Annotated in this window: 45 protein-coding genes (1 of these 45 running past the window's edge); 33 read left to right on the forward strand and 12 right to left on the reverse strand. The window is 54.5% G+C overall.

What is annotated here, in order from left to right:
• Positions 1–50 carry the 5' end (the start) of a DNA repair protein RadA gene (gene radA, locus WEB64_RS10340; protein ID WP_368061136.1) on the reverse strand. Its footprint begins 1333 nt before the window's first position, so 50 of the gene's 1383 nt are visible here — the first part of the coding sequence; the start codon lies at positions 48–50; its stop codon lies beyond the left edge, outside the window.
• Positions 50–1711 carry an energy-dependent translational throttle protein EttA gene (ettA, locus tag WEB64_RS10345; protein WP_368061135.1) on the reverse strand — a complete coding sequence of 554 codons (1662 nt, stop codon included), beginning with the start codon at positions 1709–1711 and terminating at the stop codon, positions 50–52. Before ettA ends, radA begins: the two co-directional genes overlap by 1 nt.
• A gap of 227 nt (positions 1712–1938) precedes the next feature.
• Here ettA and glyA point away from each other — a divergent pair, with 227 nt between their 5' ends.
• The 7 genes from glyA (at position 1939) to thiL (ending at position 8075) form a co-directional block, all read left to right on the forward strand.
• Entirely contained in the window at positions 1939–3195 is a 1257-nt protein-coding gene (gene glyA / locus WEB64_RS10350; RefSeq protein WP_368061134.1) for a serine hydroxymethyltransferase, read from the forward strand.
• 64 nt (positions 3196–3259) lie between these two features.
• A complete protein-coding gene (gene nrdR / locus WEB64_RS10355) occupies positions 3260–3784 on the forward strand; it encodes a transcriptional regulator NrdR (RefSeq protein WP_368061133.1) in 525 nt (174 codons plus the stop codon).
• On the forward strand, positions 3781–4896 hold the full coding sequence (ribD, locus tag WEB64_RS10360) for a bifunctional diaminohydroxyphosphoribosylaminopyrimidine deaminase/5-amino-6-(5-phosphoribosylamino)uracil reductase RibD (protein ID WP_368061132.1): 1116 nt from the start codon (positions 3781–3783) through the stop codon (positions 4894–4896). The genes nrdR and ribD overlap by 4 nt, the downstream gene beginning before the upstream one ends.
• A gap of 98 nt (positions 4897–4994) precedes the next feature.
• Positions 4995–6110, forward strand: a complete 1116-nt coding sequence (gene ribBA / locus WEB64_RS10365) for a bifunctional 3,4-dihydroxy-2-butanone-4-phosphate synthase/GTP cyclohydrolase II (RefSeq protein ID WP_368061131.1) — start codon at positions 4995–4997, stop codon at positions 6108–6110.
• Positions 6111–6153: 43 nt separating this feature from the next.
• On the forward strand, positions 6154–6630 hold the full coding sequence (ribE, locus tag WEB64_RS10370; RefSeq protein ID WP_368061130.1) for a 6,7-dimethyl-8-ribityllumazine synthase: 477 nt from the start codon (positions 6154–6156) through the stop codon (positions 6628–6630).
• A gap of 26 nt (positions 6631–6656) precedes the next feature.
• A complete protein-coding gene (nusB, locus tag WEB64_RS10375; protein WP_368061129.1) occupies positions 6657–7115 on the forward strand; it encodes a transcription antitermination factor NusB in 459 nt (152 codons plus the stop codon).
• Positions 7116–8075, forward strand: a complete 960-nt coding sequence (gene thiL / locus WEB64_RS10380) for a thiamine-phosphate kinase (RefSeq protein WP_368061128.1) — start codon at positions 7116–7118, stop codon at positions 8073–8075.
• Positions 8076–8145: 70 nt separating this feature from the next.
• Here the strand turns inward: thiL and WEB64_RS10385 are convergent, their stop codons facing one another.
• A complete protein-coding gene (locus tag WEB64_RS10385; protein WP_368061127.1) occupies positions 8146–8349 on the reverse strand; it encodes a DUF6316 family protein in 204 nt (67 codons plus the stop codon).
• A gap of 241 nt (positions 8350–8590) precedes the next feature.
• Here WEB64_RS10385 and WEB64_RS10390 point away from each other — a divergent pair, with 241 nt between their 5' ends.
• Positions 8591–9274: a DUF2057 family protein gene (locus tag WEB64_RS10390; protein WP_368061126.1), complete on the forward strand. Its 684-nt coding sequence runs from the start codon at positions 8591–8593 to the stop codon at positions 9272–9274.
• A 31-nt stretch (positions 9275–9305) separates the two neighbouring features.
• Here the strand turns inward: WEB64_RS10390 and WEB64_RS10395 are convergent, their stop codons facing one another.
• Both WEB64_RS10395 and WEB64_RS10400 read right to left on the reverse strand, forming a co-directional pair.
• Positions 9306–10832 carry a wax ester/triacylglycerol synthase family O-acyltransferase gene (locus tag WEB64_RS10395; RefSeq protein ID WP_368061125.1) on the reverse strand — a complete coding sequence of 509 codons (1527 nt, stop codon included), beginning with the start codon at positions 10830–10832 and terminating at the stop codon, positions 9306–9308.
• Positions 10833–10926: 94 nt separating this feature from the next.
• Entirely contained in the window at positions 10927–11859 is a 933-nt protein-coding gene (locus WEB64_RS10400; RefSeq protein WP_368061124.1) for a LysR substrate-binding domain-containing protein, read from the reverse strand.
• A 158-nt stretch (positions 11860–12017) separates the two neighbouring features.
• Here WEB64_RS10400 and WEB64_RS10405 point away from each other — a divergent pair, with 158 nt between their 5' ends.
• A complete protein-coding gene (locus WEB64_RS10405; protein ID WP_368061123.1) occupies positions 12018–13019 on the forward strand; it encodes a glutathione S-transferase family protein in 1002 nt (333 codons plus the stop codon).
• Between the two features lie 12 nt (positions 13020–13031).
• Here WEB64_RS10405 and WEB64_RS10410 read toward each other — a convergent pair whose 3' ends face one another.
• Positions 13032–14000 (reverse strand): polyprenyl synthetase family protein, encoded by a 969-nt coding sequence (locus WEB64_RS10410; RefSeq protein ID WP_368061122.1) that lies wholly within the window; start codon positions 13998–14000, stop codon positions 13032–13034.
• A 221-nt stretch (positions 14001–14221) separates the two neighbouring features.
• Between WEB64_RS10410 and rplU the strand changes: the two genes are divergently transcribed.
• From rplU to proB, 4 genes are all read left to right on the forward strand, one after another.
• Complete coding sequence (gene rplU, locus WEB64_RS10415; RefSeq protein WP_368061121.1) at positions 14222–14533, forward strand: 50S ribosomal protein L21; 312 nt, start codon at positions 14222–14224, stop codon at positions 14531–14533.
• A 35-nt stretch (positions 14534–14568) separates the two neighbouring features.
• Positions 14569–14829, forward strand: coding sequence for a 50S ribosomal protein L27 (rpmA, locus tag WEB64_RS10420; RefSeq protein WP_152208349.1), 261 nt, complete (start codon positions 14569–14571; stop codon positions 14827–14829).
• 110 nt (positions 14830–14939) lie between these two features.
• Positions 14940–16142, forward strand: a complete 1203-nt coding sequence (gene cgtA / locus WEB64_RS10425) for an Obg family GTPase CgtA (RefSeq protein WP_368061120.1) — start codon at positions 14940–14942, stop codon at positions 16140–16142.
• Between the two features lie 43 nt (positions 16143–16185).
• Positions 16186–17310, forward strand: a complete 1125-nt coding sequence (proB, locus tag WEB64_RS10430; RefSeq protein WP_368061119.1) for a glutamate 5-kinase — start codon at positions 16186–16188, stop codon at positions 17308–17310.
• Between the two features lie 65 nt (positions 17311–17375).
• Here proB and rpsT read toward each other — a convergent pair whose 3' ends face one another.
• On the reverse strand, positions 17376–17645 hold the full coding sequence (gene rpsT / locus WEB64_RS10435) for a 30S ribosomal protein S20 (protein ID WP_368061118.1): 270 nt from the start codon (positions 17643–17645) through the stop codon (positions 17376–17378).
• Between the two features lie 224 nt (positions 17646–17869).
• Between rpsT and murJ the strand changes: the two genes are divergently transcribed.
• The 12 genes from murJ to WEB64_RS10495 all read left to right on the forward strand — a co-directional run bounded on the left by murJ (position 17870) and on the right by WEB64_RS10495 (position 32957).
• A complete protein-coding gene (gene murJ, locus WEB64_RS10440; protein ID WP_368061117.1) occupies positions 17870–19450 on the forward strand; it encodes a murein biosynthesis integral membrane protein MurJ in 1581 nt (526 codons plus the stop codon).
• A gap of 101 nt (positions 19451–19551) precedes the next feature.
• Complete coding sequence (gene ribF / locus WEB64_RS10445) at positions 19552–20502, forward strand: bifunctional riboflavin kinase/FAD synthetase (RefSeq protein WP_368061116.1); 951 nt, start codon at positions 19552–19554, stop codon at positions 20500–20502.
• Between the two features lie 59 nt (positions 20503–20561).
• Positions 20562–23381, forward strand: a complete 2820-nt coding sequence (gene ileS / locus WEB64_RS10450) for an isoleucine--tRNA ligase (protein ID WP_368061115.1) — start codon at positions 20562–20564, stop codon at positions 23379–23381.
• A complete protein-coding gene (lspA, locus tag WEB64_RS10455; protein WP_368061114.1) occupies positions 23381–23905 on the forward strand; it encodes a signal peptidase II in 525 nt (174 codons plus the stop codon). Before ileS ends, lspA begins: the two co-directional genes overlap by 1 nt.
• Positions 23905–24357, forward strand: coding sequence for a peptidylprolyl isomerase (locus WEB64_RS10460; RefSeq protein WP_368061113.1), 453 nt, complete (start codon positions 23905–23907; stop codon positions 24355–24357). Before lspA ends, WEB64_RS10460 begins: the two co-directional genes overlap by 1 nt.
• A gap of 22 nt (positions 24358–24379) precedes the next feature.
• Entirely contained in the window at positions 24380–25333 is a 954-nt protein-coding gene (gene ispH / locus WEB64_RS10465; RefSeq protein WP_368061112.1) for a 4-hydroxy-3-methylbut-2-enyl diphosphate reductase, read from the forward strand.
• 179 nt (positions 25334–25512) lie between these two features.
• Entirely contained in the window at positions 25513–26004 is a 492-nt protein-coding gene (locus WEB64_RS10470; RefSeq protein ID WP_368061111.1) for a GspH/FimT family pseudopilin, read from the forward strand.
• Positions 26005–26018: 14 nt separating this feature from the next.
• Positions 26019–26474 carry a type IV pilus modification protein PilV gene (gene pilV, locus WEB64_RS10475; protein WP_368061110.1) on the forward strand — a complete coding sequence of 152 codons (456 nt, stop codon included), beginning with the start codon at positions 26019–26021 and terminating at the stop codon, positions 26472–26474.
• Entirely contained in the window at positions 26471–27517 is a 1047-nt protein-coding gene (locus tag WEB64_RS10480) for a PilW family protein (protein ID WP_368061109.1), read from the forward strand. Before pilV ends, WEB64_RS10480 begins: the two co-directional genes overlap by 4 nt.
• Before the next feature lie 3 nt (positions 27518–27520).
• Positions 27521–28069 (forward strand): PilX N-terminal domain-containing pilus assembly protein, encoded by a 549-nt coding sequence (locus tag WEB64_RS10485; protein ID WP_368061108.1) that lies wholly within the window; start codon positions 27521–27523, stop codon positions 28067–28069.
• 25 nt (positions 28070–28094) lie between these two features.
• The gene (locus WEB64_RS10490; RefSeq protein ID WP_368061107.1) at positions 28095–32387 is read left to right on the forward strand and encodes a pilus assembly protein; all 4293 of its coding nucleotides are present in this window, start codon (positions 28095–28097) and stop codon (positions 32385–32387) included.
• 81 nt (positions 32388–32468) lie between these two features.
• Entirely contained in the window at positions 32469–32957 is a 489-nt protein-coding gene (locus tag WEB64_RS10495) for a type IV pilin protein (RefSeq protein WP_368061106.1), read from the forward strand.
• 5 nt (positions 32958–32962) lie between these two features.
• On the opposite strand, the gene WEB64_RS10500 is transcribed toward WEB64_RS10495, so the two are convergent.
• The 3 genes from WEB64_RS10500 to WEB64_RS10510 all read right to left on the reverse strand — a co-directional run bounded on the left by WEB64_RS10500 (position 32963) and on the right by WEB64_RS10510 (position 36724).
• The gene (locus WEB64_RS10500; RefSeq protein ID WP_368061105.1) at positions 32963–33529 is read right to left on the reverse strand and encodes a GspH/FimT family pseudopilin; all 567 of its coding nucleotides are present in this window, start codon (positions 33527–33529) and stop codon (positions 32963–32965) included.
• A gap of 105 nt (positions 33530–33634) precedes the next feature.
• Positions 33635–35014, reverse strand: coding sequence for a sigma-54-dependent transcriptional regulator (locus tag WEB64_RS10505; RefSeq protein ID WP_368061104.1), 1380 nt, complete (start codon positions 35012–35014; stop codon positions 33635–33637).
• Between the two features lie 60 nt (positions 35015–35074).
• A complete protein-coding gene (locus tag WEB64_RS10510; RefSeq protein WP_368061103.1) occupies positions 35075–36724 on the reverse strand; it encodes a PAS domain-containing sensor histidine kinase in 1650 nt (549 codons plus the stop codon).
• Positions 36725–36829: 105 nt separating this feature from the next.
• Between WEB64_RS10510 and WEB64_RS10515 the strand changes: the two genes are divergently transcribed.
• Positions 36830–38494 carry an NAD+ synthase gene (locus WEB64_RS10515; RefSeq protein WP_368061102.1) on the forward strand — a complete coding sequence of 555 codons (1665 nt, stop codon included), beginning with the start codon at positions 36830–36832 and terminating at the stop codon, positions 38492–38494.
• 15 nt (positions 38495–38509) lie between these two features.
• On the opposite strand, the gene WEB64_RS10520 is transcribed toward WEB64_RS10515, so the two are convergent.
• Positions 38510–39340 carry an outer membrane protein assembly factor BamD gene (locus WEB64_RS10520; protein WP_368061101.1) on the reverse strand — a complete coding sequence of 277 codons (831 nt, stop codon included), beginning with the start codon at positions 39338–39340 and terminating at the stop codon, positions 38510–38512.
• Between the two features lie 151 nt (positions 39341–39491).
• Here WEB64_RS10520 and rluD point away from each other — a divergent pair, with 151 nt between their 5' ends.
• The 3 genes from rluD to clpB all read left to right on the forward strand — a co-directional run bounded on the left by rluD (position 39492) and on the right by clpB (position 43919).
• Positions 39492–40469, forward strand: coding sequence for a 23S rRNA pseudouridine(1911/1915/1917) synthase RluD (gene rluD / locus WEB64_RS10525; RefSeq protein WP_368061100.1), 978 nt, complete (start codon positions 39492–39494; stop codon positions 40467–40469).
• Positions 40459–41202, forward strand: a complete 744-nt coding sequence (gene pgeF, locus WEB64_RS10530; RefSeq protein WP_368061099.1) for a peptidoglycan editing factor PgeF — start codon at positions 40459–40461, stop codon at positions 41200–41202. The genes rluD and pgeF overlap by 11 nt, the downstream gene beginning before the upstream one ends.
• A 140-nt stretch (positions 41203–41342) precedes the next feature.
• Positions 41343–43919, forward strand: a complete 2577-nt coding sequence (clpB, locus tag WEB64_RS10535) for an ATP-dependent chaperone ClpB (RefSeq protein ID WP_368061098.1) — start codon at positions 41343–41345, stop codon at positions 43917–43919.
• Between the two features lie 92 nt (positions 43920–44011).
• Here the strand turns inward: clpB and WEB64_RS10540 are convergent, their stop codons facing one another.
• Positions 44012–44470: a DUF4124 domain-containing protein gene (locus tag WEB64_RS10540; protein WP_368061097.1), complete on the reverse strand. Its 459-nt coding sequence runs from the start codon at positions 44468–44470 to the stop codon at positions 44012–44014.
• Positions 44471–45010: 540 nt separating this feature from the next.
• Here WEB64_RS10540 and WEB64_RS10545 point away from each other — a divergent pair.
• From WEB64_RS10545 to pssA, 4 genes are all read left to right on the forward strand, one after another.
• Positions 45011–46729: an acetolactate synthase 3 large subunit gene (locus WEB64_RS10545; RefSeq protein ID WP_368061096.1), complete on the forward strand. Its 1719-nt coding sequence runs from the start codon at positions 45011–45013 to the stop codon at positions 46727–46729.
• 4 nt (positions 46730–46733) lie between these two features.
• Positions 46734–47225 (forward strand): acetolactate synthase small subunit, encoded by a 492-nt coding sequence (gene ilvN / locus WEB64_RS10550; RefSeq protein ID WP_368061095.1) that lies wholly within the window; start codon positions 46734–46736, stop codon positions 47223–47225.
• 64 nt (positions 47226–47289) lie between these two features.
• Complete coding sequence (ilvC, locus tag WEB64_RS10555) at positions 47290–48306, forward strand: ketol-acid reductoisomerase (protein WP_368061094.1); 1017 nt, start codon at positions 47290–47292, stop codon at positions 48304–48306.
• Positions 48307–48424: 118 nt separating this feature from the next.
• The gene (pssA, locus tag WEB64_RS10560) at positions 48425–49240 is read left to right on the forward strand and encodes a CDP-diacylglycerol--serine O-phosphatidyltransferase (protein WP_368061093.1); all 816 of its coding nucleotides are present in this window, start codon (positions 48425–48427) and stop codon (positions 49238–49240) included.
• Positions 49241–49504: the final 264 nt, after the last annotated feature.

Here is a 49504-nt window from a genome sequence, read left to right on the forward strand (position 1 = left end):
TAGTCTGCGCCACATTCGGTGCAGACATAGGCGGTTCTGGTTTTCGCCATCAGGCCAGCTTCTTGTATTTCATGCGCTGGGGCACCATGGCTGAATCGCCTTTGCGCTTCTTGTGATCTTCGTCGTACTCGGTGAAGTTGCCTTCAAAGAACACTACTTCGCTATCGCCTTCGAACGCCAGGATATGGGTAGCAACGCGGTCGAGAAACCAGCGATCGTGCGAAATCACCATAACGGTGCCGGGGAAGTTGAGCAGCGCTTCTTCCAGTGCTCGCAAGGTTTCAACATCGAGATCGTTCGTAGGTTCGTCCAGCAACAGAACGTTGCCGCCTTCCTTCAACAGTTTGGCCAGGTGGAGGCGGTTGCGCTCGCCTCCTGACAGGTCAGCAACCCGTTTCTGCTGGTCTCCACCCTTGAAGTTGAAGCGGCCCACGTAGGCCCTTGACGGAGTCTGGTAGTTGCCGACCTGAATGATGTACTGGCCGTCGCTGAGTTCTTCCCACACGGTCTTGTTACCGTCGAGATCCCGCATCTGGTCGACATATGCCAGTTTGACGGAGTCGCCGATGGTAATAGTGCCGGAATCGGGCTTGTCATGGCCTGCAATCATCCGGAACAGCGTGGATTTACCGGCACCGTTTCCACCGATGATACCGACAATCGAGCCCTGCGGAATGCTCAGGCTCAAGTTCTCGTATAGCAGGGTGCTGTCAAACGATTTGCTGATGTTGTCGACTTCAATGACCTTGTCGCCCAGTCGGGGCCCCGGCGGAATATAGAGTTCGTTGGTTTCGTTGCGCTTTTGAAAGTCCTGTGAGCTCAGTTCGTCAAAGCGGGCCAGGCGGGCCTTGCTCTTGGACTGTCGGCCCTTGGCATTGCTGCGCACCCACTCGAGCTCGTGCTTGATTGTTTTCTGCCGGGCATCTTCCTGTTTGGACTCAATCTCGAGGCGTTTTTCCTTGCCTTCAAGCCACTGGCTGTAGTTGCCTTCAAACGGAATGCCGTGGCCACGGTCAAGCTCGAGAATCCAGCCCGCGACATTATCCAGGAAGTACCGGTCGTGGGTAATGGCGACTACGGTGCCCGAATAATTATGAAGAAACCGCTCCAGCCAGGCGACTGATTCAGCATCCAGGTGGTTGGTCGGTTCGTCGAGCAACAACATGTCGGGGCCTGATAACAGCAAGCGGCACAAGGCAACCCGGCGACGTTCACCACCGGACAGGGTGGCAACTTTAGCCTCCCAGGGCGGCAGTCTCAGCGCGTCAGCAGCTACTTCTAACTTGCGTTCAATGTCATGGCCGTCCACTGCCTGGATAAAACTCTCCAGTTCGCCCTGTTTTTTCGCCAGCGCATCGAAGTCGGCGTCGGGTTCTGCGTAAGCGGCGTAAACCTGATCGAGTTCGGCGAGGGCGTTGTGGACTGCTTCGGCAGCTTCATCGACCACTTCCTTGACGGTTTTGCTGTCGTCCAGTTCGGGCTCCTGAGGCAGGTAGCCGACATTGATACCGGGCTGGGGCCGCGCTTCGCCAATGTAATCCTGATCGATGCCCGCCATAATCCGAAGCAGGGTCGACTTACCGGAGCCGTTCAGACCAAGCACGCCAATCTTGGCCCCCGGGAAGAAACTCAGGGAGATGTCCTTGAGGATTTCGCGTTTGGGCGGGACGACCTTGCCCACCCGGTTCATGGAAAATACGTACTGGGCCATAGCTGGCAGGATCCTTTCGGTTGGTGTCCGTTCTCGTAAAACTGGCCTGTAAAGGTAGCGAAACCGCTGCGTTATAGCAATCCGGGATAGCTTTGGGGAGTTCGCCTGCCTTCGGTGCCGAAAAGATGATTTCAAGGCCGGTAATACGCTAGAATAGCGGCCCTATTTTTCACAGCCGAATTCAGATTGTCTGCCGGGCAGACACAGCAAACAGGGGCAGCAAATCAATGTTTACTCGTGATATGAAAATCGCCGGATACGACGATGAAATCTGGAATGCTATTCAGGCCGAAACCAAGCGGCAGGAAGCGCACATCGAGCTTATCGCCTCGGAGAACTATACCAGCCCACGGGTAATGGAAGCTCAGGGTTCCGCGCTCACCAATAAATACGCGGAAGGCTACCCCGGCAAGCGTTATTACGGTGGTTGTGAACATGTGGATGTGGCTGAAGACCTGGCCATCGAACGTGCCAAGAAACTGTTCGGTGCGGCCTATGCGAATGTTCAGCCACATTCCGGCTCCCAGGCCAACTCGGCCGTTTTCATGGCGTTGCTGAAGCCCGGTGACACGGTGCTCGGTATGAGTCTGGCCCACGGCGGCCATCTGACACACGGTGCGTCGGTGAATTTTTCCGGCAAGATATACAACGCGGTTCAGTATGGGATCAATACTGACACCGGCCTGATCGATTATGACGAAGTTGAGCAACTGGCTGTCGACAATAAACCCAAAATGATCATTGCCGGGTTCTCTGCCTATTCTCAGGCCCTTGATTTTGCGCGTTTCCGCGCTATTGCTGACAAAGTCGGCGCTTACCTGTTTGTCGACATGGCTCATGTGGCCGGTCTGGTGGCCGCGGGTGTTTATCCGGACCCGATTCCCCATGCCCACGTGGTAGCGACAACGACTCACAAAACCCTGCGCGGTCCCCGCGGCGGTCTGATACTGGCCTGCGATGACGCCGATCTTCATAAGAAGCTGAACTCTGCTGTATTCCCTGGTGGTCAGGGGGGCCCATTGATGCACGTGATTGCGGCCAAGGCAATCTGCTTCAAGGAAGCTATGAGCGATGAGTTCAAGACTTACCAGCAGCAGGTCATCAAGAACGCCAAGGCTATGGCTGAAGTTTTCATCGACCGGGGTTTTGATGTGGTCTCTGGCGGAACCACCAACCATCTGTTTCTGGTCAGTTTGATCAAGCAGGACATTACAGGCAAAGAAGCGGATGCAGCGCTTGGTCGGGCTCATATCACTGTGAACAAAAACGCCGTCCCCAATGATCCACGCTCCCCGTTTGTTACATCCGGCCTGCGAATTGGCACCCCTGCAGTGACTACCCGTGGTTTCGGCGAGTCCGAATGCCGGGAACTTGCTGGTTGGATGTGCGATATACTCGATAATATCGACAGTGACGAAGTCAGCGCGCGAGTCAAGGAACAGGTTGCTGCACTTTGTGCACGTTATCCTGTTTACGGCGCCTGAGCCCCTCAGTTACTCGCCGGTCCTTGCGCTTGCAGGGCGCCGGCATCCTTCGGGAGCACTAAGTATGCACTGCCCTTTCTGTGGTGAAGCGGATACCAAGGTCATTGACTCACGGCTGGTTGCCGAGGGTGATCAGGTGCGCCGTAGAAGGGAATGCCTGTCGTGCCGTGAGCGTTTCACCACCTTCGAATCGGCAGAGCTGGTGATGCCTCGTGTGGTCAAGCAGGATGGCACACGCCAGCCTTTCGACGAGGAAAAACTGCGCGCCGGGCTGATGAAAGCGCTCGAGAAAAGGCCCGTCAGTATTGAAGACATTGAAGCCGCACTAACCCGGGTGCGATTCCGTTTACGTGCTACCGGTGAGCGGGAAGTCAAGTCGATGCAACTGGGTGAGGAGATCATGAGTGAACTCCGTCAGTTGGATAAGGTCGCCTATGTTCGCTTTGCTTCGGTCTATCGAAGCTTTCAGGATATCAACGAATTCAAGGAAGAGATTGAGCGCTTGTCCGCACACATGGGTGAGGGCGCTGGCGCTGCCGATGTAGCCAAGGCCCTGGCTGATAGTGATACGCCGAAGGGCCGCGCATGATCGATGCCAGAGATACCGCTCTGATGGCCAGAGCCATCCAGTTGGCCTGGCGAGGTCGTTATTCGACTCATCCCAATCCCAGGGTAGGTTGTGTAATAGCCAAGGACGGAAGGATTCTCGGCGAAGGCTGGCATGAGCGAGCTGGTGAGGCACACGCAGAAGTTCGCGCGATAAGTCAGGCCGGACCAGAAGCCCGGGGTGCGACCGTGTATGTGACCCTTGAACCCTGCAGCCACTTTGGCCGCACACCGCCATGCTCCCGAGCATTGATTGATGCGGGCGTGGCTCATATCTTTGCAGCGACCAAAGACCCCAATCCGGCGGTTTCAGGCCGGGGCCTCCAGCAGTTACGGGACGCTGGTGTGCGTGTTTCAGAAGGTTTGCTGGCAGAGGAAGCGGCAAAACTTAACCCGGGCTTTATGAAGCGCATGAACACCGGTCGTCCCTATGTCCGGGTCAAGGTCGCGGCGAGCCTCGATGGGCGTACGGCAATGGCATCCGGCGAAAGCCAATGGATCACCGGGGCTGACTCCCGTCGTGACGTACAGCGTTTGCGCGCTATGAGTGATGCCATCCTGACAGGGGTCGGTACCGTCCTTGTCGATGATCCGTCCTTGACCGTTCGTCGCACCGAGCTGGGCGATATTGGTCAGGCGACAGAGCCCGCGCGTCAGCCTCTCAAAGTGATTGCTGACCGGGACGCCCGCACACCGCCTGGTGCCAGGATTCTGCAGGGTGGGAATGTACAGGTTTTCTGTTCTTCGGAGGCGTTGAGCACCGCTCCAGCTCAGGATCTTGCCGCTCTTGGCGTGGGCATTACGGGTGTGGGCTGGCAGCGCGACGGGGTTGATCTTAGCCAATTGCTGGATGCGCTTGGTGATATCGGTATAAACGAATTACTGGTGGAAGCAGGGCCCCGGTTGGCGGGCGCATTTGTATCCGGGCGGCTGGTCGATGAGTTATGGCTTTACCAGGCGCCGCTGTTTTTAGGTAGCGAAGGTCGGCCGACAGTGGCGCTGCCACTGGAAAATATGGCTGACAAAGTACAATGGACGGTAACAGATCGTCGCCAGATCGGTGACGACCAGCGCTGGATTCTGGCGCTGCAATGAGTTTAAGGCGCCTGTCTTTGTGGCAGGTTTGCCGGTCACGAATTTCAATGCATGATCTTTTCACGAATAACGAACGGGTCGAAAGGGTATAAAGCCTTATGGCACTGAATAGCATCGAAGAGATTATTGAAGATATCCGTCTGGGCAAAATGGTCATTCTGATGGACGACGAAGATCGCGAAAACGAGGGTGATCTTGTGATGGCCGCTGAATTCTGCACGCCGGAAGCGATCAACTTCATGGCCCGTTTTGGTCGTGGTTTGATTTGCATGCCAATGACCCGCGAACGCTGCGAACAGCTTGATTTGCCATTAATGGTGCACCGCAATGCGTCCGGGTTTGGCACCAAATTTACACTGTCTATCGAAGCAACGGTGGGTGTTACCACGGGTATCTCGGCGGCAGATAGGGCTCGCACGGTACAGGCCGCCGTCGCTAAGGCCGCCAGGCCGGAGGATATTGTTCAGCCTGGTCATATTTTCCCGCTGATGGCAGATCCCGGCGGTGTGCTCAGCCGCGCTGGCCACACAGAAGCTTCCTGTGACCTCGCGGCACTTGCGGGTTGTGAGCCTGCCGGAGTGATCTGCGAGATCATGAATGACGATGGTTCCATGGCTCGCCGTGAAGATCTTGAGACGTTTGCCGAGCTTCATGACTTGAAGATCGGTACCATTGCCGACCTGATCCACTACCGCACTCTCAATGAGCGCACCGTCGAGTGTATCGAACAGTACGATCTGGATACCGAGTACGGAGTGTTCAATCTGCGCACCTACCGCGATAACATTCAGGGCGCTACCCATCTCGCCCTGGTCATGGGCGACATCAAGCCTGATGAGCCGGCACTGGTACGCGTACATATTACGGACACCCTTCGTGATCTGTTGGGCGCACGCAGACAAGGTTCGGGTAGTTGGCCTTTGCATCATGCTCTCAGAACCGTTGGTGAATCGGGAGCGGGCGTCATCGTGCTGCTGAACAGTGCAGCTGACAGCCACAAGCTCGAGGACCGGATTCACGAGTTCTTCGATGCCGCTCGGGGTTCCGCTGGCAAAGGCAGCTCCGGCGTCTACTTTACGATTGGTACCGGGTCGCAAATACTGCGGGATATCGGCGTTGGCAAAATGCGACTGTTGAGTGCGCCCATCAAGTTTTCGGCCATTTCCGGTTTTGATCTTGAGGTTGTCGAATACCTCCCTTACAACCCAAACTGAATCAATCTGGCCTGCTTTAAGCGGGCACGGACAGGAGTTCCTGATGGCAGATATCAAAGTAATTGAAGGCGATTTCACCCAGTGTGCCGGGCGCTATGCTCTGGTTGTGGGCAGATTTAACGGATTTGTGGTTGAAAGTCTGGTGGCTGGAGCCGTCGACACGCTGCGGCGTCATGGCATTGCGGATGATGACATTGCCATTGTCCGGGTTCCAGGTGCGTATGAGATGCCATTGGCAGTCAAACGTGTGGCGGAAACAGGTCATTACGATGCCATTATTGCACTGGGCGCCGTGATTCGTGGCGGGACACCCCATTTCGAGTATGTTGCTGGCGAGGCGGCGAGCGGTATTGGCGCGGTGAGCCTGGAAACCGATGTGCCGGTTACCTTCGGTGTGCTGACGGTGGACAGCATAGAGCAGGCGATAGAACGCTCAGGTACAAAAGCGGGCAACAAAGGTGCTGAAGCGGCTATTACAGCTCTGGAAATGGTCAGCCTATTCAAAAAGTTGGGTGAGTGATGGTCGGGTCAGACGAAACTGAATCTATGGCCGAAGGGTCTCGCCCTGCTCGCCAGCCAAAAGCGGGCGAGCGTAGGCGAGCCCGAATCCTTGCTATGCAGGGGTTGTACCAACGCCATTTTAGCAAAAGCCCGATCGCTGATATTGAAGCGGAGTTCATGGTGGATAACGACATGGGCAACGTGGATACGGCTTACTTTCGTGATCTGCTCCGGGGCGTCCATCGCGAACAGGCGGATCTCGACAGAACCATTGAGCCGTTCCTGGACCGTCCGTTGGGCGAGGTGGATGCGGTCGAACTGGCTATAGTGCGCCTCGGTGCCTATGAATTGAAACATCGCATTGATGTGCCCTATAAGGTAGTGATCAATGAGGGTATCGAGATGGCAAAGCGTTTTGGTGGCACTGAAGGGCATAAGTTTGTGAACAGTGTTCTTGATAAGCTCAGTCGCCGTTTGCGACTGTCGGAAACCCGCCCCCGGTAGATGAATGAGTTTGAGCTGATCCGTCAGGTTTTCATGCCTGTGGCTGTCGCCACTGCGAACCCGGCAGTCCGGCTTGGCCCCGGGGATGACGGCGCGATCCAGCGTTTGCCCCCGGGTAGTGAGTTGGTTTTCTCTCTCGATACTCTCGTGGAGGGTGTGCATTTTCCAGCAGACTACTCTCCCCGCTTTCTGGGCTGGCGGGGCCTTGCGGTCGCTGCAAGCGATCTGGCCGCCATGGGCGCAGACCCTGTTTGCTTTACTCTGGGACTTACCTTGCCGTACTCCGACGATAAGTGGTTGAAAGCGTTTGCTCAGGGTTTGAGCGACGCCGCCAAGCAGTTTGGTCTGGCTTTGGCAGGGGGCGACACCACCAGGGGGCCGTTAACTCTCTCGTTTCAGGTTCATGGTACTGTTCCCGCCGGAACGGCGATTCTGCGCTCGGGAGCGCACACCGGTGACCTGATCGGAGTATCCGGGATGTTGGGGGACGCGTGTGCAGCATTGCGCTGGTTGGATGAGCCATCGCCCTCCCACCACGCTCGGACGTTGCTTGGTCGTTATCATCATCCTGAGCCAAAACTGACTCTGGGCCAATTACTCCGAGGTACCGCTTCGGCAGCCGTCGATATTTCGGATGGTCTGGTGGCAGATCTGGGGCATATACTTGCCGCTTCCGGGGTGGGCGCTCGGCTGATTGAGGCGGCGATTCCCCGTTCAGCGGCGTTAATGGCGCTTCATGGCGAGGAGTCCTTGGCGATGGCGCTCAACGGTGGCGATGATTACGAAATATGTTTCACCGTAGCGCCGGACCGCTGGTCTTCCCTTGAAGCAGCGGCCAACCGTGGCGAGTTGACCGTGATCGGTGAAGTTACGGCTGAGCCAGGCTTGTGGCTAAGCGACGGGCACCAAGACCGCCCTGTACACAGCACTGGATACGATCATTTTGGAGCGGATGAGTGAAAGCTCCTTCGGTGGCAGGATATTGTCTCAACAACACGTAACCGGCCAGCGGAGGAGGCAGCAAACCGTTCTAGTGAACCCGCTCTTCCTTTGGTAAGAGGCTTACCACATGCAGGAAGCGTCTCAAGCCAATTTCTGCGCGATCTCTGGATGCAAAAGGTCCGCTATCAAAGCCTTCCCGGGTAGTGAAGTACCATTTTCCGCCCACACAAAAAAAGCGACTGCTGCGAAATGGAACCGGTTCCGCTTCTCCGGTACGTGCTTCAATATTCATTCAAACCTCCTGAGCTCCAGTTTTTACTATCTAACGGGCCGCAATTGAATACAGATATTGTGTCTAAGGTAAATGAATCTGGCCCAAATTCAACAAAAAGTTACAAAACCTTTTTGAATCCGACGAATGGTTATGGTCAGCAGAATGGGGGGAGCCTCTCCGCAGTAGTGGTCGCTGTCTTGCGCTTGCAATAAGCAGTCGTCAGAATGCGACGATCCCTTTTTAAACCTGTGAGGTTTTTATGCATTTTCTACGCGTCCTGATCTGGTTGAGACCGCCCGTGAACTTTTTGCTGGTTATGCTCGCCAGCGTTGTCTTGGTGGGTTGTAGCGGCGCCATGAAGAGCGTTCAGACCTGGGACGGTGCAGCTGCGGAGACCGATCAGGTCGCTGTGCTGGAAGCGCCAGGTAGCATTAAGGTGATGCAGGTAAACGGGCGTAAAGTTGGTAACTTCCTGATGGATGATCTGGCGCTTGATTATCAACTGCTGCCAGGTGAGAACACTGTGGTGGTTACCCATAAGACCATTTGGGCCAAGAACACCGTGGTCCGGAACGGTGAGTCCAAAGTACACACTGTCATATCAGAACCCCAGCAGTTCGTGTTGAATGCCCGCGCCGGTGAAGTATATCGGTTTGATATCCCTGAACTCGCTACGCGCTCGGAAGCTGAAGCGTTTGCTACCAATTTTGATGGCCGAATCGTGAATCAATCGGGCCGGGTTGTGGCCGAGGCCCGTTCGCCGAACATCAATCCGCCTCCAGCGTTACCGGAGTTGGAGCGCTCACCCGAAGTGACCACCCTGAGCTCTGCGCCAGAAGCAGTCGCTGGCGAGCCAATGAATCGCCTGGATGCGCTCAAGCAGATATGGGGGCAGGCAAGTGGCGATGAGAAGCGGGAGTTCCTGCGTTGGGCTTTCGAATAAAAGCCCGTGAATCCATTGCTGGAGGTGAGCGTCAGCCGCGAAGGCGTTGAACCGTTTTTCGGATCACGCCTGCCATCAGGTTGAGGGCATCATCTGTAAGTGTTTGGCGATTCTCCTGTGAGTAGTCCTGATCAGTATCTGGTGGCAAATCGGCAGCAGCCTCCTCAATGCTGATCAAACTTTCTGTCACCAGCATTTTCAACTTTTCTCCATCCGGGACCACGTCAGGGCACAGCGTAAAGTTGATCGTCAGTGTGCCCTGGTAGCTTACGGCAACGATCACCAGCCCCATCGAATCGAACAGCGGTGCCATGTTGTACTGACGGACCAGTTGCGCCCCTTGGAGATAGAGTGGCACCTGCGGCCCAGGCACATTGGTAATTGGTACATTGAATACCGGCTGATAACGTTGCGCAAGCTGGAGTTCGGAGTAGAGCCTGGCAGACAGTGCCAGCATGGTAGAGGGCACAAGTTCGGTCAGCCGATCTGCGGAAATGGCTTCCTGGTAAGGTTCTGAGGCCACAGCATTCCAGTGTATCCGTCGAATTCGACGGGCCGGGTTGGGCTCGTCCGTTGCGAGGTTGAGCAGCATGGCTGACATTTGGTTGCCTGTTGCTCTTCGTAAACTTTTGGATCTTACCGACACAGGTGTCATGGCGACCAACGAGCGCTGGGTATCCGCTCCATGTGTCTTCATGTAGCGCCGCAGGGTCTCAGCGCAAAGGCCCAGAACCACGTCATTGAGGGTTACGTCCCCCAAACTGGCCTTGATTGCTTTTAGCCTTGCTAATTCGATACTGGCCGCCACGATTCGGCGATTGGCGGTAATCTGCCGATTAAAGGGGCTGTGGGGTGCCTGAAACAAGGGGAATGGCAGTGGCAGCTTGTGCAGTTGACGCTGGATAAGGCCGCGTGCGGTAGCCTCCATTGCGGTGGCTGCCAGAGAGGCAATCTGAAAGGGTTTCCGCAACAGGTTTGCGCTGGCTTGCAGCACGACACGCTCATCGGAGGGTGCTGATCGCGGCTGCCAGGGCTTTGGATGGGTTAAGCTCCGCGGCTTAGATGTATATTCCAGCAATTTACCCATAATCTCTTCGCCACTGAAAGCATCGATGGCGGCGTGGTGAAGCCGAACAATCAGCGCAAAGCTCTGCTTGCCATCGGTGTTGTTTTCATGGCGGAAGCCATCGACAAAGGTCATATGCCAAAGCGGCCGATCCCGCTTGAGGGGCTCCTCAAGTATCCGGGATGCGAGGCCCATGAGACTCTCGAATTTGCCGTTTTCTCCAAGGCTGACGTAGGCGAGATGGCGTTCAATACTGAATTCAACGTCATCGATCCAGTAAGGCCGGCCGAGCCGGAGCGGAATCTGCTTTAACTTCTGTCGGAACAGGGGTACCACGTGTAGGCGGCCACGTAGGTAGGCCACAAAAGTGCTGAACGCGAGTGGCGTGTCGCAGTTCTCACTGTCGAAAAGATAAATGCCACCAATGTGCATCGGGGCGCTCTCTGATTCCAGGTACAGAAAAGACGCGTCCAGCTCGGATAACTGCCGCATTCAGGCCTCCCTGACTAGATCTGATGGCACAAGTATAACCCCTGCGTAGCACTGTGAACTTGACCCTCTCGTCGTTCCCGAGGACATGACTGGTTTATTGGCTTGGTTTGCTGGCTGTTGGCTGCAGCCACTCCGAAAAAGCTTCGGTCTCCCCAAGCCTGTCCCAAAACCAGAGCAATGCCTTGCCTGCGTCGTCATTGTGCTTGGCAAGATGGAGCATCACTGGGGGCCGTATTTCTGCGACGGGGAGGACGACCAGGTTACCTTTTGCAATTTCGCCACGAATGCGCGCTTCGGGCAACCAACCGACGGCAAGTCCGGCCGCCTGAATGGCTATCTTCTGGTCAATGTTGGTGACCGTCAGCGTGCGCTGGCGTCGGAAGATCCCGGCTGAGCCGGCAGGTAAGCTCCGGGAGCTGTCTGCCGCCACTGCAGCCGGGTACTGCGCAATATCTTCTTCCCGCAGAGCATGGGTCACTTTGGTCAAAGGGTGGCCGGGGGCGACAGCGTAAACAAACGGCATCTCCCCTAGACTCTTCGTGGTAAAGGGGCCTGCCGGTTTGCTGAGCTGATCTGCTCCGAAGATCAGGTCCACTCTGCGGCTCTGGAGCGCGTCCCAGGCACCGGCAAACACCTCTTCGATCAGTTGGACTTCCACCGGCACACCGAGTGCGTAGAACTCTTGGATCGCGGGGAATAGCGCATCCATAGGCAATAGTGAGTTCACCGCAATCTTGAGCCGTGTCTCCCAGCCCTGTGCGACCTGCCTGGTTGTGTGAGCGAGGGCTTCTGTAGCTTCCAGCAAGGCCCGACCCTCATTCAGAAGGTATCTGCCTGCAGGCGTCAGCGCAGCCCGGTGACCGCTTCGGTCGAAAATCGTGACATTCAGATCTTCTTCCAGCTTCTGCACGGTGTAACTGATCGCTGATGGCACCCTGAACAACTCATTGGCCGCACCGGCGAAGCTGCCCTTCCGGTCAATGGCGTCAAGGACTTTGAGGGCATCGATTGTAATAGCTGTGTGCATGTTCGAATAATCTGAATGTGATGGCCAGAATACATCGGTTGTTCGGTTCAGACCTCAGACGTTACCCTCAATCTATTAATCAATTCAACTGTATTGATGTCTTGAGGGTTGTGATATCGACCCGGCGCAATGCAAGCATGACATTTCCGGAGGACAGCATGGGTTTACTAGTGGATGGCCAGTGGCAGGACCAATGGTATGACACCAAGAAAAGCGGTGGTAAGTTCGAGCGTGAAAGTGCCCGGTTCCGGAGTTGGGTGACCGCAGATGGTGCGGTCGGTCCTTCGGGGCGGGGTGGGTTCAAGGCTGAGTCTGGCCGCTACCACCTGTACGTATCAATGGCTTGCCCGTGGGCCCATCGAACGTTGATTTTTCGGGCTCTAAAGGGGCTTGAGCCGCACATTACAGTGTCAGTAGTGCATCCGGATATGGTCGAGAATGGCTGGGAATTCCGCCCCGACGACAAGGCGCACGAGGACAGCATAAATCATGCTCGCTTTCTTCATGAAATCTACACAAAAGTTGCGCCAGACTACACCGGTCGGGTGACGGTGCCCGTACTATGGGATAAAAAGCAGGGTGAGATTGTAAGCAATGAATCTGCCGATATCATCCGAATGCTCAACTCAGCATTCGATGGCGTTGCCAACGTAAATCAGGAGCTCGATTTTTATCCTGACGATCTGCAAAGTGAGATTGATCAGGTCAACCAACGGGTTTATGACACGGTTAATAACGGGGTCTATAAATCTGGCTTCGCGACCGCTCAGGACGTTTATGAAAAGGCCTATCAGGCGCTTTTCGAGTCGCTCGACTGGTTGGATGAGCGATTATCTGATCAGCGCTATCTGGTGGGAAACCGCCTTACGGAAGCTGACTGGCGGCTGTTCACCACGCTGGTGCGTTTTGATGCGGTTTATTTTAGCCACTTCAAATGCAATCGGCAGAGGCTGGCTGACTTCAGGCATTTGTCGGGCTATCTGAGAGATCTGTACCAGGTGCCGGGTATAGCCGATACCGTGGATATAGGGCAAATCAAGCAGCATTACTACGTCAGTCAACGGACGATCAATCCCACGCAGATCGTACCAGTGGGCCCGGCGCTGGATTTCGATGTTCCCCATGGTCGTGAAGAGCTGAGTCCCGATTTCAGGGGTTAGCTACTCAGCCCGTTATGCAACCCGGGCCACTGCGAGTTCAGTCAGTAGCCCGAGAGCTTGCTTATGGGGCGAATCAGGCAGGCTCTCGAGGCACTTGCCAGCTTTTGTGGCATGCTCCTGTGCAAGCTCCAGGGTGTAATTGATTGCACCGGAGCGCTCTACGATGGCAAGAATAGCCGGTAAATCTTTCAGCCCACCCTGTCGGATAGCGGTTCTGATCAGTTTGCGCTCCTCATTGCTGCAATGGAGTATGGCGTATATCAGAGGCAAGGTTGTTTTCCCTTCAGCGAGATCGTCGCCCACATTTTTCCCCATGGATTCGGCGTCGCCCTGATAGTCCAGAACATCATCGACCAGTTGGAAAGCAAGGCCCAAATGCTTGCCGTACTCTTTCATGGCAAGAGCTTGGTCGGCCGGTGCGTTGGCAAGCAGGGCGCCAGCGTGTGAAGCTGCTTCAAACAGCATGGCGGTCTTATTGTGGATAACCGTCATGTACTGGGCTTCGCTGAGGTCCGGGTTCTTGACGTTCATCAACTGCATTACTTCGCCTTCTGCAATGACGGCAGTGGCACTTGAAAGCACCTCCATGACCGGCATGCTGTTGAGCTCAACCATCATCTGGAAGGCACGGGAATAGAGAAAATCGCCCACTAATACGCTGGGCGCATTGCCCCAGCGGGCGTTCGCTGTTTTCTTGCCGCGTCTCAGGTCTGAGGTATCCACCACGTCGTCATGCAACAACGTGGCGGTGTGGAGGAATTCAATGACGGCAGCCAGTTTCAGATGGTTGTCCTTTTCATACCCCAGGGCGCGAGTCGTCAGCAGCACCAATAAAGGACGCAGGCGCTTGCCACCGCTTTCGACAATGTACTGGGCGATTTTCTCAACCAGCGGTACATCCGACGAAAGCCGGTGGGTGATCAAGTCATTTACGCGGCTGAAATCGTCCGCGACGGTGTCATAGATACGCTGCGCTGTCATGCGGCTGATCCGGTCAGTTAAGCAATGAAAAAGGGCGGGTTGGCGGCAATGCTAGGTATTGCGCGTATCAGTGTCAACTTGGCTTGTATTAATGGTTTGCTTTTCGTACAATCACGCGCCCAAACTCATCCCAACCTGCGCTCCCTGCTATAGGGTTGCCGAAGCGCTTCCCTTAGAACCAGGTGGATAAGAGCAGGGATGGGTCAATAGTGGAGATAACCATGTACGCAGTAATCGTAAGCGGTGGCAAACAGCATCGTGTAGTGGAAGGTGAGACCCTGAAGCTCGAAAAGATTGAGACCGAAACCGGCGGTGCCGTTGAATTTGACCGTGTACTGATGATTGTAGACGGCGACACCGTCCAGATTGGCGCGCCAGTAGTAGAAGGTGCAACAGTGACTGCGGAAGTCGTAAGCCACGGTCGTGCGGACAAGATCCAGATCATCAAGTTCCGTCGTCGTAAGCACCACATGAAGCGTCAGGGCCACCGTCAGTGGTACACTGAAGTCAAGATCACGGGTATCAAGGGTTGAGGCTCTCGTTTCCCCCGAACTGAAGGAGGCTAGCAATGGCTCATAAAAAAGCAGCAGGTAGTACCCGTAACGGTCGCGATTCCGAGTCAAAACGGCTTGGTGTCAAGCGCTTCGGCGGCGAAAGCGTGTCTGCGGGCAGCATCATCGTCCGTCAGCGCGGCACTCGTTTCCATGCTGGCTCGAACGTCGGCCTCGGCCGTGACCACACGCTGTTTGCGAAAGCAGACGGTCAGGTCAAGTTCGAAGTCAAAGGTCCTGATAGCCGCAAGTTCGTGAGTATCGTTCCAGCCGCATAAGCTGACGATCTCCGGTTCGGTAGGACCGAAAGCCCCGCAGTGCTTCTCTGAGGCTTGCGGGGCTTTTTTGGTTGTTGATCAGAAAAATCTGTTTTCCGGAAGTGTGACTGATGAAATTTGTTGATGAAGCCACCATTCAGGTGGAAGCTGGCAAGGGCGGCCATGGCTGTCTGAGCTTTCGCCGTGAAAAATATATTCCCCGTGGCGGGCCTGACGGCGGCGACGGTGGTGATGGTGGCTCGGTGTATCTGGAGGCCGCTGAGGCTCTGAATACCTTGGTGGATTACCGCTTTCAACGCCGCTTCAAGGCAGAAACCGGTGAAGGGGGCAGTGGTCGTAACTGTTCCGGCAGCAAAGGTGAAGATCTGGTTCTACCGGTTCCCGTCGGCACCACTGTAGTCGATGTAGATACCCACGAGGTGTTGGGGGATCTTGCACGTGCTGGCGATCGGCTGAAAGTTGCCCAGGGTGGCTTCCACGGACTGGGGAATACCCGCTTTAAATCCTCCGTTAATCGCGCCCCGCGTCAGACTTCTAAAGGTTCAGAGGGTGAATTCCGTAATCTCCGTCTTGAGCTCAAAGTTGTCGCCGATGTGGGCTTGTTAGGTATGCCCAACGCAGGTAAGTCAACGTTCATCCGTTCTGTCTCTGCCGCCCGCCCCAAGGTAGCCAACTATCCGTTCACCACCCTTGTGCCCAACCTGGGTGTGGTGAGTGTTCAGGCCCACCAGAGCTTCGTAGTGGCTGACATCCCTGGCCTGATTGAAGGTGCGGCAGAGGGCGCAGGCCTGGGCATACGGTTCCTGAAGCATCTGGTGCGCACCCGCTTGCTGCTCCATCTTGTTGATGTTGCTCCTTATGATGGCTCCTCACCTGCAGACAACGTGCGCGCTATTGATCGTGAGCTGGAAAAGTTCAGCGAGACACTCTCCACTCGAGACCGTTGGCTGGTTCTGAACAAAGTCGATATGGTCTCTGGCGATGAGCGCGAAGCCCATTGCAAAGCCATTGTTGACCAGCTTGGCTGGGAAGGTCCGGTTTTCCAGATCTCAGCACTCAGCGGTGAAGGTACTAAACCCCTGGCGCAAGCGGTCATGCGTTGGATTGAGCTCCGCGCGGAAGAGGAAGCTGAAAACCCCGACGTTGCGGCAGAGGAAGCCGAGCGTCAGCGTCGTATGGATGAAGAAGCCAGGGCGCAGATTGAGGCCGAAAAACAGGCAAGACGTGAAACCCGCAAGAACAATGGTAGCGATGACGACTTTGAAGATGACGACGATGATGACGATGTCGAGGTCGTCTACGCCCCCGAGTAAAGGCGATAATGCCGAGCAGGACCGCAAGTGACATGAGTCTGATATGACTGAACGCCCGCAACTCTCCCGTGCTCGCCGTCTGGTGGTAAAAATTGGCAGCGCCTTGCTGACTAACGATGGCAAAGGCCTGGATGCCGACGCCTTGGGCGGCTGGGTGGACCAGATCGCTGGGTTGATCCGTGACGGTGTCGAAGTAGTGGTGGTGTCCTCCGGAGCGGTCGCAGAAGGTATGAGCAGGCTGGGTTGGAACGTCAGGCCTGAGCGACTGCACGAGTTGCAGGCTGCCGCCGCGGTGGGTCAGATGGGGCTGGTCCAGATATGGGAGGCCCAGTTCAAGCGCCACAATTTGCCCGCAGCGCAAATCCTGTTAACCCACGATGACCTCTCAGACCGCAAGCGTTATCTGAACGCTCGCAGCACACTGCGTGCTTTACTGGATGTTGGCGTTGTTCCCATCGTCAATGAGAACGACACCGTGGTAACAGACGAAATCCGTTTCGGCGACAACGACACGTTGGGTGCGCTGGTGGCTAATCTGGTGGAAGCGGACGGCTTGATTATCCTCACCGATCAACAGGGGTTATATGACCGGGACCCAAGGCATCACCCGGATGCGCGCTTGATCGATCAGCGGCAGTCGTCTGATACAGGGCTTGATGCGATGGCCGCTGGTGGGGCCGGTATACTTGGTCGTGGGGGTATGCAGACCAAGGTCCGGGCAGCTCGGCTGGCGGCTCGCTCGGGTGCTTTTACCGTCATTGTGGGTGGACGTTTGCCGGATGCGATCTCCCGTCTTCGTCGCGGCGAGCAATTGGGCACCTTGTTGTTGCCCGCGCAGGGGCGGCTGGCGGCCCGCAAGCAATGGTTGGCGAGTCACCTGCAGACTCGGGGTACCCTGATATTAGACGACGGGGCTGTTCGGGTGTTGTGCCAGGGTGGTCGGAGCTTGCTTCCGGTGGGGGTAAAAGCGGTCTCCGGCAAATTCCGGCGCGGTGAGATGGTGTCCTGCACAGATAGTGCAGGCCGTGAGGTGGCCAGGGGGTTGGTTAACTACGATGCCGACGAGGCGCGAGCCATTGCGGGCCGTTCAAGTGATCGTATTACCGAAGTGCTGGGTTATATTTCCGACGAAGAACTGATTCACCGGGATAACCTGGTCATCGTCTGACTTAGAAAGCATGAACTGCAGGTATAAAAAAACCGGCCAAAGCCGGTTTTTCTTCGAAAGATCGCTTATGCGGTCTTCAGGCCTTTGATCTTGGCGACCATGCGGCTCTTCTGGCGGGCAACCTTGTTCTTCTCGAAAACGCCCTTGTTTACCATGCTGTCAATAATGGGCTGACATTTCTGATAAGCGGCCTGGGCTTCTTCGTAGTTACCGGACTCAATGCCGACATTAACCTTCTTCATGTACGTACGCGCCATAGAGCGCAAGCTGGCATTATGCTTGCGATGGTTCTCGTTCTGACGTGCGCGCTTCTTGGCTTGCGGGGAATTTGCCACCGTGTAACTCCTGAAAATAACTGAATGCGTTTCTGGTTCAATCGCGGGCGCGCGAACAACCAGCGCCTCGAATTAAATGACGCGAGATCATGCCGCTTGAGGCCCGGAATGTCAAGTCCGAAGCCGGTATATTGGCGGTTATGTATACTGGGTGATCCGCCCGTCAGAAAGCCTGTGATAAACTCCCGGCCGCCGCTACCCGATGACCAAGGACGACCGCCTTCATGTCGATTAAACCGCCTGACCGTACCTCGCCAGCCGAACCGCCCAAAGCCCCGGGTTTGCTGAGATCATCCGGTGTGGTCGGGATCATGACCATGCTGTCGCGGGTGCTTGGGCTGGTTCGGGATATGGTCATTGCCCGCTATTTTGGGGCGGGGACGGCTGCGGATGCGTTTTTCGTGGCGTTCAAGATCCCCAACTTCCTCCGGCGCCTGTTCGCGGAGGGCGCGTTTAACCAGGCCTTCGTGCCGGTATTGTCATCCTATCGTCATCAACAGTCGATTTCCGAGGTTCGACGCCTGGTGAATGCGGTGGCAGGTTCTTTGGGTCTCGTTCTGCTCGGCGTGACGCTGATTGCGATGCTGGGGGCGCCAGTACTCACTGCCGTCTTCGCGCCTGGTTTTATGGACGACGCCGAAAAGTTCTCTCTGGCCAGTGATATGCTGCGGATTACCTTTCCCTACCTGTTACTGGTTTCTCTGACGGCATTTGCGGGCTCCATCCTGAACAGTTACGACCGTTTCGCGATACCTGCGTTTACACCAGTGCTGTTAAATCTCACGATGATCGCAGCTGCGGTTTTCCTATCCCCACTGATGAAAACCCCGGTGATGGCCCTGGCCTGGGGGGTATTGATTGCAGGGGCACTACAGCTGTTCTTCCAGTTGCCGTTCCTGATGCGGCTGGGATTGTTGCCCCGACCGAAAGTGGATTATCGGCACGAGGGCGTCAAGCGCATACTGACGCTCATGGCACCGGCGCTGTTCGGGGTGTCGGTGAGTCAGATCAACCTGATGCTCGATACTGTGTTGGCGTCCTTTCTTCAAACCGGCAGCGTGTCGTGGCTGTACTACTCTGATCGTTTGGCTGAATTGCCACTTGGGGTATTTGGCATTGCGATCGCGACGGTGATATTGCCAAACCTGTCCAGAAAGCACGCCGGGGAGTCCATTGACCAGTTCACAGCGACTCTGGACTGGGCTGTGCGCGGCGTGTTGCTGATTGGTATGCCCGCGGCATTAGCTCTCGCATTGTTGGCTGAACCGCTTATCGCGACACTGTTTTATTATGGCGAGGTGACTGCTAGGGATGTGGGGATGTCAGCACAGAGTCTGCGAGCCTACTCGGTCGGGCTGCTGGCCTTTATGCTAATTAAAGTGCTGGCGCCAGGGTACTTTGCCCGCCAGAACACCCGGACGCCGGTCAAGATTGGTATCATTGCCATGGTCGCCAATATGGCGATGAACCTGATATTGATTTTTCCCCTTGCCCACGCTGGCCTGGCGCTGGCTACCTCGCTTTCGGCCTGGCTTAACGCTGGCCTCCTGTGGAGGGGTTTGAAGAAAGAAGGCGCATGGCGAAGCCAGCCGGGTTGGCGCAAGTTTTTTCTCCAACTTCTGGCTGCCAATGGAGCGCTCTGCGTGGCAATCGTCTATCTGCAAGCGCCGGTGGCGAGCTGGCTGGCGGCCGGAGGCGTGCAGAGGGCGACAGATATGGCCATTCTGGTAGTGGTCGGAGCACTGGTTTACTTTGTTGCGTTGGCTCTGGCGGGCGTCCGTGTTCGCCATTTCCGTCTTAAGTGAACGGCCATGCCAGCTTGTGGCGGGTAAACCTTATCGCAGCAGGGCAGATAGGTTATAATCGCGTGTTTTCTCACCACCACCCGTTTTAAGGTGCGCTCTACATGCGGCTGATCCGTGGCCTGACTAACCTGAAATCAATGTCCGGGGAAACCAGAGCGTCTCTCGGTAAGGGTTGCGTAGCGACCATCGGTAATTTCGATGGTGTGCATCTCGGGCACCAAACCATTATTGAGCAAGTTCAGGACCAGTCAGAGAAACTCCAGTTGCCGAGTGTTGTGATGGTTTTCGAACCTCAGCCCCGAGAGTTTTTTCAGGGTCGTGAGGCGCCCCCGAGGTTGATGGAGTTTCGCCAGAAACTCGAGGCGTTGGCGGCTCTCGGCGTCGATATCGTACTGTGCATGCCGTTTAACGAACAGTTTCGTCAGTATTCGGGCATGGGATTCATTAAAGATATCCTGATTGATGGGCTGCAGGTCCGGCATCTGGTGGTGGGCGACGATTTCCGGTTCGGGTGTGATCGCTCTGGTGATTTTGCACTGCTGGAGCAGGTAGGCCAGGACGCTGGTTTTACCGTTGAAAATACCCGTACCGTTATGTCCGGCGGCGAGCGCATCAGCAGTACACGGGTGCGCAACAGTTTGCAGCAAAACCGGCTGGAAGAAGTTACCAGGCTTTTGGGGGCGCCTTATTCGATTTCCGGGCGGATCGTCTACGGACGACAGCTGGGCCGTGAGATTGGCGCGCCGACGGCGAATATCATGCTCAAGCATGTGCCGGCGTTACGGGGTGTGTATGTGGTCAATGCAGAGTTGCCCAATGGCATCGCGCGAACGGGTGTGGCCAACATTGGGCTGCGCCCGACGGTAGATGGCAAAGCGCCCACTCTGGAAGTGCACCTTTTTGACTTTGCTGGCACACTGTATGGCCAGCGATTGACAGTGACATTTTTGCACCCATTACGGGACGAAGTGCGTTTTGAGTCCGTAGACTCCCTCAAGACCCAGATAGAACAGGATATGCGTGATGCGCGCCACTGGCTGGCGAGCCGGTAACGGGCATCGAGCCGATCGCTACCCAAAACAGACCGACGACAGAGCACTCACAGAGACCCATGAGCGACTACAAGCACACCCTGAATCTGCCAGATACCGCCTTTCCAATGCGCGGCAATCTAGCCAAACGCGAACCGGACATGCTCAGGCATTGGCAGGAGATCGACCTTTACGGCAGCTTGCGCAAAGCCCGCGCCGGTCGTGAGAAATTTATCCTGCATGATGGCCCTCCCTACGCTAACGGCAGTATTCATATTGGTCATGCGGTCAATAAGATTCTCAAGGACATGATTGTCAAATCCCGTGGCTTCATGGGTTACGACGCGCCTTATGTGCCGGGCTGGGACTGCCATGGTCTGCCTATCGAGCACAAGGTTGAGCAGGAAATCGGTAAGGCCGGCGTCAAGGTGGATTTCAAGACCTTCCGCCAGGCCTGTCGTGATTATGCCACCAAGCAGGTCGCCGGTCAGACAGAAGATTTCGTCCGCCTTGGTGTCTTGGGTGAGTGGGAGAAGCCTTACCTGACCATGGACCCGAAGGTAGAGGCCGATATCATCCGTGCTCTTGGTCAGATTGCGGAAAATGGCCACCTGGTCCGAGGTTTCAAACCGGTTTACTGGAGTGTGGTCGGGCAGTCCGCGCTGGCGGAAGCGGAAGTCGAATACCAGGACAAGACCTCTACCCAGATTGATGTACGCTTCACGGTCGTTGACCAGAAGAAGGCGCAGGCCCTGTTCAGCACCAATGCTGGGGACGGTGATATTTCGGTTGTTATCTGGACCACCACGCCCTGGACCATCCCTGCCAACCAGGCGGTCGCGCTTAATGCGGAGCTTGATTATGCGCTGGTGCAGGTGGACGCTGGCAACGGCCCAGAACGCATGATTCTGGCCGCCGACATGGTGGATGAGATCATGACCCGCTGGACTGTCGAGGGCGCCGAGGTGCTGGCGACCTGCAAGGGTCGTGCACTGGAACACCTGTTGCTGCAGCATCCGCTTTTCGACAAGCAGGTGCCAGTGGTGCTAGGAGATCACGTCTCTACCGAGGCGGGTACTGGCGCCGTTCACACCGCGCCTGATCACGGCGTCGAAGACTTTGTGGTGGGTAAAGAGTACGGCATTGGGACCCTGAATATGGTTCAGGCTGACGGCACCTACACCACAGCAGCGGGTGAGTTCGCTGGCATTCATGTCTACAAGACTGACGCACCGGTCTGCGACGCCTTGACCCGTGAAGGCAAGCTGGTCCGGGCTGAAAAGTTCCGTCACAGCTACCCTCACTGCTGGCGCACCAAGACACCCCTGATCTACCGTGCCACCCCGCAATGGTTCATCAGCATGGACAAGAAGCACCTTCGGCGTGACGCGCTTGAGGCCATCAAAGGTGTCCGTTGGGTGCCCGGCTGGGGCCAGAACCGCATCGAGGCAATGTTCGAGCAGTCGCCGGACTGGTGTATTTCCCGTCAGCGCACCTGGGGCGTTCCCATTACGTTGTTCGTCCATAAAGAAACCCAGGAGCTGCACCCGGATACCCTGAATCTGGTTGAGGCGGTCGCCATTCAGGTAGAGGAAGGCGGCATTGACGCCTGGTATGAAATGGATGCTGCCACCCTGTTGGGCGATGACGCAGCACACTATGAGAAAGTAACCGACACCCTGGATGTATGGTTTGATTCTGGCGTTACCCACGCCTCAGTGCTTCGCAAGCGTTCTGAACTGGGTCAGTTTCCGGCGGATATGTATCTCGAAGGCTCGGATCAGCACCGGGGCTGGTTCCAGTCATCCCTGAAAACCTCGATTGCAATCAATGGCGTGGCACCATACAAACAGGTGCTCACTCATGGCTTCACCGTTGACGGCAAGGGCCATAAGATGTCCAAGTCGGTCGGCAATGTGATTGCGCCGCAGGAAGTAATGAATGAGCTCGGCGCTGATATCCTGCGGTTGTGGGTGGCTGCCACCGATTACAGTGGCGAGATGACGGTGTCAAAAGACATTCTGCGCCAGACTGCCGACGGCTACCGTCGCATTCGTAACACCTCGCGTTTTCTGCTCAGCAACCTGACCGGTTTTGACCCCGCCAGCCACATGATTGCGCCCGACGATATGCTGGCGCTTGATCGCTGGATGGTGGACCGCGCGTTAGTGCTGCAGCGTGAGCTCAATGAGGATTATCAGAACTACGCCTTTATCAAGATCTACCAGAAAGTCTACAACTTCTGCGAAGCCACGCTGGGCGGCTTCTACCTCGATATTATCAAGGATCGCCAGTACACCACCCAGGCTGACAGCCTGGCGCGGCGCTCCTGCCAGACTGCATTGTTTCATGTGGTGGAAGCGCTGGTACGCTGGATTGCGCCGATTCTGAGTTTTACCGCCGATGAAATCTGGCAGCACCTGCCGGGTGAGCGCAGCAAGAGCGTGTTTTTTGAAACCTGGTACGAAGGCCTGAAGGCGATGCCGGAAGAGGCTGAGCTCGGGCGCCAATACTGGAGTGAGCTGTATAGCGTCAAGGAGGCCGTCAACAAATGCCTTGAAGAGGCACGGGGCCGAGGTGAGATTAAAGGCGCACTGACCTCTGAAGTGACGTTGTACTGTGACGACGAACTGGCAGCGAATCTCAACTGCCTGGGGGAGGAACTGCGTTTTGTGCTGATTACCTCGGAAGCAACGGTGCGGCCATTGTCTGAAGCAGCGAACGCGGAGGCTACAAGCCACAAGGGTTTGCAGGTAAAAGTAGTACCTTCAGAGCACACCAAATGTGAGCGCTGCTGGCACCATCGGCCCGACGTGGGTACCCATGCCAGCTATCCTGACCTGTGCGGGCGATGTGTAGATAATGTGGAAGGCCAGGGTGAAACCCGGTCGTTTGCCTGATGGAGCAGGTCATGACCGATAACATCCGGCCTCGGCCCATGTTGCGCTGGCTCTGGCTTGCCGTATTGGTGATTGCTGTCGACCTGGGTACCAAGGCAATGGCGACAGCCTGGTTGACTTACGGCCAGCCAGTGCCGGTAATGCCGATGTTTAATCTGACCCTGTTGCACAACACAGGGGCTGCGTTCAGTTTTCTGGCCGGAGCTGATGGTTGGCAACGATGGTTTTTTGTAATCCTGGCGCTGGGGGTCAGTGGGGTGCTTGTGCGCTGGCTCAGTACTTTGCGCCAACATGAGACCTGGATGGCGATCGCTATCGTATTGATCCTTGGTGGTGCGCTGGGGAACGTCTACGACCGGATCGTTCATGGTTACGTGGTCGATTTTCTGCATTTGCACGCAGGCGGCTATCATTTTCCGGCCTTCAACATTGCCGACTCGGCAATCACCATTGGCGCCGTTATGATGATTATCGACATGTTTCGTAACACATCCAGCCACAATGATGACGGAGATGCCGCCTGATGAACGAATTACCGATAGACAAAGGCACCCGTGTTACCCTGAACTTTGCGCTCAGGTTTACCGATGATGAAGTTATTGATACGACGTTCGACAAACAGCCAGCAGTGCTGGAAATCGGTGATGAAAACCTGCCAGAGAATTTCGAGGCCTACCTGATTGGCATGAAAGCTGGCGAGAAGGCGACCCACGAAGTGCCCCCGGAAAAAGCGTTCGGACAGCATAATCCAAGCAACATGCAGATGTTCAAACGCTCGGACTTCAGTGCCGACATGGTGCTTGATCCCGGTGTGATGATTTCCTTCGCTGACGCCCGCCAGCAAGAACTACCGGGTGTTGTGCAACACGTGGAAGGGGATCAGGTGACCATCGACTTTAATCATCCCCTGGCCGGGCGTACACTGGTATTCGAAGTTGAAATCATTGACGTGGAGCTGGCTCAGGCCGCCCACTGACCACGAAAGAGCAGCGTTCGCTATGCAAATCCGACTCGCCAATCCTCGCGGTTTCTGTGCCGGTGTTGACCGTGCCATCGAGATCGTCAATCGCGCTCTTGATGTGTTCGGGGCACCGATCTACGTACGCCACGAAGTTGTCCATAACAAGTTCGTGGTGAACAACCTGCGAGACCGGGGCGCGGTATTTGTCGACGAGTTGCATGAAGTTCCGGACGACCACCTGGTGATTTTCAGCGCCCACGGTGTGTCGCAAGCGGTACAGAATGAAGCCGCCCGCCGGGGCCTAAAAGTGTTTGACGCTACCTGTCCCCTGGTGACCAAAGTGCATATGGAAGTCATGCGGTACAGCCGCGATGGCCACGAATGCATCCTGATTGGCCACCACGGCCACCCGGAAGTTGAGGGCACCATGGGCCAGTATGACCACGGTAATGGCGGCGACATCTATCTGGTGGAAGACGAAAAAGATGTGGAAGCGCTGGTAGTGAAGGATCCGTCCAGGCTGTCTTACGTAACCCAGACCACGCTTTCAATGGATGATACCGCCAAGGTTATCGATGCCCTGCGCGCGCGATTCCCCAAAATCCAGGGGCCGCGCAAAGACGACATCTGCTATGCCACCCAGAATCGTCAGGACGCCGTCAAGCAACTGGCGGGTGATTGTGACCTGATGCTTGTTGTTGGCTCACCCAACAGCTCTAACTCGAATCGGCTGCGGGAACTGGCGGAACGCATGGGAACACCGGCCTACCTGATTGACGAGGCTGGCCAGATTGATCCGGCCTGGCTCGAAGGTAAGCAGGTCATAGGCGTTACCGCTGGAGCGTCCGCGCCGGAAGTTCTGGTAAACGATGTCATCAACCGCCTGCGTGAACTGGGCGGTGAAGCTCCGGCGGAAATCCCCGGACGGGAGGAAAATATTGTGTTTTCCATGCCGAAAGAGCTTCGCATTGATGCGGTGGAAGTCTCCTGATCATCGCCTTTGCCACCCCCATGGCTCGATAACGTAGCCTGCGCATAAACCTGATCCTGTTCACAAATATCCTGACTGTCCTACCGGTTATCCCGCTACTGACACCGTTCGTCGTGTCGCCCATGGCATGGAAGATGGACGTTGTTTAATCTCCGCGTAAGTCAGAATGGAAGTGGACTATGTCTTATCGAAACAGAAGTTCGGGTTTTACGTTGATTGAAATGATGATTGTGGTGGTGCTTATCGGCATCGTTGCAGCATATGCGGTGCCCTCATTTACTCAGCTTGTTGAAAGAAACAGAGTTTCATCAACAGTGAACAGTATGCTCGGCATCCTTAATTATGCTCGCAGTGAGGCCATTAAAGCTGGGCAAACCATTGACGTTACTCCGCTTACCGGTACTGACTGGGATACTGGTGTAGTGGTCTGGCTGGATGCCAATAACGACAACAACCGTGATGCAAGCGAGGAACTGCGGCGATTCACTGATATTCCTAACGGATTAGCAGTGGCAGGCGGTGCGAACGCTATTGGCTTCAGGGGCAATGGTTTCCTCATACCGGATACGGCTGCAGAGTTTCAATTCAGTGTGACCAGCCCGAATACTCCTGTTCGCTTTGTCTGTACCGGTTTTTCCGGCCGCGTACGAACAGCCGAGGTAGCGTGTTAAAGAGAGGCAGTTTGATGATAAAGAAAGCGGGACAGCAAGGTCTCACGATGATTGAGGTACTGATAGCGATGCTCATTTTCGCTATCGGTTTGTTGGGTGTGGCTGGCATGCAAAGTCTCGCGCTTAAATCCAGTGACAACTCCAATATCCGCTCGCTGGTAAATATCCACGCTTACGAAATAGTCGAGCGCATGAGGGCAAATATGCCAGCGGTAAGAGGCGGTAAATACAATTCGATCGCCGGTGCTTCGACCTCCACTAACTGTTCCCCAAGCTGCACTCCGAACCAGTTGGCTGCATGGGATGCAAGTGAATGGTATGCCAACCTTCAGGCTGATGTGCCCTCTGCAACCGGCGCCGTGATTTATGCCAATGGTATGGCAACCGTGACAATCAACTGGACAGAACGCAGTCTTGGTAATGATTCAGAGGCGCAAATCTACACACTGCAGGCGAGGATCGATCAATGATGAGGCTCACTTTTAAAAAGCAGAGAGGCTTGTCACTGGTCGAGTTCATGATTGCCGGAGTCATCGGGCTTATCTTGATTCTCGGTCTGACCCAGATTTTCGTCAGCAACCGACAGGCGTTCGATACCACGGCAGCCAGCGCAGACGTTCAGGAGACTGGCCGCATGGCGGTAGAAATACTTGCGAAAGGTGTCAGGAACGCAGACTACTGGGGTTGTGTTGATAATAATAACGTTTTCAATAATTTGGATAATACCGCTTTAGGCTATGATGAGGATACCCTGGGGTTCGGATCAGGACTCGACGGCGCGGATGACAACACGGATGCCAGCGATGGAATTGTTGACGGCACGGATTTTATATTCATTCGCGGTACTCGAGGTTCATCTGATATCCAGATCGACGAACCCATGCCCAACTCATCTGCTGTACTAGACGTGACAACAGCTAACGATCTTGCGGTAGGCGATGTGGTTGCGGTCAGTAATTGCCAAGGCGGTGACATTTTTCAAATAACCGCTCTCCCCAGCGGCGACAAACTACAACACAACACGGGGGCAACGCTGTTTCCGGGGAATGGAAAAAACTCGGGCACCTGCTCGGGCGGCGGCGGCGGATCAAACTGTCTTTCACAGCTTTATGATAAAGGGGCATCCGTGTTGGTGCCTTATAGTGAGCGCTATTTTATCGGCACGGGTGTCAGCGGGGAGCCTGCGCTGTTTATGCGTCGAGGCATTCTGGGGGGCGCAAGTGTTGGCTCTGGCCAAACTATTGAGTTGGTGGAGGGCGTAGAGGACATGCAGATTCTTTACGGCGAAGATACCAGTGGTGACGGTACCGTAAGTGCCTACAGAGCTGCATCGGCAGTTGGCGACATGAATGATGTGTTGTCGGTTCGCGCATCCCTCCTCGTCCGCTCGAGACAGCTAAATGTTCTTGATAGTCCTCAGGTTCTGACTTTCAACGGTGCTGCCGTTGATGGCAGTGATCGTCGTTTGCGCAGGGTATATACCATGACGTCCACCATACGAAACAGGATGTAAGCTGTGACAAATTCAGGTTTATCGCCAGGTTATCAGTACGGAGCTGCACTGCTAACCAGTCTTCTAATACTGCTGGTCCTGTCTTTACTGGCGGTGGCTTCGATGCAGAGTGTTTCTTTGCAGGAGCGAATGGTTGCGGCTGTTCGTGATGGCCAGATTGCTCGCGAAGCTGCCGAGTATGCGGCCCGGGAAGCTGAACTGAGACTCGAGAATGAAACAGTAACCCTGGGCGATTTTGGGGTTAAGACTGGTCTTTATAACAAGGCTACAGCTCCCGACATATATGCGGCGACCACTTGGAGCAACGGGTCGGGCTCGGCTTCTATTGCAGCTACCGGGTTTCCTACCTCCGAACTATCCGTGTCGCCACGATACCTCATTGAGCATGTTGGGCAGGTTACTAATGAGGAACTGATAAACAACATGGCAATTTCGAATTACAGCGGTGGCGGAGCGGCTCCCCCTGAAGGTTTTCGCATTATAGCCTGGAGTTCTGGCAGAACAGGCCAAACAAGACGCATCATTGAAGTTTACTACGGAAAAGGCAGCTAAATCTTTCCGTTATGGAGTTGTTGCGATGAATAGATTTGCTCAACACAGCCTTAATATCCTGGTCGGATTTAGTTTCGTATTGCCGACAGCTGGATATGCTGCACCCGTGGTACCTGCGAACGAACCTCTGTTTCTATCTGGTACCGTAAAGCACAACGTCATGTTGGCAATCGATGATTCCGGCAGTATGGATTTCGAGACACTCTTTAGTGTCAACGATGGTGCGCTGTGGCTCGGGACTGATGGTTCTTTTGTCAAGTCGGATGGCACGTTTAATGATGCCGGGGAACCGGGTGTCCGTACGCAGGGTCAAGGGGGCAAGTACGTTTACCTGCTACCGAACGGACGTAGTGGCACTTACGATGGCCGGAAAATAAATTCTGGTCATTACTCTGTTCCTCCTATCAAGCCCTTTGCTTTTGCTCGCAGTGCGGCATTCAACAAATCCTATTATGATCCTTCGGCGCAATACGACCCTTGGCCTTCATACGGTGGCGTATCATTCAGTAATATTGACCCGACGTCGGCTCCTTTCGATGCTCGACGCAGTAGTCAGTCCAACCTGGATCTGACAAGTAACATCAATACTGCGAATAAGGGTAGTGAATGGGGTTTTGAGATTAATGACTCCGATATGCCCTGTACGGACGTGGGGGGTGCTTGCGATGCTACCGGTACAGCAAATTACACTTATTTTCCTGCACATTATTACGTTGTTAAAAGTACCGGAGAATATACTTATACGCCAGCTAACGGCGTGGCAGAGTTTGATTCTGCTAAATCAGTCTTATTGGAAGGGGAATCTGCTGTTCGAAGCGGCGAGTATCAGTTGGCTTCGGCTAGTGGCAGTACGATCTTTTCGCAGAGTCTGATTGATAATGCATCCGGAAATGATTACGTGGGAGTGGATGGCAACGTTTCCAATTTTTACGATAATCCCCCCAACGCCAGTACAAGCCAGCTGGATTTCAGCTTTTCCCCGAAGCAAACTGGGAGTCACGTTATCTGGGTGCGCCGCAGGATGGCCAGCGGAAGTGAGGACTCATTGTGGATAAATCTCGTTGGCTTTGACGCTGGCGAAGTGACAGTCATCACCCCGGATAATAATGAGTGGGTGGACGTGTCTGGAGAGGACTGGAATAAATGGTATAACAATCATGCAAATAGTGATAAGTGGGTGTGGGAACCCTGGGCCAAGGTGAGCTTTGCTCAGGCTGGCAGTGGCCAGAGTCTTCGCATGCGGCACCGCGAGCCAGGTGTTCTGATAGATCAGGTGCTTATCACACCAGAGGCGGGAACGCCCACAGGGACCGTATCCCTGAGCTCCACACCCACAGGCAGTGTAGTGAGGGATTGTGCTAGCGATATTGATTCAGCCCACTATGGCCAATTCTTTGCGGGCACCGGTCAATTTTCAGGAGTTGATGCCATTGGTCCAGGCGGTGAGTGCCTGACCCGTATTGAAATCAAACCAAGTAAAACGTCGTACGGTTATATTGATTCAAACGGTATAATTAATTCGCGTACCTATGATGAAGAAATTACCAACTTCGCCAACTGGTTTACCTATTATCGCCGTCGCCATCAAGCTGTCCGAGGAGGCCTTGCCAGTGCATTTCAGGGGCTTGGGGGTATCCAAACCGGTTTATTCTGGATTAATAACCGTCGCCAGGTATCCATGTACGACATGGACAAAGGCTCCGATGTTACCGATTTCCTGAACGAGCAGTATAACTATGTCAGTAGTGGTGGCACCCCCAATCGGGAGGCGCTCGACCATGCCGCACAGCAATTCAAGCGAACCGATTCCGCCGCTCCCATCGCTGTTGAATGTCAGAAAAACTTCACTCTTCTGTTTACTGACGGTTTTTCTAATAACAGCACGGTGAGCGGTATTGGCAACGCAGATAAGGATGCAGGTGCGCCCTACGCTGACCAGTACAGCAGCTCGTTGGGTGATATTGCCTATAAATACTATCAGGAGAACCTGCGCACAGATCTGGCCGCTGGTAAGGTCCGGGTACCCAGCGGCTGTAATGATTCCGATCCAGATGAGAGCCTTGATTGTAATACCAACCTTCACATGAATACCTACACGGCAGGTCTTGGGGCCGAAGGTAATATTTTTGGTGTGACACATCACTCAGTGGCAGATGCCTATACCAACCCACCGACTTGGCCTGATACCGGACTTCGTGACAAGCGCATGATAGATGACCTTTACCATGCCGCCGTGAATGGACGCGGGGAAATGTTTAACGCCTTGACACCGGCAGAATTGCGTACTCAGCTGGCCGCAGCGTTGAGGGATATCATCACTTCAATTGGCAATTCATCCAGCGTGACCTTCAATACCGGGACGCTAAATTCTGAAAGTCTTGTGTTCAGTGCGTCTTTCAACTCGACAGCGTGGAGCGGTAATCTCTCGGCCCGTAAGTTAGATCCGACCACCGGGGATGTGGATCCCGCACCTGTTTGGAGTGCAGCAACGCGGCTGGATGGTCAAAATCCCGATGATAGGATAATTATCACTTATTCCGATACGAGTTCTGACGGCGTTCCATTCCGTTGGAGTACGTCAGTGTTGGATGCCGGGCAGCAGGCAGACCTCAACACGTCGGTGTCCGGCGCAGCTGATACTCGAGGGCAGCAGAGACTGAATTATCTCCGTGGTAGCCGAACCGATGAAGGACAGGTATTTCGTAACCGTTCAAGCGTACTCGGCGATATCGTACATTCCACGCCGCTATATGTGGGAAATCCGAGCCTTAACTGGCCTGATTCTGGCCCATTCGGAACCGAGACTGATCGTTACTCCAAGTTTCGGAACATCACCGCCGCGGGGCGGACTCCGGTTGTTTATGTTGGCGCGAATGACGGGATGTTGCATGGCTTTAATGCCGAAGAGTCAATTAACGATGGTGGCGGTGAAGAGGTTATTGCTTATGTTCCACGATCAATCTATTCCACCAATCTCAACGAAGGTTTGAATTACCTGACTCAGCCAGATTATGGTCACCGTTATTACGTCGATTTATCTCCGCAGGCAGTGGATATATACACCAAGGCAACGCCGACCGGAGCAGTGACATGGCGAACCGTTTTGCTAGGTGGTTTACGTAACGGTGGCATCGGTTTCTTCGCTCTTGATGTCACGGATCCCGCAGCATTCTCTGAAACAAATGCGGCGGACCTTGTGCTTTGGGAATTTAACGAAAGCCATGATAAACGCCTCAATTATGTTACGAGTGAGCCGACTGTTGGTCTCATGTCGAACGGGCGCTGGGCAATGATTCTGGGTAACGGTCTGTCAAACGATACCACTGCGGCTGATGAAAAAACCGGTATCTTTATCGTCTACATGGATGGGGGGCTTGAGGGCACCTGGACGGAGGGAACAGACTACGAGTTTATCGAACTGGCGAACACTGGGGGCTTGTCGACAGTGGAGCCTTTGGACACAAATGGTGACTTCATTGTTGATCGAATATATGGCGGTGACCAGGAAGGCAACATGTGGGTTGCAGATGTTAGTGCTACCAATTCCAATAACTGGGACTCTGCTTACTTTGTTGGCAATCAGAACTCGGCGCCAGCGCCATTGTTCACCGCTACTGATTCAGCGGGTAATCCTCAGCCGATCTCCAGCCGGCCATTGGTGGTGCGCAATGTTGAATCGCCCATAGGCAGCGAAGGCGTCAATGGTGAAGACTACTTGGTTTATTTTGGCACCGGGCGCTATTTCACTCAGGGCGACGCAGGTAGTAATGCAGACCAAACCTTTTACGGAGTGTGGGATCGATCTGACAACCGACTGACTCGTAGTGATCTGGTTGAGCAATCAATCATTCTCTCCGCTAATGGTCGTTTGCGTCAAAGTTCTAGTAATACTATCGATTGGGATAACGTCGATGGCGATGGGCGAGAATATGGTTGGTTCATGGACTTGCCTGAAACTGGTGAACGGGTGATAAATTCATCTCAAATCCGGGGAGAGATTGTATTCTTTGAAACATTTACCCCTTCTCAGTCACCCTGTGATGGCGGCGGTAGCTCCTGGCTCATGTCTGTTGACCTGGACGGTTCTAATCCCGACAACTCCGTCTTTGACACAAATAATGATGGCAAGATTGATAGCTCTGATGATCTCTATATTGGCGCAAAAAATGATGATCAGGGCACTGGGAGTACCGCGTTCCTGGGTGACAACCAATATATCAACGACTCAGATGAAGACGGCGTAAAAAAGCGGGAGACGGAAACAGGTGATTCCGGTCAACGCACCGGGCGGTTGGGTTGGCAGGAGTTGCTCGAGTAGTAAGCGAGAAATCAGCACGCCGGGCCTTGATTACAAACGGGTGGGTTTGACAACTAGTAGTGTTTTAGCGAGCGGGAGTGAATGCTGGTGCAAAGTATCCAGGTGAATAAAAACAGACAGCGTGGTTTTACATTAATTGAGTTGATGATCGTCGTTGCGATCATCGGAATTATCGCTGTCATTGCGATACCCAGCTATACACGCTATGTGGAAAATGCTCGGGCAACAGATGCCCAAGGAGCACTAACATCCTTCGCGAGCGCTATGGAACGTTTCTACACGCAAAATGGATCTTATATCGGCGCCGACGGGGGGACTGCCGATGTTACGGGGGCTGCCACACCTCCAACCATTTTTCCGACGCAGGCTCCCCTGGACGGTAATGCTAAGTTCTATGATCTCAGAATCTTCAATCTGACGGCCAATAGCTATGAGCTCAGAGCGGTGCCGATTGCTGGTACCGCACAAGCGAACCACGGCTTTATTCAGTTGCTTTCGACTGGACAGCGTGGCTGGGACCGCAATGACTCCAAGTCTATTGATGGTGGAGAAGATACTTGGGAACGTTAATCGGGCTAGCTGCAACTAATGGCCTTGCCATTAGAAGCTTCCACGATGCCGTCCCCATCTTGATCCTGAGCGTGCACAAGCCTACCGCCCATATTTATTCTGAGCTGAAGAGCTTTGCTGGGATCCTTGTCTTCCGCACACCACGTCACATTACCGATGGCCTCGACGGCCATTCCGTTTGGCCGGAACCCAAAGTAACGCCTGATCCCGGTTCCGCCAACCAGCTGACCTGCTGACGGTGGAGAACTGACCTTTATGATTTGGGCAGTGTCGGTGAGCACTCTATCGCGGTCAGGATCTGCAAACGCAGTGATTGGTAGCGACCAATCCCGGGAGCACTTCTGGGTGCCCGGATCGATCGGGCAGATCGTTACCGGTATTTGCCGTTGTATGGCTACATTTCGAGAAACATTGAACAGGTTGACTAAGTCGTTGATGATGGTTTTCTTACGGCTATTTTCGACGAGACTCGACCAGCCGGGAAGAGCAAAGCTCAGCGTGATGCCGATTAAAGTCAGAACTATTAACAATTCAGTAAGAGTAAAGCCGACAGACGCTTTTCTGAGGCGCATGATATTGATCATCCTTGATTGAGGGAGCCAAACTTCCTGTCTGGCGAGGGTATTAAATATCTTCTGCAAGCCTGGTGTCAAGCTCGCCAGCTATGGCATCCGAAGTTACTCCATCCCTAACTTCTTCAACTTATACCGCAACGCCCGAAAACTGATTCCGAGCTTCTTGGCGGCGGCGGTCTTATTCCATCGTGTGGCCTCCAGGGCTTTTTCGATAGCTTGCCGTTCGATAGTTTCCAGGTAGTTTTCCAGATCAAGCTCGCCTTCGGGCGTTGCTGGCGTCTGTGACCCCATGTGATTTCCTGTGAGAGGCCCATGTTCCGGCACCACCGGTGCGCTGCCCAGTTGCAGTTCCTCGGCGTCGATGTCATCGGAGTCACACAGGGTGAAAGCACGTTCGAGGATGTTTTCCAGTTCTCGTACGTTGCCAGGGAAATCGTAGGTTTGCAGTCGTGCGATGGCGTCCTCGGTCAGCCGTGCTGGTTCACACTCGTACTCCCGCGCAATGCGTTGGAGGATATGATGTGCCAGTAGAGGTATGTCGCCCTGCCGCGCTCTGAGAGGCGGAACAGAGAGCTCAATGACGTTAATCCGATAGAAAAGGTCTTGCCGGAAATGCCCTGATTGGACAAGTTCAGGCAGATTCTTATGGGTTGCGCTCAGCACCCGTATGTCGACTGGAAACTCTTTCGACTCGCCCACCGGGCGCACGGCTTTCTCCTGGATTGCTCGCAGCAGTTTAACCTGCATGGCCAGGGGCAGGTCGGCCACTTCGTCGAGGAATAGGGTGCCGCCGTTGGCGGAGCGGAAAAGTCCGTCTTTATTATCCGTGGCACCCGTGAAGCTACCTTTTTTATGGCCGAAAAATTCGCTTTCCATTAATTCGGACGGAATAGCGCCGCAGTTGACGGCAACGAACGGGCCTTCGCTGCGGGGCCCTTGTAGGTGAATCATGCGGGCCACAAGTTCTTTGCCGCTGCCGGATTCACCGCTGATAAAGACAGGTGCCTGGCTGCGGGCAAGTTTGCGGGTTTGCATTCGCAGCCGCTGTATTTCAGCGGAGGCACCCAATAGCAGGCCGGGTTCATCCGGCTCGATAGTGTTATCGGCGATGGGTGCTGCAAGTTTGAGGGCACTGTTGACCAGTTCCCTGAGTCGCGGCAGTTCCACCGGCTTGGAGACAAAGTCGAACGCACCCGCTTTGAGCGCTTCGATAGCGGTGTCCATACTGCCGTAAGCCGTGATCACGGCAGCAGGCGTGTTGGGACAATGCTGTTGAATCCACTGAACCAGTTCGATGCCGTTACCATCAGGGAGGTTCATGTCGGTCAGGCATAAATGCACTGATTCGGTGTTCAACAGCGTCTTTGCCGTTGTTACGTCAGCAGCGGTGTGGGTTTTAATACCCATGCGGCCCAAGGTAATCTCAAGTAAATCCCGAATATCAGGTTCGTCGTCAACAATCAGCGCTGTGTATATAGTCATCCGGTACAGTCTCGTCCGTGTAGGTCTTGTTCTCGTATGCAAAACGGCAGGCTGCCCATGCTATATAAGCCGGCCGTGGTGGGCAAAGGTGATCCTGAAGCAGCAACCGGGCTGGTCGTCTTCCAGTAGCGAGAGGTGAGCCTGATTAGACTCGCACAGCTCCCGCGCCAGATAAAGGCCGAGACCGGTGCCACTCTTGTCGGTCGTGAAGAAGGGTTCAAATACCGACCCGCGCTGTTGCCGGGCAATGCCGGGACCGTAATCACGGACATCGAGATAAGCCCGTTCTCCGTCGGCGGTAGCGCCTGCGCTAATATCAATGTGGGGTTTGCCGGAGTGAGCGTGGCTATAACGGAGCCCATTATCGCAGAGGTTGATCAACACTTGCTCCATTTGACTGCGATCAAATCGGGCAAGAGGTAACTCGCGCCCGATGTTCAGACCCATGGCGACTGGCTGCTGGTAGTTAGGATTGACGGTTTGTCGATAATCCTCACAGAACTCATTCAGCCATGCCTCCAGGTCTACCAGCTCACTTTCGACAGGGTGCTGGCGGGAAAGGTCGAGTACGTTTTCAATGATACCGTTTACCCGACGGGAGTGGCGCTGAATGATATCAAGCATTTTTCGGTCACTATCTTCTACATGGTGTGACTCTGCCATCAATTGAGCCGCGTGACTGATCGCGCCTAGCGGGTTTCGCACTTCGTGAGCTATCCCAGCGGTCAGTCGACCCAGAGAGGCCAGCTTCATTTGCTGCGCCTGCTGAGTCACTTTACTCATGTCTTCGACGAAAACCAGAATCTGATCTCCGCGTTCTTGGTGGAGGCGGGTAAAGTTAGCTTGAATCATGGGTGAAAGTGGGCTTGCCTGAAAAGGGTCTGTGCGACTAAGGGGGTTTTGCAACCATTGTTCGAGTCCCCGTTTCAGTGGCAGGGGCATCGGATAACCCTGAGTGGCAGGAGCGTCGCTGGCTTTCTGGTCACCTCCGGACAACAGTTCATTGGCGGCCGCATTGGCAAGCCGAATCTGACCGAACCGGTCCGTAACCAGTATGCCGGTGCGCATTCTCTGAATAATCTGTCGATTAATCTGTTCCAGCTCCATAATACTGAGCGCTCGGGAGCTGGCGAGCTCTTCACTGTGGACCATGCGACGGGTGATATACTGCAACACGAAAGCGGCAGCAAAATAGAGAATGCCGAGGGAGCCAGCTCTCACAATGTCATCTGCGTTCTGGTTCAGCGTCAAGGCTGACCAACTTGAAATGCCTATAGAGCAGATGGCGGCGAGCGCTGCGTAAAAAATACCCATTCGACTGGGCGTCAGGATGTTACCCGCAGCGACTGACACAATCACCAGGTTAGCCAGACCGCTGGTAATGCCGGTGCTGAAGAACAGCAGCCCGTGCATCATAAGTACGTCTATAAGAATAGATAATGTGATGTGACGCTGCAGGGGCTTGAAGCCGGCCACCATTAGAAGCGCTATGAAAATATTCAGCGCCAGATAACTGACAACGCCAGCCTGATAATATTCCAGCAGGCGGTAACGACTATCGATACCCCCCAGATCGACAAATAACAGTACTACGAGGATCAGGCTGACCACGAGTCGATATTGATTGTAGATGCGGAATAGCCGGCCCCTCTGGCCCTGTTTTTCCGTGCTTTGCCATAAATTGTCGTCAGGCGGAAACGTCTCGGCCATGGGTCTGGTTCTATCCGGTTGAAGTCAGTGGCCCCAATGCGGGAAATCCTGTGAGTGACAGGGTTATAATAGCCTTTTAACGGCAACAAGTTACAGGAGCAGCGTATGTCCCTACAGTCCACTGTACAGGATGCAGCCGGTTCACCCATCAAGCTCAGGGTGGTCATGGCGCAACTGGACTTTCTTGTTGGCGACATACCGGGGAACACTAAAACCGTCATTGAGGCGGCTCACCGGGCGGAGGAAGAACACAAGGCAGACATTGTGGTATTTCCAGAGCTCTGCCTGACCGGCTATCCACCGGAAGACCTGCTGTTGCGGCCCAGCCTGGACCTGCGAATTCGCACTGCGCTCGAAGCCCTGTTAGCGGAGCCGTTTGCCTCTACGCTTGTCGTCGGTTTGCCCCTGCGCGAGGGCGGGTTGTTGTACAACGGTGCTGTCGTGCTTAAGGAAGGCCAGGTTGTCAGCCGGTACTTCAAGCAGTTTCCGCCCAACTACCAGGTCTTTGATGAAAAGCGTTACTTCGCAGCAGGCCATCAAACCTGTGTAGTGGAGGTCAAGGGTGTCTCGGTCGGCCTTACCGTCTGCGAGGATATCTGGAGTGATGGCCCCGTTGAGGCCGCCGCTGCTGCAGGTGCCCGGCTGATCCTGAACCTCAATGCTTCCCCCTATGATATCGATAAGCAGGCTCGCCGTAAGGCATTGCTCGAACGCAAGGCGCGAGCCAACCAGGTGAGTATCGTGTATGCCAATCTCGTGGGCGGGCAGGACGAGCTCGTTTTCGATGGCGGCTCTATGGTGTTCGATCATTCCGGCGTCCTCACGATGGAAGCGCCGCAGTTCAGTGAGGGGTTGTATCCAGTTGACTTCGTCAGTGAACTCCATTGCCAGCCGGTTTCACAGCCACCGTTACCTGAACCCTCACTGGAACAGAATATCTATAGCGCGCTGGTATTGGGGGTGCGGGATTATGTTAACAAGAATGGCTTTAAATCAACGGTGCTGGGCCTCTCTGGGGGCATTGACTCCGCGCTCACACTTGCTATTGCTTTCGATGCCCTGGGTCCGGAGCGCGTCAGGGCCGTGATGATGCCTTTCCGGTATACATCCAGCATGAGCCTTGAAGACGCTGAAGCTGAAGCAGTTGCCTTGGGGGTGCAATACGATGTGTTTTCCATTGAGCCGATGTACGACACCTTTATGGCTGCTCTGGCGGGGCCTTTTGAGGGCACCACACCGGACACCACCGAGGAAAACCTCCAGGCACGCCTTCGGGGAGTGCTGTTGATGGCACTGTCGAACAAGTTCGGCTCGCTGGTGCTGACGACGGGCAACAAAAGCGAGATGGCGGTCGGTTATTCGACACTTTATGGTGACATGGCAGGCGGTTTTGATGTGCTCAAGGACGTCCCTAAAACCCTTGTGTTCAGGCTTTCAAATTATCGCAATACCGTGTCGCCGGTGATTCCTGAGCGGGTGATCACGCGGCCGCCGTCGGCGGAACTGGCGCCAGACCAGAAAGATGAGGACAGCCTGCCAGGCTATGACGTGCTGGATCAGATATTGAATCTCTATGTGGAACGGGACTTCAGTGCCGATGCGATCATCGCAGAGGGATTTGATCGAGAGGACGTTTTGCGTGTCACAAGACTGGTGGATATCAACGAGTACAAGCGCCGCCAGGCCCCTATCGGTGTGCGGATTACCGAACGGGGTTTTGGCAAGGACCGGCGCTATCCCATCACCAATGGGTGGAAAATTGGTAACTGATGGGATGGTTTGGAGTTACTCGTCGCCCATCAGCCCAAAAGTGACAACACTGCTGAGTGACCGGTCTTCGCGCTTGAGCATGCTGGACTGAAATTTCATCTCGTCGTCGAAGGCGTCGCTGTCAGGATAATTCAGGGCGAGCAGTTGGATCGCGTCATTGGCAGCCTTCTCCAGGTCCATAAACTGGTAGGTTTCCGCCAGAATGATAAGCGCCGTCTCCACCGCAGGGGTTGTGGAATAATTCTCGACTACATAGCGCGCGCGGTTGTTGGCCGCTACATAAGCCTCACGCTTGATGTAGTAGCGCGCGACATGGATTTCCAGCTCTGCCATACGGTTGCGTATCGCCACCATACGTTGACGGGCATCCGGCGCATATTCACTGTTCGGGTAGCGATTAAGTAGCTCGGAGAAATCCCGGAACGCTTGCATTTGTTCGCCGGGGGCCCGCTCAGAGGGGTCGATAGGAAAATAGCGTGCAGCCAGGCTGAGATCCAGGTTATAGGAAGCCAGGCCCCTCATATACATGGCATAGTCAGCGTGCTCGCTTTGGGGATTCAAACGCAGAAATCGGTCGGCGGCGGCCCGGGCGCCTTCAAGATCAAGATTCTGGTAACGTGAGTAGATCAGGTCGAGTTGGGCCTGTTCCGCATAACGTCCAAAAGGATAATAGGTCTCGAGAAAGTCCAGGTTACGCTCGGCGTCATTGAAATTGCCGGATCTCATGGCTGAACGGGCATTGTCATAATAGGTTTCTTCCGGCAAGACCTCTTCCTGATCATTGGAGGCGCACGCGGCGATCAGTAGAAAAGTGGACAGTAGTAATAATCGAAAACCTGATCTCATGCCGGAATCCCGTATAATGGAGGCAACTGCCAAATGGTTTGCCATTGTAACGAGGATAGTGCCCGATGTGCAGGGGCGATTCAAAATCACCCAGCTATTCTTTCGGCTATTTTTTTAAATGTGTAACACTCAACAACGCCTTGGGGCCTGAATGACCTCCGATAACCGGATTATTGCGGATTTCTCTATTCCACCCGAGCTCAGCGATCACCGCCTCGACCAGGCGGCTGCCGAGCTGATGCCGGAACATTCCCGCTCACGCCTGCAGACCTGGATCAAGAGCGGTGCCCTGACAGTTAACAGCGAGCAAAGAAAGCCCCGGGACAAGGTTATGATGGGTGATCAGCTGCATCTCGATGCAGAACCGGAGGCTCAGGTGTCCTGGGAAGCCGAGTCGATTACTCTGGATATTGTCTACGAAGACGAACACCTGTTGGTGATCAACAAGCCTGCAGGGTTGGTAGTGCATCCGGCTGCAGGTCATGCCGATGGTACGCTGGTCAATGCGCTGCTGCATTATGCGCCCGAGGTGGAAAATCTTCCCCGGGCTGGCATTGTGCACCGCCTCGATAAAGATACCTCCGGAGTGATGGTCGTGGCGCGAAGCCTTATAGCCCACACGTCGCTCGTGGATCAGTTGCAGACCCGCACCATGGGTCGTGAATACGAGGCAGTTGCCATCGGTACCATGACCGGAGGGGCGACAGTTGATGCGCCCATTGGCCGTCATCCCCGGGAGCGCAAGCGAATGGCGGTGGTGCCCTCTGGCAAACCGGCGGTCACTCACTATCGGGTGCTGGAACGGTTCGCTGCCCATACCCACATTCATTGCAAACTCGAAAGCGGGCGCACGCACCAGATTCGGGTTCACCTTGCCCACGTTCGCCATCCCCTGGTAGGTGATCAGATGTACGGCGGGCGGCCGCGATTGCCGAAAGGGAGTACTGAGGCCTTGCGCAGTGTGCTTTCCGGGTTCCAGCGTCAGGCGCTTCACGCCCGCAAACTGACACTCGACCATCCGGAAACCGGTGAAACGCTGTCATGGAGCGTACCACTGCCAGAGGACCTGCAGGGTTTGCTGTCCGCCCTGCGCCAGCATGTTCAGGACATGAAGAACAATGCCTACTGAGTTGTCATTGATCCGGCCTGACTGGCCCGCTCCCCCAGGGGTTAGCGCAATCACTACAACCCGAGCAGGCGGGGTCAGTGGGCCTCCCTGGAGTTCTCTCAACCTTGGCCAGCACGTGGGGGATGACCCCGCGCAGGTGGCCGAGAACCGTCTCCGACTCTGTCGGGCTGCGAAACTCTCATCGCAACAATTTGGCTGGATCGAGCAGGTTCACGGCACCCGGGTTGTGCAATTACCCCTGGTGAATGCCCCGCCCGCCGATGCCAGTATCACTCGTCGGAAGGGCGAAGCTTGCGTGATCATGACAGCGGATTGTTTGCCAGTATTATTCTGTGATGACAAGGGCAGCCGTGCAGGAGCGGCTCATGCAGGTTGGCGTGGGCTATGCAATGGCGTTCTGGAGCAAACGGTAGCGGCCCTTGGCGAGGCCGACACGCTGATGGCGTGGCTGGGACCCGCGATCGGGCCTCAGCATTTTGAAGTCGGCCCCGAGGTACGCGAGGCTTTCATTGCAAAATCGCCGGCCGCCTCGCAAGCCTTCACTGCCACGGGTGCCAGGCCGGGGCATTTTATGGCCGATATCTATCAAATCGCTCGCCTGCGACTTGCTGATGTGGGAGTGACCAGAGTGTACGGCGGCCAGTTGTGTACGGTTTCGGACCCGGAACGTTTCTATTCCTTTCGTCGTGATGGCCAGACCGGTCGCATGGCCAGCGTTATCTGGCTTCATTGATCAGCGTCAAGTTTCTCGCTGACTGAGCCGCCCACTGCTTGAAGTCCTCCTCAGTGCCCCTACATTAACTGTCATAGCAATGCAAAACGCTCCGCGAACGGAGCCTCCGGTTTTGCAGACTTGATATCAGGAAGCCGAAAATGAGAATCGATAAACTCACCAGCCGTCTACAGACCGCACTGTCAGAAGCGCAGTCTCTTGCTGTAGGCAAGGATCACAACTTTATTGAACCAGTGCATTTGATGCAGGCGCTGCTTGACCAGCAGGGGAGTGGCATCAAGCTGCTTATCAAACAAGCGGGTGCGGAGCCGGGGCGCTTGCGTCAGGCGATTGCCCAGGAAATTGAGAAACTGCCCGAAGTTCAGGGCTCAGCCGGTGACGTCGCCATGTCGAATGATATGGGGCGCCTGTTCAATATTGCCGACAAACTGGCGCAAAAACGCAAAGATCAGTTCATTTCCAGCGAGCTGATGCTGTTGGCGGCCCTGGAAGACCGAGGGTCTCTGGGACGCATTTTGCGAGAGCAGGGGGTGGCTAAACAAGCTCTTGAAACCGCCATAGATGCCGTGCGGGGCGGAGACGCCGTTAACGATCCCGGTGCTGAAGAAAACCGCCAGGCGCTGTCGAAGTACACCATCGACCTTACCGAGCGCGCTGAAGCAGGCAAGCTGGACCCGGTCATCGGGCGAGACGATGAAATCCGCCGTACGATCCAGGTGCTACAGCGTCGCCGCAAGAACAATCCGGTGCTGATCGGCGAGCCCGGCGTTGGTAAAACTGCGATTGTCGAGGGTCTCGCTCAACGGATCGTCAATGGCGAAGTGCCCGATGGTCTGAAAGATAAAAGGGTGCTGTCACTGGATATGGGCTCGCTGATTGCAGGCGCCAAATTCCGCGGCGAATTTGAAGAGCGTTTGAAATCCGTGCTGAAGGAGCTCTCCAAGCAGGAAGGCCAGATTATCCTGTTCATCGACGAAATTCACACCATGGTCGGCGCAGGCAAAGCCGAGGGCTCAATGGACGCGGGCAACATGCTCAAACCAGCTCTGGCTCGTGGCGAACTCCATTGCGTGGGCGCCACCACCCTGGATGAGTACCGTCAGCATATCGAGAAAGACGCGGCGCTCGAGCGTCGCTTCCAGAAAGTACTGGTCACGGAACCCACGGAAGAAGACACCATAGCCATTCTGCGTGGGCTGAAGGAGCGCTATGAAGTGCATCACGGCGTTGAAATAACTGACGGAGCCATCATCGCCGCCGCCCGGTTATCCCACCGTTACATCGCCGACCGTCAACTGCCGGATAAGGCAATTGACCTGGTTGATGAGGCCGGCAGCCAGATTCGCATGGAGATGGATTCCAAACCTGAGCCATTGGACCGCCTGGAACGGCGGCTGATCCAGCTTAAAATCGAGCGCGAGGCCTTAAAGAAAGAAACGGATGCCAATTCGAAGAAGCGGCTGGAAGAATTGAAAAGCGTCATTCTGGCGGTAGAGCGTGAGTACGCAGATCTGGAGGAAATCTGGAATACCGAGAAAGCAGCGTTACACGGCTCACAAAAGATCAAGAGTCAGTTGGAGCAAGCCAGGATTGATCTGGAAACCGCCCGCCGCGCCGGTGATCTCGGTAAAATGTCAGAGCTGCAATACGGTCGTATTCCGGAACTTGAACGGCAGCTCGATATGGCCAGTCAGGCCGAAATGATGGAAATGAAGCTGCTACGCAATCGCGTCACCGATGAGGAAATTGCGGAAGTGGTCTCCAAGTGGACCGGCATTCCGGTATCGAAAATGCTGGAAGGTGAGCGCGATAAACTGATGCGTATGGAAGAAGCGCTGCATGCCCGGGTTATCGGTCAGGATGAAGCGGTCGAGGCGGTGGCTAACGCAGTGCGCCGGTCCCGTGCAGGGCTGTCCGACCCAGCCCGGCCTAATGGCTCTTTCCTGTTTCTGGGCCCGACAGGGGTGGGTAAGACCGAATTGTGCAAAGCCCTGGCATCTTTTCTCTTTGACACCGAAGAAGCCATGGTACGGATTGATATGTCAGAGTTCATGGAGAAGCATTCCGTGGCGAGACTGATTGGTGCACCTCCTGGTTATATCGGGTACGAAGAGGGTGGCTACCTGACCGAGGCTGTTCGACGTCGGCCGTATTCCGTGCTGTTGTTGGATGAAGTGGAGAAAGCTCACCCGGATGTATTCAATATTCTTTTGCAGGTTCTGGAAGATGGGCGACTGACCGACGGACAGGGCCGTACAGTGGATTTCCGTAATACGGTGATCGTGATGACCTCAAACCTTGGCTCAGACATCATCCAGGCCAAGGCAGGTGAAGAGAATTACGAGAGCATGAAGCAGGCGGTCATGGAGGTGGTTGGCACGCACTTTCGACCCGAGTTCATCAACCGGGTGGATGAGGTCGTGGTATTCCACCCCTTGGCAGAAAGTCAGATTCACGGCATTGCCAAGGTTCAGATAGAGTTGCTGAACAAACGCTTGAAAGAACAGGAAATGTCCCTGGTGCTGAATGAGTCTGCCATGGCATTGCTGGCCGAGGTGGGCTATGACCCGGTCTACGGTGCCCGGCCTCTCAAGCGGGCAATTCAACGGATGATCGAGAATCCCTTGGCCCAACGACTGTTGGGGGGCGACTTTGTATCCGGTGATGTGATCCAGGCAACGGTTGAAGACCACAAGCTAGTGTTTGAGAAAAGCTGAGACCGGGGTCTTATCGAGCACTAGGAAATAACGGTGCCTGTGAGGCGCCGTTATTATTAATGCCTGATATCTCCCGGTAGAATCCGCAATGCCTATTCCGCTACAGGGTTGCAGTTGTCGTCAGCAATTTGCTGGAATTTCCCGCGCTGCTCTTCGATTTCTTCCGGAGCAAGGTAGCGCTGTTCACCGTTGTCCTCTACTCGAATCCGGGCATTGGAATCAATGACTTTCAAATTGCTTTGCGCGGTCTCGCAGTTTGCAGTCCGCTGTTTTTGTCGTGCTTCCTCAGCGGCCGAAAGGTTCGTCCGCTCGCTCTGTACTTCGCGGGCATCGTCAATGGCCTGGACTTGTTCCTGTGCGCTTCGTTGCTGCTCACTCGACCTTGGCGAACCGGTTCTGACGTTGACGGACTCCGATTTCCTGCCCGTGGGTTGGCGATCACCAAAGTGGGTTATGCCATTTTCATCGGTCCACTTATAAACTGAGGCTGCCGATGCGATTGCTGGGGTTACAGCCAGAACAATCGCCAGTATAACGGTTTTGATTTCCATGAATTGACTCACCAGTTACGTTGGCTGAAAACGACCTGTTAAGCAGGTCCTTGCACAAAACTTCCCGGGGCACTTTTATATTTTTTTCCATATAAGCGTTGCTATCGAAGTATCATCGTGCCATTCATTTTTCAAATTTTCCCAAGCTTAGTTCATAAACTGGCATAAATGAACGTGTTCATCGGCGTTAAACGGTAAGGGAATGTTGCGCTCGCTATTGACAGGGAATTTCCCGCTGTCAAAATTACTGATTGCCTGAAAACAGGGGCTAATACGGCAGGCAACCCCGAGCAGTATTCCCCGTTGATTACCACACTGAACGCTCTGCGCCTTGTGTGCAGAATGGTTGCATTCGCTTGTAACCCGTTGATTGGCCGTCCTCCGTAACCCTCAGGAGTGTACGGTTGGCCAGGAGATAACCTCTCGTCTGATGGTGTGGCGGAACATCCGGTATGGCTTTCACAAGAAGCTTTTGCGCCGGGTATCCAGGCAACCGGGAGAGTTCCCGGCACATTCACTTGCAATAGAGGGTATTTTAACGTGGAGCTATTGTCTGGCGCCGACATGCTGATTCGGTCCCTTCAGGATGAAGGCATCGAATACATTTACGGCTATCCGGGCGGAGCAGCATTGCATATCTACGATGCACTGTTCCGGCAAGATAAAGTTAAACACATTCTGGTTCGCCATGAGCAGGCTGCAGTCCATATGGCTGACGGTTATGCCCGTGCAACCGGAAAACCGGGCACCGTGCTGGTCACGTCGGGTCCTGGTGCAACCAATACTATTACCGGTATTGCAACCGCCTTCATGGATTCCGTTCCAATGGTCATCCTGTGTGGCCAGGTTGCTTCAACGCTGATTGGTGAAGACGCTTTCCAGGAGACCGATATGATCGGCGTCTCCCGGCCAGTAGTGAAACATAACCTCAGCGTGCGCCATCCGGAGGATATTCCGGAAGTGGTGAAAAAGGCCTATTACATCGCCGCGACTGGGCGCCCGGGACCGGTAGTGGTCGATATTCCCAAGGATATGACCACGCCGAACGAGCGCTATGAGTACCAGTACCCCAAGAAAATGAAGCTGCGCTCCTACAATCCGGCTATCCGGGGTCACGCTGGCCAGATCAAGAAAGCGGTGGATATGATGACAGCGGCCAAGCGGCCGATCATTTATGCCGGCGGTGGCGTGGTGCTGGGCAAGGCGTCGGAGCAGCTCATTGAGCTTGCGCACATGCTGGGTTTTCCGGTGACCAATACCCTCATGGGCATCGGCGGCTTCCCGGCTTCTGACAAACAGTCCATCGGCTGGCTGGGGATGCATGGCACCTACGAATCCAATATGGCCATGCACCATTCAGATCTCATTCTGTGCGTTGGTGCGCGGTTTGATGACCGTGTCACCAATGCTACCGAGAAATTCTGTCCGGGCGCCCGCATTGTTCATATCGATATTGACCCGGCCTCAATCTCCAAAACTATCAATGCGGATGTTCCCATCGTGGGCCCCGTCGATTCTGTGTTGAAAGAGATGATCGGCCTCGTCAAGGAAAGCTCTGAAAAACCTGACGCAGAGGCACTTAAAGCGTGGTGGAAACAGATTGATGAATGGCGGGCTTTCCATGGTATGCGCTATGAGAAAAGCGACACCTATATCAAACCTCAGGAAGTAATCGAGGCAGTCTGGCGCCTTACCAACGGCGACGCTTATGTCACCTCGGATGTTGGCCAGCACCAGATGTTTGCTGCGCAGTACTACAAGTTTGATAAGCCCAATCGCTGGATCAATTCCGGTGGCTTGGGAACCATGGGCTTTGGACTTCCGGCAGCCATGGGCATCAAGCTCAATTTTCCCGACCACGAAGTGGTATGTGTGACCGGGGAGGGCAGCATCCAAATGAACATCCAGGAGCTGTCGACCTGCAAGCAGTACAACCTGCCAGTGAAAATTGTCAACCTGAACAACCAGGCTCTGGGGATGGTGAAACAGTGGCAGGATATGAATTATGAGTCCCGTCACTCCCAGTCCTACATGGATTCGTTACCAGATTTCGTCAAGCTGGCCGAGGCTTATGGTCATGTTGGAATCCGGATCGACAGGAAAGAAGACCTTGAGCCAATGCTCAAGGAAGCTTTCGCCATGAAAGACAAACTGGTGTTTCTTGATATCTATGTTGATCCCCATGAGCATGTTTATCCCATGCAGGTGGCGCGTGGATCGATGAAAGATATGTGGCTCAGCAAAACGGAGAGGGTCTGACACCATGCGTCGCATCATATCTGTATTGCTGGAAAACGAGCCGGGTGCGTTATCTCGGGTTGTAGGGCTGTTTTCACAGCGCAATTACAACATTGAGACCCTTACGGTCGCACCAACGGAAGATGAAACCTTGTCACGCCTGACGGTTACAACGTCCGGCTCTGATAAGGTTATCGAGCAGATTACAAAACAGCTGAACAAGCTGATTGAAGTGGTCAAGTTGGTGGACCTTACTGAGGGCGCCCACATCGAGCGTGAGCTCATGTTGATCAAGCTCAAGGCTACTGGCTCGCAACGGGCTGAAATTAAACGGACTGTGGATATTTTTCGTGGCCAGATCGTCGATGTCACCACGTCTGTCTATACGGTTCAGTTGGCCGGTAACAGCGACAAGCTGGACGCTTTTATCCAGGCGGTGGGCACCGCAGGAGTACTTGAAGTTGTGCGTTCCGGGGTCTCCGGTATTGCTCGAGGCGAAAAGGTATTGAGTTTGTAACGCTCCCTGCGAGCTTATTCTTTCTACTGGCTCTATAGCCAGACAACGATAACAGAGGCTAGTTATGCAAGTTTATTACGACAAAGATTGTGATCTCTCCATTGTCCAGGGTATGAAAGTTGCGATTGTCGGTTACGGCTCTCAGGGCCATGCCCACGCCAACAACCTGAAAGAATCCGGTGTTGAGGTTTTGGTTGCCTTGCGCGAAGGCTCTTCCTCCGCTGCCAAGGCCCAGGCGTCTGGCCTGACCGTCAAGAGCGTCGCTGCGGCGGCAAAGGAAGCTGACATTGTCATGATGTTGGCGCCTGATGAAAATCAGAAAGCTATTTACGAGGGCGAAATAGAGCCAAACCTGAAGCAGGGTGGGGTGTTGGCCTTTGCCCATGGTTTCAACGTGCATTATAACCAGATCGTTGCCCGTAAAGACCTCGATGTCATCATGATCGCTCCCAAGGCACCGGGCCACACGGTTCGCACAGAGTTTACCCGTGGCGGCGGTATCCCCGATCTGATTGCTATTCATCAGGATGCGTCAGGCAATGCGAAGAATGTTGCTCTGTCTTACGCCAGCGCTATTGGTGGTGGCCGTACCGGTATCATTGAAACGACCTTCCAGGATGAGACTGAAACCGACCTGTTCGGCGAGCAGGCCGTCCTTTGCGGTGGTACTGTCGAGCTGGTAAAAGCGGCTTTTGAAACACTAACGGATGCTGGCTACGAGCCAGAGATGGCGTATTTCGAGTGTTTGCACGAACTCAAGCTGATCGTTGATCTGATGTACGAAGGCGGTATTGCCAACATGAACTACTCCATATCCAATAATGCGGAATTTGGTGAGTACGTGGCCGGACCGGAAATCATTAATGAGCAGTCCAGAGACGCGATGCGTAATGCGCTCAAGCGTATCCAGAGTGGTGATTACGCCAAAATGTTCCTTCAGGAAGGTCACACTAATTACCCCTTCATGACGGCTCGTCGTCGTCACAACGCCGAACACCCGATCGAAATCGTGGGTGGAAAGTTGCGTGCCATGATGCCGTGGATATCAGCCAACAAGATAGTCGATAAAGAAAAGAACTGAGGCAGTTGCGTTAAAGTGAAGCGCGGCCTACGGGCCGCGTTTTTCGTTACAGGGTCGGCTCAGATAAAGTTGTTTGATTACGTTATAATGCATTCACATGAACTTCGGGAAGGATGCCATGACAGATAATAAAGATGAATCTGCAAAAGCAGCCACATCTGAGCAGGACCTCGCTCACGGTGAAGTTGTTGAAGAGGAGTTGGTTGAAGGTGCCCCAGTGCGTCGTAGGGGAATATATTTGTTGCCGAACGCCCTGACGACAGCATCATTATTCTCGGGGTTTTACGCCATTGTATCGGCGGCTAACGGGGTTTTCGACAACGCAGCTATTGCGATATTCGTGTCCATGATCCTTGATGGGTTGGATGGTAGGGTCGCGCGGATGACCAATACGCAAAGCAAATTTGGCGAAGAATACGACAGTCTCGCTGATATGGTCGCTTTTGGGGTTGCACCAGCTCTCGTTGCTTTCTTCTGGTCATTGAACGGCCTGGACCAGTTTGGCTGGGCCATTACGTTTATCTATCTGGCGGGTGCCGCTTTGCGTCTAGCCAGGTTTAATACCCAGATCGGATCGGTCGATAAAAAGTTCTTTGTCGGGTTGCCGAGTCCTTCGGCTGCAGCCGCTGTTGCTGGTTTGGTGTGGTGTTTCCATACTTATGAGCCGTCATTCTGGCTTACGGCCCTGACCATTATTGTGGTGGGGGCGTCCGGGGTGTTGATGGTCAGTAACGTGCTTTACCAAAGTTTTAAAGATTTCGATTTGCGTGGTCGGGTACCTTTCGCCGCTATTTTAATTGTGGTGTTGGTGCTTGTGGTCATTGCGTTAGACCCTGGAACCGTTCTGTTTGTGGTTTTTTTGATTTACGCCTTGTCCGGGCCTTTTCGTTCGCTGATGAGGAGGTCTCGTCGCTCATCTGAACCTTCAGTTTGATCTTTCCGTCTTTGGTTCGGTCGCGCTATGCGAAATATATCGCGGCCAGCCAAATGACGGGGCGCAGAGTCTTGTCAGTCTATGTCTCTAGATGGTTGGTGTTTGCTCTGGGTGTAGCGGCTGGCAGGTGGTTTTTGACTGTTTTTTGCCCAAGTTGGTCAATGTGTAATCTAGGCTGTAGGGGGAAACCGAAATAACTCGAAAAGAGTTTCAAAACCGCGTTGACACTGGGCGAGGTGTCTGTAGAATGCGCCTCTCGCTTGA

The sequence above is a fragment of the Marinobacter sp. genome, assembly GCF_040882185.1.
Lineage (GTDB): Bacteria > Pseudomonadota > Gammaproteobacteria > Pseudomonadales > Oleiphilaceae > Marinobacter.

Coding starts and splice junctions, on each gene's coding strand:
- ettA (WP_368061135.1), bottom strand. CDS start 1,711: ATGGCCCAGTACGTATTTTCCATGAACCGGGTGGGCAAGGTCGTCCCG.
- glyA (WP_368061134.1), top strand. CDS start 1,939: ATGTTTACTCGTGATATGAAAATCGCCGGATACGACGATGAAATCTGG.
- nrdR (WP_368061133.1), top strand. CDS start 3,260: ATGCACTGCCCTTTCTGTGGTGAAGCGGATACCAAGGTCATTGACTCA.
- ribD (WP_368061132.1), top strand. CDS start 3,781: ATGATCGATGCCAGAGATACCGCTCTGATGGCCAGAGCCATCCAGTTG.
- ribBA (WP_368061131.1), top strand. CDS start 4,995: ATGGCACTGAATAGCATCGAAGAGATTATTGAAGATATCCGTCTGGGC.
- ribE (WP_368061130.1), top strand. CDS start 6,154: ATGGCAGATATCAAAGTAATTGAAGGCGATTTCACCCAGTGTGCCGGG.
- nusB (WP_368061129.1), top strand. CDS start 6,657: ATGGCCGAAGGGTCTCGCCCTGCTCGCCAGCCAAAAGCGGGCGAGCGT.
- thiL (WP_368061128.1), top strand. CDS start 7,116: ATGAATGAGTTTGAGCTGATCCGTCAGGTTTTCATGCCTGTGGCTGTC.
- WEB64_RS10385 (WP_368061127.1), bottom strand. CDS start 8,349: ATGAATATTGAAGCACGTACCGGAGAAGCGGAACCGGTTCCATTTCGC.
- WEB64_RS10390 (WP_368061126.1), top strand. CDS start 8,591: ATGCATTTTCTACGCGTCCTGATCTGGTTGAGACCGCCCGTGAACTTT.
- WEB64_RS10395 (WP_368061125.1), bottom strand. CDS start 10,832: ATGCGGCAGTTATCCGAGCTGGACGCGTCTTTTCTGTACCTGGAATCA.
- WEB64_RS10400 (WP_368061124.1), bottom strand. CDS start 11,859: ATGCACACAGCTATTACAATCGATGCCCTCAAAGTCCTTGACGCCATT.
- WEB64_RS10405 (WP_368061123.1), top strand. CDS start 12,018: ATGGGTTTACTAGTGGATGGCCAGTGGCAGGACCAATGGTATGACACC.
- WEB64_RS10410 (WP_368061122.1), bottom strand. CDS start 14,000: ATGACAGCGCAGCGTATCTATGACACCGTCGCGGACGATTTCAGCCGC.
- rplU (WP_368061121.1), top strand. CDS start 14,222: ATGTACGCAGTAATCGTAAGCGGTGGCAAACAGCATCGTGTAGTGGAA.
- rpmA (WP_152208349.1), top strand. CDS start 14,569: ATGGCTCATAAAAAAGCAGCAGGTAGTACCCGTAACGGTCGCGATTCC.
- cgtA (WP_368061120.1), top strand. CDS start 14,940: ATGAAATTTGTTGATGAAGCCACCATTCAGGTGGAAGCTGGCAAGGGC.
- proB (WP_368061119.1), top strand. CDS start 16,186: ATGACTGAACGCCCGCAACTCTCCCGTGCTCGCCGTCTGGTGGTAAAA.
- murJ (WP_368061117.1), top strand. CDS start 17,870: ATGTCGATTAAACCGCCTGACCGTACCTCGCCAGCCGAACCGCCCAAA.
- ribF (WP_368061116.1), top strand. CDS start 19,552: ATGCGGCTGATCCGTGGCCTGACTAACCTGAAATCAATGTCCGGGGAA.
- ileS (WP_368061115.1), top strand. CDS start 20,562: ATGAGCGACTACAAGCACACCCTGAATCTGCCAGATACCGCCTTTCCA.
- lspA (WP_368061114.1), top strand. CDS start 23,381: ATGGAGCAGGTCATGACCGATAACATCCGGCCTCGGCCCATGTTGCGC.
- WEB64_RS10460 (WP_368061113.1), top strand. CDS start 23,905: ATGAACGAATTACCGATAGACAAAGGCACCCGTGTTACCCTGAACTTT.
- ispH (WP_368061112.1), top strand. CDS start 24,380: ATGCAAATCCGACTCGCCAATCCTCGCGGTTTCTGTGCCGGTGTTGAC.
- WEB64_RS10470 (WP_368061111.1), top strand. CDS start 25,513: ATGTCTTATCGAAACAGAAGTTCGGGTTTTACGTTGATTGAAATGATG.
- pilV (WP_368061110.1), top strand. CDS start 26,019: ATGATAAAGAAAGCGGGACAGCAAGGTCTCACGATGATTGAGGTACTG.
- WEB64_RS10480 (WP_368061109.1), top strand. CDS start 26,471: ATGATGAGGCTCACTTTTAAAAAGCAGAGAGGCTTGTCACTGGTCGAG.
- WEB64_RS10490 (WP_368061107.1), top strand. CDS start 28,095: ATGAATAGATTTGCTCAACACAGCCTTAATATCCTGGTCGGATTTAGT.
- WEB64_RS10495 (WP_368061106.1), top strand. CDS start 32,469: ATGCTGGTGCAAAGTATCCAGGTGAATAAAAACAGACAGCGTGGTTTT.
- WEB64_RS10500 (WP_368061105.1), bottom strand. CDS start 33,529: ATGCGCCTCAGAAAAGCGTCTGTCGGCTTTACTCTTACTGAATTGTTA.
- WEB64_RS10505 (WP_368061104.1), bottom strand. CDS start 35,014: ATGACTATATACACAGCGCTGATTGTTGACGACGAACCTGATATTCGG.
- WEB64_RS10510 (WP_368061103.1), bottom strand. CDS start 36,724: ATGGCCGAGACGTTTCCGCCTGACGACAATTTATGGCAAAGCACGGAA.
- WEB64_RS10515 (WP_368061102.1), top strand. CDS start 36,830: ATGTCCCTACAGTCCACTGTACAGGATGCAGCCGGTTCACCCATCAAG.
- WEB64_RS10520 (WP_368061101.1), bottom strand. CDS start 39,340: ATGAGATCAGGTTTTCGATTATTACTACTGTCCACTTTTCTACTGATC.
- rluD (WP_368061100.1), top strand. CDS start 39,492: ATGACCTCCGATAACCGGATTATTGCGGATTTCTCTATTCCACCCGAG.
- pgeF (WP_368061099.1), top strand. CDS start 40,459: ATGCCTACTGAGTTGTCATTGATCCGGCCTGACTGGCCCGCTCCCCCA.
- clpB (WP_368061098.1), top strand. CDS start 41,343: ATGAGAATCGATAAACTCACCAGCCGTCTACAGACCGCACTGTCAGAA.
- WEB64_RS10540 (WP_368061097.1), bottom strand. CDS start 44,470: ATGGAAATCAAAACCGTTATACTGGCGATTGTTCTGGCTGTAACCCCA.
- ilvN (WP_368061095.1), top strand. CDS start 46,734: ATGCGTCGCATCATATCTGTATTGCTGGAAAACGAGCCGGGTGCGTTA.
- ilvC (WP_368061094.1), top strand. CDS start 47,290: ATGCAAGTTTATTACGACAAAGATTGTGATCTCTCCATTGTCCAGGGT.
- pssA (WP_368061093.1), top strand. CDS start 48,425: ATGACAGATAATAAAGATGAATCTGCAAAAGCAGCCACATCTGAGCAG.